The 57,671-nt window shown below is 60.5% G+C and carries 47 protein-coding genes and 2 pseudogenes; 26 read left to right on the plus strand and 23 right to left on the minus strand.

The annotated features are described in order from the left end of the window. Window positions 1-102: 102 nt before the first annotated feature. A complete protein-coding gene (locus J3361_RS22735; protein WP_207966410.1) occupies window positions 103-1,179 on the minus strand; it encodes a DUF748 domain-containing protein in 1,077 nt (358 codons plus the stop codon). A 148-nt stretch (window positions 1,180-1,327) separates the two neighbouring features. Here J3361_RS22735 and cysK point away from each other — a divergent pair, with 148 nt between their 5' ends. The 3 genes from cysK (at window position 1,328) to J3361_RS22750 (ending at window position 4,781) form a co-directional block, all read left to right on the plus strand. Next, on the plus strand, window positions 1,328-2,302 hold the full coding sequence (cysK, locus tag J3361_RS22740) for a cysteine synthase A (protein ID WP_207966411.1): 975 nt from the start codon (window positions 1,328-1,330) through the stop codon (window positions 2,300-2,302). A 337-nt stretch (window positions 2,303-2,639) separates the two neighbouring features. Then, on the plus strand, window positions 2,640-3,578 hold the full coding sequence (locus J3361_RS22745) for an aspartyl/asparaginyl beta-hydroxylase domain-containing protein (RefSeq protein ID WP_207966412.1): 939 nt from the start codon (window positions 2,640-2,642) through the stop codon (window positions 3,576-3,578). A gap of 339 nt (window positions 3,579-3,917) precedes the next feature. Further along, window positions 3,918-4,781, plus strand: a complete 864-nt coding sequence (locus J3361_RS22750; RefSeq protein WP_207966413.1) for a DMT family transporter — start codon at window positions 3,918-3,920, stop codon at window positions 4,779-4,781. Between the two features lie 120 nt (window positions 4,782-4,901). Here the strand turns inward: J3361_RS22750 and J3361_RS22755 are convergent, their stop codons facing one another. Continuing rightward, a complete protein-coding gene (locus tag J3361_RS22755) occupies window positions 4,902-5,810 on the minus strand; it encodes a DMT family transporter (protein ID WP_207966414.1) in 909 nt (302 codons plus the stop codon). 129 nt (window positions 5,811-5,939) lie between these two features. Here J3361_RS22755 and aceK point away from each other — a divergent pair, with 129 nt between their 5' ends. The 8 genes from aceK (at window position 5,940) to J3361_RS22795 (ending at window position 18,397) form a co-directional block, all read left to right on the plus strand. Next, complete coding sequence (aceK, locus tag J3361_RS22760; protein WP_207966415.1) at window positions 5,940-7,649, plus strand: bifunctional isocitrate dehydrogenase kinase/phosphatase; 1,710 nt, start codon at window positions 5,940-5,942, stop codon at window positions 7,647-7,649. Window positions 7,650-7,767: 118 nt separating this feature from the next. After that, window positions 7,768-11,679: an ATP-dependent RNA helicase HrpA gene (hrpA, locus tag J3361_RS22765; RefSeq protein ID WP_207966416.1), complete on the plus strand. Its 3,912-nt coding sequence runs from the start codon at window positions 7,768-7,770 to the stop codon at window positions 11,677-11,679. Window positions 11,680-12,017: 338 nt separating this feature from the next. Then, window positions 12,018-13,139: a beta-ketoacyl-ACP synthase III gene (locus J3361_RS22770; RefSeq protein WP_207966417.1), complete on the plus strand. Its 1,122-nt coding sequence runs from the start codon at window positions 12,018-12,020 to the stop codon at window positions 13,137-13,139. A gap of 192 nt (window positions 13,140-13,331) precedes the next feature. Beyond that, window positions 13,332-13,943, plus strand: a complete 612-nt coding sequence (locus J3361_RS22775; protein ID WP_207966418.1) for an RNA polymerase sigma factor — start codon at window positions 13,332-13,334, stop codon at window positions 13,941-13,943. Next, entirely contained in the window at window positions 13,937-14,173 is a 237-nt protein-coding gene (locus J3361_RS22780; protein WP_207966419.1) for a zf-HC2 domain-containing protein, read from the plus strand. Before J3361_RS22775 ends, J3361_RS22780 begins: the two co-directional genes overlap by 7 nt. Before the next feature lie 295 nt (window positions 14,174-14,468). Further along, window positions 14,469-15,779, plus strand: a complete 1,311-nt coding sequence (locus tag J3361_RS22785; protein ID WP_207966420.1) for a porin — start codon at window positions 14,469-14,471, stop codon at window positions 15,777-15,779. Between the two features lie 299 nt (window positions 15,780-16,078). Next, complete coding sequence (locus J3361_RS22790; protein WP_243458991.1) at window positions 16,079-17,119, plus strand: RHS repeat-associated core domain-containing protein; 1,041 nt, start codon at window positions 16,079-16,081, stop codon at window positions 17,117-17,119. A gap of 153 nt (window positions 17,120-17,272) precedes the next feature. Beyond that, window positions 17,273-18,397: a GNAT family N-acetyltransferase gene (locus tag J3361_RS22795; RefSeq protein ID WP_207966422.1), complete on the plus strand. Its 1,125-nt coding sequence runs from the start codon at window positions 17,273-17,275 to the stop codon at window positions 18,395-18,397. A 16-nt stretch (window positions 18,398-18,413) separates the two neighbouring features. Here the strand turns inward: J3361_RS22795 and aqpZ are convergent, their stop codons facing one another. The 5 genes from aqpZ to J3361_RS22820 form a co-directional block, all read right to left on the minus strand. Further along, window positions 18,414-19,103 (minus strand): aquaporin Z, encoded by a 690-nt coding sequence (gene aqpZ, locus J3361_RS22800; RefSeq protein ID WP_207966423.1) that lies wholly within the window; start codon window positions 19,101-19,103, stop codon window positions 18,414-18,416. Window positions 19,104-19,505: 402 nt separating this feature from the next. Next, window positions 19,506-21,338: an ABC transporter ATP-binding protein gene (locus J3361_RS22805; RefSeq protein WP_207966424.1), complete on the minus strand. Its 1,833-nt coding sequence runs from the start codon at window positions 21,336-21,338 to the stop codon at window positions 19,506-19,508. An 84-nt stretch (window positions 21,339-21,422) separates the two neighbouring features. Beyond that, a complete protein-coding gene (locus J3361_RS22810) occupies window positions 21,423-21,986 on the minus strand; it encodes a peptidylprolyl isomerase (protein ID WP_207966425.1) in 564 nt (187 codons plus the stop codon). A gap of 4 nt (window positions 21,987-21,990) precedes the next feature. Beyond that, on the minus strand, window positions 21,991-22,794 hold the full coding sequence (locus J3361_RS22815) for an alpha/beta hydrolase (protein WP_207966426.1): 804 nt from the start codon (window positions 22,792-22,794) through the stop codon (window positions 21,991-21,993). A 14-nt stretch (window positions 22,795-22,808) separates the two neighbouring features. After that, window positions 22,809-23,732: a LysR family transcriptional regulator gene (locus tag J3361_RS22820; protein ID WP_060738713.1), complete on the minus strand. Its 924-nt coding sequence runs from the start codon at window positions 23,730-23,732 to the stop codon at window positions 22,809-22,811. 50 nt (window positions 23,733-23,782) lie between these two features. On the opposite strand from J3361_RS22820, the gene J3361_RS22825 reads away from it, so the two are divergent. From J3361_RS22825 to J3361_RS22840, 4 genes are all read left to right on the plus strand, one after another. Further along, window positions 23,783-24,097, plus strand: coding sequence for a 3-phosphoglycerate kinase (locus tag J3361_RS22825; RefSeq protein ID WP_207966427.1), 315 nt, complete (start codon window positions 23,783-23,785; stop codon window positions 24,095-24,097). Between the two features lie 150 nt (window positions 24,098-24,247). Continuing rightward, window positions 24,248-24,847 carry an FMN-dependent NADH-azoreductase gene (locus tag J3361_RS22830; RefSeq protein WP_207966428.1) on the plus strand — a complete coding sequence of 200 codons (600 nt, stop codon included), beginning with the start codon at window positions 24,248-24,250 and terminating at the stop codon, window positions 24,845-24,847. A gap of 289 nt (window positions 24,848-25,136) precedes the next feature. Further along, window positions 25,137-27,005 carry an ATP-binding protein gene (locus J3361_RS22835; RefSeq protein WP_207966429.1) on the plus strand — a complete coding sequence of 623 codons (1,869 nt, stop codon included), beginning with the start codon at window positions 25,137-25,139 and terminating at the stop codon, window positions 27,003-27,005. 135 nt (window positions 27,006-27,140) lie between these two features. Beyond that, complete coding sequence (locus J3361_RS22840) at window positions 27,141-28,007, plus strand: carboxylate/amino acid/amine transporter (protein ID WP_207966430.1); 867 nt, start codon at window positions 27,141-27,143, stop codon at window positions 28,005-28,007. Between the two features lie 133 nt (window positions 28,008-28,140). Here J3361_RS22840 and J3361_RS22845 read toward each other — a convergent pair whose 3' ends face one another. Continuing rightward, a complete protein-coding gene (locus J3361_RS22845; protein ID WP_207966431.1) occupies window positions 28,141-29,439 on the minus strand; it encodes a mechanosensitive ion channel family protein in 1,299 nt (432 codons plus the stop codon). 193 nt (window positions 29,440-29,632) lie between these two features. Between J3361_RS22845 and J3361_RS22850 the strand changes: the two genes are divergently transcribed. Continuing rightward, window positions 29,633-30,979, plus strand: coding sequence for a DEAD/DEAH box helicase (locus J3361_RS22850; RefSeq protein ID WP_060738709.1), 1,347 nt, complete (start codon window positions 29,633-29,635; stop codon window positions 30,977-30,979). 245 nt (window positions 30,980-31,224) lie between these two features. Here the strand turns inward: J3361_RS22850 and J3361_RS22855 are convergent, their stop codons facing one another. Beyond that, on the minus strand, window positions 31,225-31,500 hold the full coding sequence (locus J3361_RS22855) for a hypothetical protein (RefSeq protein WP_207966432.1): 276 nt from the start codon (window positions 31,498-31,500) through the stop codon (window positions 31,225-31,227). Between the two features lie 318 nt (window positions 31,501-31,818). On the opposite strand from J3361_RS22855, the gene J3361_RS22860 reads away from it, so the two are divergent. Then, window positions 31,819-34,350: an exo-alpha-sialidase gene (locus J3361_RS22860; RefSeq protein ID WP_207966433.1), complete on the plus strand. Its 2,532-nt coding sequence runs from the start codon at window positions 31,819-31,821 to the stop codon at window positions 34,348-34,350. A 130-nt stretch (window positions 34,351-34,480) separates the two neighbouring features. On the opposite strand, the gene J3361_RS22865 is transcribed toward J3361_RS22860, so the two are convergent. Further along, window positions 34,481-34,660: a hypothetical protein gene (locus J3361_RS22865; protein ID WP_207966456.1), complete on the minus strand. Its 180-nt coding sequence runs from the start codon at window positions 34,658-34,660 to the stop codon at window positions 34,481-34,483. A gap of 212 nt (window positions 34,661-34,872) precedes the next feature. Here J3361_RS22865 and J3361_RS22870 point away from each other — a divergent pair, with 212 nt between their 5' ends. Beyond that, a complete protein-coding gene (locus J3361_RS22870; RefSeq protein WP_207966454.1) occupies window positions 34,873-35,568 on the plus strand; it encodes a hypothetical protein in 696 nt (231 codons plus the stop codon). Continuing rightward, a complete protein-coding gene (locus J3361_RS22875; protein ID WP_207966434.1) occupies window positions 35,565-36,485 on the plus strand; it encodes a hypothetical protein in 921 nt (306 codons plus the stop codon). The genes J3361_RS22870 and J3361_RS22875 overlap by 4 nt, the downstream gene beginning before the upstream one ends. Window positions 36,486-36,671: 186 nt before the next feature. On the opposite strand, the gene J3361_RS22880 is transcribed toward J3361_RS22875, so the two are convergent. Beyond that, window positions 36,672-37,403: a thioredoxin family protein gene (locus tag J3361_RS22880; protein ID WP_207966435.1), complete on the minus strand. Its 732-nt coding sequence runs from the start codon at window positions 37,401-37,403 to the stop codon at window positions 36,672-36,674. Window positions 37,404-37,588: 185 nt separating this feature from the next. Here J3361_RS22880 and J3361_RS22885 point away from each other — a divergent pair, with 185 nt between their 5' ends. Continuing rightward, on the plus strand, window positions 37,589-37,981 hold the full coding sequence (locus tag J3361_RS22885; protein WP_207966436.1) for a transcriptional regulator: 393 nt from the start codon (window positions 37,589-37,591) through the stop codon (window positions 37,979-37,981). A gap of 169 nt (window positions 37,982-38,150) precedes the next feature. Here J3361_RS22885 and J3361_RS22890 read toward each other — a convergent pair whose 3' ends face one another. The 3 genes from J3361_RS22890 to J3361_RS22900 all read right to left on the minus strand — a co-directional run bounded on the left by J3361_RS22890 (window position 38,151) and on the right by J3361_RS22900 (window position 40,187). Beyond that, window positions 38,151-39,017, minus strand: a complete 867-nt coding sequence (locus J3361_RS22890; protein WP_207966437.1) for a DUF6279 family lipoprotein — start codon at window positions 39,015-39,017, stop codon at window positions 38,151-38,153. An 81-nt stretch (window positions 39,018-39,098) separates the two neighbouring features. After that, window positions 39,099-39,809, minus strand: a complete 711-nt coding sequence (locus J3361_RS22895) for a TorF family putative porin (protein WP_207966438.1) — start codon at window positions 39,807-39,809, stop codon at window positions 39,099-39,101. Window positions 39,810-39,998: 189 nt separating this feature from the next. Continuing rightward, the gene (locus J3361_RS22900) at window positions 39,999-40,187 is read right to left on the minus strand and encodes a hypothetical protein (RefSeq protein ID WP_018607615.1); all 189 of its coding nucleotides are present in this window, start codon (window positions 40,185-40,187) and stop codon (window positions 39,999-40,001) included. A 339-nt stretch (window positions 40,188-40,526) separates the two neighbouring features. Here J3361_RS22900 and J3361_RS22905 point away from each other — a divergent pair, with 339 nt between their 5' ends. Together J3361_RS22905 and J3361_RS22910 are read left to right on the plus strand one after the other, a co-directional pair. Further along, entirely contained in the window at window positions 40,527-41,363 is an 837-nt protein-coding gene (locus J3361_RS22905; protein ID WP_207966439.1) for a S1-like domain-containing RNA-binding protein, read from the plus strand. Between the two features lie 456 nt (window positions 41,364-41,819). Beyond that, window positions 41,820-43,274 (plus strand): NCS1 family nucleobase:cation symporter-1, encoded by a 1,455-nt coding sequence (locus tag J3361_RS22910; RefSeq protein ID WP_207966440.1) that lies wholly within the window; start codon window positions 41,820-41,822, stop codon window positions 43,272-43,274. Here J3361_RS22910 and J3361_RS22915 read toward each other — a convergent pair whose 3' ends face one another. Then, window positions 43,275-44,459 carry an MFS transporter gene (locus J3361_RS22915; protein ID WP_207966441.1) on the minus strand — a complete coding sequence of 395 codons (1,185 nt, stop codon included), beginning with the start codon at window positions 44,457-44,459 and terminating at the stop codon, window positions 43,275-43,277. A gap of 104 nt (window positions 44,460-44,563) precedes the next feature. Here J3361_RS22915 and J3361_RS22920 point away from each other — a divergent pair, with 104 nt between their 5' ends. Next, the gene (locus J3361_RS22920) at window positions 44,564-45,457 is read left to right on the plus strand and encodes a LysR family transcriptional regulator (protein WP_207966442.1); all 894 of its coding nucleotides are present in this window, start codon (window positions 44,564-44,566) and stop codon (window positions 45,455-45,457) included. A gap of 139 nt (window positions 45,458-45,596) precedes the next feature. Beyond that, window positions 45,597-45,725 carry a PA1414 family protein gene (locus J3361_RS29735; RefSeq protein ID WP_256222727.1) on the plus strand — a complete coding sequence of 43 codons (129 nt, stop codon included), beginning with the start codon at window positions 45,597-45,599 and terminating at the stop codon, window positions 45,723-45,725. Between the two features lie 192 nt (window positions 45,726-45,917). On the opposite strand, the gene J3361_RS22925 is transcribed toward J3361_RS29735, so the two are convergent. The 5 genes and pseudogenes from J3361_RS22925 to speB all read right to left on the minus strand — a co-directional run bounded on the left by J3361_RS22925 (window position 45,918) and on the right by speB (window position 50,576). Next, a complete protein-coding gene (locus J3361_RS22925) occupies window positions 45,918-47,306 on the minus strand; it encodes a sodium:solute symporter (protein WP_207966443.1) in 1,389 nt (462 codons plus the stop codon). A 190-nt stretch (window positions 47,307-47,496) separates the two neighbouring features. Then, entirely contained in the window at window positions 47,497-49,002 is a 1,506-nt protein-coding gene (locus tag J3361_RS22930) for a cytosine permease (protein WP_207966455.1), read from the minus strand. A gap of 48 nt (window positions 49,003-49,050) precedes the next feature. Then, window positions 49,051-49,341, minus strand: a pseudogene (locus J3361_RS22935) (nuclear transport factor 2 family protein); the annotation flags it as partial. Window positions 49,342-49,496: 155 nt separating this feature from the next. Beyond that, window positions 49,497-49,616 (minus strand): annotated as a pseudogene (locus tag J3361_RS29590) (DUF4440 domain-containing protein); the annotation flags it as partial. 9 nt (window positions 49,617-49,625) lie between these two features. After that, window positions 49,626-50,576 carry an agmatinase gene (gene speB / locus J3361_RS22940; RefSeq protein WP_207966444.1) on the minus strand — a complete coding sequence of 317 codons (951 nt, stop codon included), beginning with the start codon at window positions 50,574-50,576 and terminating at the stop codon, window positions 49,626-49,628. A 313-nt stretch (window positions 50,577-50,889) separates the two neighbouring features. Here speB and J3361_RS22945 point away from each other — a divergent pair, with 313 nt between their 5' ends. Next, complete coding sequence (locus tag J3361_RS22945; RefSeq protein ID WP_186704621.1) at window positions 50,890-51,783, plus strand: LysR family transcriptional regulator; 894 nt, start codon at window positions 50,890-50,892, stop codon at window positions 51,781-51,783. Between the two features lie 2 nt (window positions 51,784-51,785). Beyond that, window positions 51,786-52,382, plus strand: coding sequence for a DTW domain-containing protein (locus J3361_RS22950; RefSeq protein WP_207966445.1), 597 nt, complete (start codon window positions 51,786-51,788; stop codon window positions 52,380-52,382). Between the two features lie 150 nt (window positions 52,383-52,532). On the opposite strand, the gene J3361_RS22955 is transcribed toward J3361_RS22950, so the two are convergent. From J3361_RS22955 to J3361_RS22965, 3 genes are all read right to left on the minus strand, one after another. After that, window positions 52,533-53,897 carry an HlyD family type I secretion periplasmic adaptor subunit gene (locus J3361_RS22955; protein ID WP_207966446.1) on the minus strand — a complete coding sequence of 455 codons (1,365 nt, stop codon included), beginning with the start codon at window positions 53,895-53,897 and terminating at the stop codon, window positions 52,533-52,535. A 223-nt stretch (window positions 53,898-54,120) separates the two neighbouring features. Then, window positions 54,121-56,280: a type I secretion system permease/ATPase gene (locus J3361_RS22960; RefSeq protein WP_207966447.1), complete on the minus strand. Its 2,160-nt coding sequence runs from the start codon at window positions 56,278-56,280 to the stop codon at window positions 54,121-54,123. A gap of 19 nt (window positions 56,281-56,299) precedes the next feature. Next, a complete protein-coding gene (locus tag J3361_RS22965) occupies window positions 56,300-57,658 on the minus strand; it encodes a TolC family outer membrane protein (protein ID WP_207966448.1) in 1,359 nt (452 codons plus the stop codon). Between the last annotated feature and the right edge of the window lie 13 nt (window positions 57,659-57,671).

The raw sequence follows: 57,671 nt of genomic DNA on the forward strand, positions 1-57,671 counted from the left end.
GAGGGAGCTTGCTCCCGCTCGAGTGCGCAGCGCTCGCAGGCTTTTAGGGCCGCTTCGCGGCCCAGCGGGAGCAAGCTCCCTCGCCACTAAAAGCCGCAAATCTCAATCCATCGAGGGCGGCGGCTGCTCGTAGCGGGCATTGAAGGCCTGGACGAAACCGTTGCGCAGGATCTGCAGGAAAGCTTCGAAGGCGCTGATGTCCTGCTGGTGGACATTGCCGCTGAGTTCCACCCGGGTGGCGAACTGGTTCTTGCGTTGGTTCTTGAGGGCCGTTTCGCCTGCGCCGACCAGGGCTTCCCAGACCGAGCGGAAGATGTTCTTGTTCTGGTTTTCAACGTCCTGCTGCCAGTCGAACACGTCGACATCACGCAGCAGTGGCTTGATGTAGCCGCTGAGCTTGGCGTTGTCGGCTTCGGCCTCGATCACCAGGTCGCCGTGGCCGGCATTGAAATCGAACTTGCCATAGGCGGCGGCAAAATCGTTGAGGCGCTTGAGTTCGATGTTCCTGGCCCGCAGGCGGAAATCGAAATCCTCGAAGTCGCTCAAGGGGTCGAAGGTAGCCTGCATTTCCAGGGGCGCATGCTCGGCCACCAGGGCCTTGCCTTCGAAGCGGGCGTCGCGCTTGCCTTCGGTGTCGACCACGTTGGTCAGGTTGTAGAAACTGGCGTTGACGTCGGTGGCCCGCAGGTTGACCGGCGGCTTGGAATTGAAATTGCGAAAGGTGACCTTGCCCTCCCGGATGCGCACTTCGTTGAAGGTGATGGGCAGCAGTTTTTCCAGTTGCTCGCGCCAATTGGTGCCCTGGCCGGTCTGGGAATTCTGCCGGTTGGCGCCGCCGTCGACGAAGTTCACTTCGGGGCGGGTGAACTCAACCTCGGACACCACCGCATGGTCGTACCATAGCGAGTGCCAACTCACGGAGAGATCCACCAGCGGCGCGTTGACGAACGGCACCGGGACCTTGCCGTCGACCTTGACGATTTCCAGGCCGTTGATCCGGTAGGCACCGCGCCACAGGGCCAGGTCCACGTCAGTGATCTGGCCGCGATAATCGCCCATGTCGGCCAGTTTATCGTTCAGGTAGTCGCGCACCAGGTAAGGCAGGGCGAAATGCAGGGCCACCAGCACCGCGACGAGGGTGGCGAAGACCCACAGTGGCCAGCGGTATCGACGCTTCATGTCAGTCAGTCTCCAGCGATTGTTAGGGGAGGCGCCTCCTAATGCCATTGACTGTTGCAACAACGGGATCGTTCGGTGCAACTGGACGCCCATGGGCAACAGGCATACCTTTAAAGGCTTAAATTCACGCCGCATCAAGGACCCAGCCATGAGCCGCATATTTGCTGACAACGCCCATTCCATCGGCAATACGCCACTGGTACAGATCAACCGCATCGCGCCGCGCGGCGTGACCATCCTGGCCAAGATCGAAGGGCGCAACCCGGGGTATTCGGTCAAGTGCCGGATCGGCGCGAACATGATCTGGGACGCGGAAAGCTCGGGCAAACTCAAGGCTGGCATGACCATTGTCGAGCCGACCTCGGGCAACACCGGTATCGGCCTGGCATTCGTCGCCGCCGCCCGTGGCTACAAGCTGATGCTGACCATGCCGGCCTCCATGAGCATCGAGCGGCGCAAGGTGCTCAAGGCCCTGGGTGCGGAGCTGGTGCTCACCGAGCCGGCGAAAGGCATGAAGGGCGCCATCGAGAAAGCCGCCGAGATCCTGGCCAGCGATCCGTCCAAATATTTCATGCCGCAGCAGTTCGATAACCCGGCGAACCCGGCGATCCACGAAAAAACCACCGGCCCGGAAATCTGGAGCGACACCGACGGCGCGGTGGACGTGCTGGTCGCGGGTGTCGGCACCGGCGGAACCATTACCGGGGTTTCGCGGTATATCAAGAACACCTGCGGCAAACCGATCCTGTCGGTGGCGGTCGAGCCCGAGGTGTCGCCGGTGATTACCCAGGCGATGGCGGGCCAGGAGATCAAGCCCAGCCCCCACAAGATCCAGGGGATCGGTGCCGGGTTCGTGCCGAAAAACCTCGATCTGTCGATCGTCGACCAGGTCGAACGGGTCACTGACGACGAGTCCAAAGCCATGGCCCTGCGCTTGATGCAGGAGGAGGGCATCCTCTGCGGGATCTCCTGCGGCGCGGCGATGGCCGTGGCCGTGCGCCTGGCCGAAAAACCGGAAATGCAGGGCAAGACCATCGTGGTGATCCTGCCGGATTCGGGCGAGCGGTACTTGTCGAGCATGTTGTTCAGTGATCTGTTTACCGAGCAGGAGACTCAGCAGTAACGGTGGATTCACTGCGGTAGTGAGGGAGCCCTGCTGTGGGAGCAAAGCTTGCTCGCGATACAGGCGCCTCGGTTTTATGGCAGACCGCATCAATTTCATCGCGGGCAAGCCTTGCTCCCACAGAGGGCCTGCCTGCAAAGGTTCTTATAGCGGTGTTTTAACAGGCGTCAGCCAAGGTTCAGGTGGCGCCTGTTAGAAAGTGTTTATTGCGTTTTACTCAACAGAGAATGTTGCGTCAGACGGTTTTTACCCAGGCCATGGGTGTTTAACATGGCCCCCGGCTACGTCGGGCAGTAGGCGTTGCGTCAGTTGTTTTTGGACAAGGAGTTTAAAAAAAGTGACCGTTTCGTTTGTCGCCAAGGCCTCGCTGTTGCTGCTGTTCCTGGGCAGTACGCTTTATGTGCATTTGCGTGGTAAGGCGCGTTTGCCGGTGTTGCGTCAGTTCGTCAACCACTCGGCGCTGTTCGCCCCCTATAACGCCTTGATGTACCTGTTCTCCGGTGTGCCCTCGAGGCCTTACCTGGATCGCAGCAAGTTCCCCGAACTGGATGTGCTCAAGGACAACTGGCAAGTCATTCGCGACGAGGCCATGCACTTGTTCGACGAGGGCTACATCCGAGCCGCCGAGAAGAACAACGACGCAGGCTTCGGTTCGTTCTTCAAGAAGGGTTGGAAGCGCTTCTACCTCAAGTGGTACGACAAACCGCTGCCGTCGGCCGAGTTGCTGTGCCCGAGGACGGTTGAACTGGTCAGTCGGATCCCCAACGTTCGCGGCGCGATGTTTGCCTTGCTGCCCGGTGGGGGCCATCTGAACCCTCATCGAGACCCCTTCGCCGGTTCGTTGCGTTATCACCTGGGGCTTTCAACTCCCAATTCCGAAGACTGCCGGATTTTCGTCGACGGTCAGATCTACGCCTGGCGCGACGGCGAAGACGTCATGTTCGATGAAACCTATGTGCACTGGGTCAAGAACGAAACCCCGCAGACCCGCGTGATCTTGTTCTGCGATGTCGAGCGGCCCTTGAAAAGCCGGCTGATGACCCGCCTCAACCGCACCATCAGCGCGTTCCTCGGTCGTGCGACCGCGCCACAGAACCTGGACGATGAACACGTTGGTGGCATCAACCGGGCCTATGCCTGGAGCAAGTCGTTCAGCGACGGCATCAGCGGCCGGGTCAAGCAGTTCAAACGCAAGCATCCCCAGGCCTACCGGGTGATGCGACCAGTGTTGGCGGTGGCGGTGCTGACCGCACTTGGCTATTGGTTGTTCGTTTAAAACATTGCGTAGTCCATCGGGCGCTGGTTATAGTCAGCGCTCTTCGGGTTTTCGAACCCACCCTCCAAGAGATCGGCTCATGCCTGCATCCCCTGTCATCGCGGTCGTGGTTCCAGCGTTCAACGCTGGCGTCGTGCCGTGTGGGATTCAGCAGCCTGCGCAGATCGGTCAATACCCCCCACCTGTCCGTAGCTCATCGGTGTACGCCGTCGTATCACCGCCGGGCGTTGGCATTCAGGGCTGATCGGCAACGGTTGCCATCCCCTGTGCCCGCCTGAAAAAACTACTGGACTTCAGCTTCGGCTGAGTTGGCTTTTTGCCTGACTACAGGTGGTATCCATGTTTTCCCTTTCCAAAAACGCCTTATTGGCGGCGGTTTCCACGAGCCTGTTCGTTTTGCTGTGGAGCAGCGGGGCGATCTTTTCCAAGCTGGGCCTGGCCCACGCTTCACCTTTCGCTTTTCTGCTGATCCGATTTGCCATCGCGCTGTTCGCGCTGGTGCTGTTGATTCCGTTGCTCAAGTTCAAGTTGCCCAAGACCGGCAAGCCGATGCTGTACGCGGTGACCACCGGGCTGGTGCTGCTGGGCGCCTATCAGATTTTTTATCTGCTGGCGCTGCAAATGAATGTCACGCCCGGCGTCATGGCGACCCTGATGGGGGTGCAACCGATCCTGACTGTAGTGCTTATGGAACGCCGGCGTTCCGGGGCGCGGATGTTCGGTCTGGTGTTGGGTTTGGTCGGGTTGGTCATGGTGGTGTACCAGGGCATCGGCCTGGCCGGCATGTCCCTGGCGGGGATGCTGTGCGGGTTGCTGGCACTGGTCAGCATGACGGCCGGCTCCATCATGCAGAAGCGCATCACCGACAACCCACTGGGCACGCTACCGGTGCAGTACCTGGCCGGGCTGGTGCTGTGCACAGTGTTCGTGCCGTTCCAGCCGTTTCATTTCGAATACAGCGCGGGGTTCTTCGTGCCGGTGTTGTGGATGGGGCTGGTGGTGTCGGTATTGGCGACGTTGCTGCTGTACCGATTGATTGCCCGCGGCAACCTGGTGAATGTCACCAGCCTGTTCTACCTGGTGCCGGCGGTGACGGCGATCATGGACTACCTGGTGTTCGGCAACCGCCTGGCGTTGTTGAGCTTGCTGGGGATGGTGCTGATCATCGTGGGGTTGGTGTTTGTGTTTCGTAAGAGCCGCTGAGCTTTGGCTACTCGCTGACTGAACTACCGCTATCGCGAGCAGGCTCACTCCCACAGGGTTAGCGCAATTCCCTGTGGGAGCGAGCCTGCTCGCGATAGCATTTTCAGCGGCACCGATGGGTTATCGGGCAGACACCTCAGCCGGTTTCGCGACGGAAGGCATTAGCACCAACCACAACGCCGCCGCAATCAACACCCCGCCATACAAATGCGCCATCCCCAACGGCTCATCCAGCAGCAACGCCCCCCACAACACGCCGAACGGCGGAATCAGGAACGTCACGGTCATGGACTTGACTGGCCCGATGGAACTGAGCAGACGGAAATAAAGGATGTACGCCAGCGCGGTGCACACCAGACCCAGGCCCAGCAGTGACAACCAGACACTCCAGCCGCCCCAACTGGCCGGCGGCTGGCTGATGACGCTGTAGCCAAACAGCGGCAGCAAGAACACCGTGGCGCCGAACATGCTGCCCAGGGCCGAGAGACGGCTGTCCAGGCCGCCTTGGTGATCGAGCCAGCGACGGGTGAGGAAACCGGCGAAGCCGTAGCAGGTGGTGGCCAGCAGGCAGGCGAGGGCGCCCATCAACAATTGCAGGTCGAACGCCACCGGGCCGGCGCGGGTCAGGATGCCGACGCCAAGCAGCCCAAGGAAGACACCGCTGACCTTGGCCAGAGTAAGTTTCTCGCTGAAGAACAAGCCGCCGATCAACACCCCCATCAGCGGCGTGGTGGCATTGAAGATCGCCGAGTAACCGGCCGGCAGTACCTGGGCCGCCAGTGAATAGAACGTGGCCGGAATCCCCGAGTTGATCAGGCCCAGCCCCATCACGACTTTGAGCTTGCCACGAAAATTCCAGTCGACGCGCATCAGGGCCAGGATCACCAGCAGCCCGACGAAGGCAATGGACACACGGAAGAACGCAGTGGGAATCGTGCCGATAACGGGGGCGATGATGCGCATGAACAGGAAACTGGCGCCCCAGATGGCAGCCAATGACAGTAAACGCAGGATATCGACGAGGTTCACGAGCCACTCCTTCCTTGATGGGGTGGCAAGTGTCGCCGCCCTGAATAGCGATGGCAATGGTTGCGTTGCCGCGTGCTTGGCCTCTAAGCTCAGTCGCCAATAACAAGCATGACCCGCCGAGGTTTACCTATGCCGCAGCCATGGCCCGCCACCGAAATCGCTCGTTCGATCCTCGACGGCTTCGACGATTATCGTGAGCATTTCCGGCAGATCACCGACGGCGCTCGCGCCCGGTTCGAGCAGGCGCTGTGGCTGGAGGCGCAAACGGCTTCGGCGGCGCGCATTAACTTGTATGAAGAAAAAGTCTTCGAAACCGTCGCCAAGCTGCACAAGGCCTTCGATGACGAAACCCTGATGGACGTGAGCTGCTGGCCGTTGGTCAAGAGCGCCTACATCAGCCTGATCGACCTGCGCTTCGACGATGAGCTGTCGGAAACCTGGTACAACTCGATTTTCTGCGGGCTGTTCAGCCACGACCTGATCAGCGACGGCACCATGTTCATCCACACCACCCGGCCCAGCCTGCGCCGGGCCCGCGCCGCCCAGACCCGCACCTACAAGCCCCAAGGGCAACTGGACCGGATGCTGGCGAGCGTCTTCGCCGATTACCGTTTCAGCGAGGACTACGCCGATTTGCCAGGGGACCTGCAGCGCCTCGAAGCGCAGTTGCGCGAGAACCTGCCGGACTGGGTCTGCAAGGACCCGGAACTGACGGTGGAGTTGTTTTCCTCGGTGCTCTATCGCAATAAGGGCGCCTACCTGGTGGGCCGGATCTACACCCGCGACGACCAGTGGCCGTTGGTGATTCCGCTGTTGCACCGCGAGGGCCGGGGTATCCAGATCGATGCGCTGATCACCGACGAGGCGCAGGTGTCGATCATCTTCTCGTTCACCCGCTCGTACTTCATGGTGGACGTGCCGGTGCCGGCGGAATTCATCGGCTTTCTCAAGCGCATCCTGCCGGGCAAGCACATCGCCGAGCTGTATACCTCCATCGGCTTCTACAAACACGGCAAGTCCGAGTTCTACCGGGCCTTGATCAATCACCTGGCGAACACCGACGACCAGTTCATCATGGCCCCCGGCGTGCGCGGCATGGTCATGAGCGTGTTCACCCTGCCGGGCTTCAACACCGTGTTCAAGATCATCAAGGACCGCTTCTCACCGTCGAAAAACGTCGACCGGGCCACGGTGATCGAGAAGTACCGGCTGGTGAAAAGCGTCGACCGGGTCGGGCGCATGGCCGATACCCAGGAGTTTGCCGATTTCCGCTTTCCCCTGAGCAAATTCGAGCCGGCCTGCCTGGAGGAACTGTTGGAGGTGGCTCCGTCCACGGTGTCGGTGGAAGGCGAGACGGTGCTGATTCGTCACTGCTGGACCGAACGCCGGATGACGCCGCTGAACCTCTATCTGGAAAACGCCAACCCGGACCAGGTGCGCGAGGCGCTGGAAGACTATGGCCTGGCGATCAAGCAACTGGCGGCGGCCAATATCTTCCCCGGCGACATGCTGCTCAAGAACTTCGGCGTGACCCGCCACGGCCGCGTGGTGTTCTACGACTACGATGAAATCTGCTTCCTCACCGAAGCCAACTTTCGCCACATCCCCGAGCCCCGCACACCGGAAGACGAAATGGCCTCCGAGCCCTGGTATTCCATCGGCCCGCTGGACGTCTTCCCCGAAGAGTTCCCGCCGTTCCTGTTCGCCGACGCCGGGCAACGCAAGCTGTTCGACCAGTTGCACGGCGAGCTGTACAACGCCGACTACTGGAAAAGCCTGCAAGAGGCGATCCGGGCAGGGAAGGTGATCGACGTGTTCCCGTATCGGCGTAAGGGGTAGAAGCAGCTTCAAGCTTCAAGCTTCAAGCGGCAAGTTTTGAGTTTCAGGCCAGTGCCGCTTGCAACTTGCCGCTTGCAGCTTGAAACTTGCCGCTGCTCCTATTCCCCTTGCGTACCTGATGACTGACCAAGCCCCCGCTATCGACAAACTGCTGAAAAACCTCGACCACGCCATGCTCGCCGACCGTCACCGGTTGCGGCGGCAGTTGCTCGAGCTGCGCAAGAAGCCCGACGAGGCCAAGCTGGCCCAGTGGGTGACCCGCATGCAGGCGTCGTGCGATCAGGTCCTGGCGCGCAAGGCGAGCCTGCCGGTGATCCGCTATGACGACAATTTGCCGATCGCCGCCAAGCGCGACGAAATCAAGCAAGCGCTGCTCAAGCACCAGGTGCTGATCATCGCGGGCGAGACCGGCTCGGGCAAAACCACGCAATTGCCGAAGATCTGCCTGGAAATCGGTCGTGGCCAGCATGGCTTGATCGGCCACACCCAGCCGCGCCGCATCGCCGCCCGCAGTGTCGCGAGCCGCGTGGCCGAGGAGCTGGCCACGCCGTTGGGGGCGCTGGTGGGTTATCAGGTCCGCTTCGAGGACCAGAGCGACGCCAACACCCTGATCAAGCTGATGACCGACGGCATCCTGCTGGCCGAAACCCAGAATGATCGCTACCTCGAACGCTACGACACAATCATCGTCGACGAAGCTCACGAACGCAGCCTGAACATCGACTTCCTGCTCGGCTACCTCAAGACCCTGCTGCCGCGCCGTCCGGACCTGAAAGTCATCATCACCTCGGCGACCATCGACCTGGAGCGCTTTTCCAAGCATTTCGATGACGCGCCGATCGTCGAAGTCTCGGGCCGTACCTTCCCGGTGGAAACCTGGTATCGCCCGCTGACCCTGGAGCAGGACGAGGAGGGCAACCGGGTCGAGGATGACTTGACCGTCGACCAGGCGATCCTCGCCACCCTCGACGAAATTGCCGCCTACGAGCGCAGCGAGCGCCGTAGCCCCGGGGATGTGTTGGTGTTCCTGCCGGGCGAGCGGGAGATTCGCGACGCCGCGGAAATGCTGCGCAAGGCCCAGCTCAAGCACACCGAGATCTTGCCGTTGTATGCGCGATTGTCGCCGGCCGAACAGCAGCGCATCTTCCAGTCCCATCCGGGCCGGCGTGTGGTGCTGGCGACCAACGTCGCCGAAACCTCGCTCACCGTGCCGGGTATCCGCTACGTGATCGACAGCGGTACCGCGCGCATCAGCCGCTACAGCTACCGGGCCAAGGTCCAGCGCTTGCCCATCGAGGCCATTTCCCAGGCCAGCGCCAACCAGCGCAAGGGCCGCTGCGGGCGGGTCGAGCCGGGGATTTGCGTGCGCCTGTACAGCGAAGAAGATTTTCTTGGACGGCCGGAGTTCACCGACCCGGAAATCCTGCGCACCAACCTGGCGGCGGTAATCCTGCAGATGCTGCACCTGCGCCTCGGCGAGATCACCGATTTCCCGTTCATCGAGCCGCCGGATGGCAAGGCCATCAGCGACGGCTTCAATCTGCTGCAAGAACTCTCGGCAGTGGACCGCAACAGTCAACTGACCCCGCTGGGTCGGCAGTTGGCGCGCCTGCCGGTGGACCCGCGCATGGGCCGCATGCTGCTGGAAGCGGCGAAACTGGGCAGCCTCCAGGAAGTACTGATCGTCGCCAGCGCGATGTCGATCCAGGACCCGCGCGAGCGTCCGCCGGAACGGCAACAAGCGGCCGATCAGGCCCACGCCCAGTGGAAGGATGCCGACTCGGACTTCGCCGGGCTGGTCAACCTGTGGCGCGGTTTCGAAGAGCAGCGCCAGGCCCTGACCGCCAGCCCGCTGCGCAACTGGTGTCGCAAGAACTTCCTCAACTATTTGCGTTTGCGTGAATGGCGTGATTCCCATCGCCAGTTGAGCCTGATCTGCCGCGACATGCAGTTGAGCCTCAACAAAGACCCGGCCGACTACCCGAAACTGCACAAGGCAGTGCTGTCGGGCCTGTTGAGCCAGATCGGCCAGAAAACCGAAGACGGTGATTACCTCGGCGCTCGCCAGCGGCGGTTCTGGGTCCACCCCTCGTCGGGCCTGGGCAAGAAGCGCCCGCAGTGGCTGATGACCGCCGAGTTGGTGGAAACCACCAAGTTGTACGCGCGAATGGTGGCCAAGATCGAGCCGGACTGGATCGAGCCGCTGGCCGGGCACCTGATCAAGAAAAACCACTTCGAACCCCACTGGGAGAAGAAGCGCGGGCAAGTGGTGGCTTATGAGCAGATCACCCTGTTCGGGCTCATTGTCGTCGGTCGCCGGCCGGTGCATTACGGGCCGGTGGACCCGGTGGTGTCCCGTGAACTGTTCATCCGCGAAGCGCTGGTGCGCGGCGAGATCCAGTCCAAGGCCAAGTGCCTGGGGGCCAATACCCGCTTGCTGGAGCAGCTCGACGAACTGGAAGCCAAGGCCCGTCGCCGCGACATTCTGGCCGACGAAGAAACCTTGTTCGCGTTCTACGACGCGCGCCTGCCGGCCGAGATCCACCAGACCGCGACGTTCGACAGCTGGTACCGGATCAACAGCCAGAAAGACCCGCAATTGCTGATCATGCGCGAGGAAGACGTGCTGGCCCGCGAAGCCAGCGAAGTCACCGCCACGCAATACCCCGACACCTTGCGCGTCGGTGACCTGACCTTGCCGCTGAGCTATCACTTCGAGCCCAACCACCCGCGCGACGGCGTGACGCTGCGGGTACCGGCGCCGCTGCTGCCGATGCTGCCGCCGGAGCGCTTGGAATGGCTGGTGCCGGGGATGATCGAGGCCAAGTGCATCGCCCTGGTGCGCAACCTGCCCAAGGCCTTGCGCAAGAACTTCGTGCCGGTGCCGGATTTCGTCAAGGCGGCGCTGCAGCGCATCACCTTCGCCGAGGGTTCGTTGCCGCAGGCCTTGGGCCGTGAGCTGCTGCGCATGACCGGGGCGCGGGTCAGCGACGAAGCCTGGGCCGAAGCGGCCCAGCAGGTCGAAAGCCACCTGCGCATGAACCTGGAAATCGTCGACGGCCAGGGCAAGTTCCTCGGCGAGGGCCGCGACCTGGCCGAGCTGACGGCACGCTTTGCCGAAGCCAGCCAGGCGGCCTTGGCCGTGCCGCAAACGGCGAAAAGCCAGGCGCCGGTGGAGGCGAAGGTCTTCGCGCCGGTGGCGGAGAAAACCCAGCAGAAGATCGCCGGGCTGTCGATGACGGTCTACCCGGCGCTGGTGGAAGAGGGCGGCGTGGTCAAGGAAGGACGTTTCCCGACGCCGGCCGAAGCCGAATTCCAGCATCGCCGCGCCTTGCAGCGCTTGCTCATGCAGCAACTGGCCGAATCGGCCAAGTTCCTGCGTAGCAAGTTGCCGGGCCTGACGGAGCTGGGTTTGCTGTACCGCGACTTGGGCCGCATCGATGGCTTGGTGGAAGACATCCTGCTCGCCAGCCTCGACAGCTGCGTGCTCGAAGGTGAAGCGAGCCTGCCCCGTGACGGCGCCGCCCTGGCTGGCCTGGCCGAGCGCAAGCGCGGCGGCTGGACCGAGCACGCCGAACGCCTGGCGAAGCTGACCCTGGACATCCTCAAGCTCTGGCACGGCCTGCAAAAGCGCTTCAAGGGCAAGATCGACCTGGCCCAGGCCGTGGCGCTGAACGACATCAAACAGCAGCTCAGCCATCTGGTATACCCAGGCTTCGTGCGGGAAACCCCGCATCAGTGGCTCAAGGAACTGCCGCGCTACCTCAAGGCCATCGAACAACGCTTCGAGAAACTCGGCAGCCAAGTGCAGAAGGACCGGGTCTGGAGCGGCGAACTGTCGAACCTCTGGGCCCAATACCAGGCCCGCGCCAGCAAACACGCCCAGGAAGGCAAGCGCGACCCGCAGCTGGAACTGTACCGCTGGTGGCTGGAGGAATACCGGGTGTCGCTGTTTGCCCAGCAATTGGGCACCAAGGTGCCGATTTCCGATAAGCGCCTGGGCAAGCAGTGGGGGTTGGTGGAGGGGTGATCAGATAAATTGGACAGCACCACATTTCCCCTGTGGGAGCGAGCCTGCTCGCGATAGCGATGTGTCAGCCAACATCAATGCAGCTGAACCACCGCTATCGCGAGCAGGCTCGCTCCCACAGGGTTTTGTGTGGTCAGTAAGGGAGAATGGGCCAAACCCCAGCGTTTATGGCAAACTTCGCGCCTATAAATGCCGGTCCCGTGGTTTTGAGCTTCAATGCCACGGGCGGATCGGAATAAAGCGATGCCAGGGCTGCTTCCCCGGATGGGAAAAGTCCCTTTGCGTGTTGGTACGTCGGTGCCAATACTTTCTGCCTGAACAGATCAGAGACACGACCCATGCATAATGTCGTCATCAGCGGCACCGGCCTGTATACCCCGGCCAACAGCATCTCCAACGAAGAGCTGGTGCAATCTTTCAATACCTATGTCGCGCAATTCAACGCCGATAACGCCGACGCCATCGAGCGTGGGGAAGTCGAGGCCTTGACCGAATCCAACGCCGCGTTCATTGAAAAGGCTTCTGGCATCAAGAGCCGCTTTGTCATGGACAAGGACGGCATTCTCGATCCACAACGCATGACGCCACGCTTGCCCGAGCGCTCCAACGACGAGTGGTCGGTGCTCTGCGAAATGGCCGTCGGCGCCGCCAAACAAGCGTTGGAGCGCGCCGGGCGTTCGGTCGCCGACATCGACGGGGTGATCGTCGCTTGTTCGAACCTGCAGCGTGCCTACCCGGCCATCGCCATCGAAGTCCAGGAAGCCCTGGGCATCGAAGGGTTCGGTTTCGACATGAACGTGGCCTGCTCCTCGGCGACCTTCGGTATCCAGGCCGCGGCCAACAGTGTGCAACTGGGCCAGGCCCGCGCGATCCTGATGGTCAACCCGGAAGTGTGCACCGGCCACCTGAACTTCCGCGACCGCGACAGCCACTTCATCTTCGGCGACGCGGCCACCGCCGTGATCATCGAACGCGCCGACCTGGCGACTTCGCCGTACCAGTTCGACGTGGTCAGCACCAAGCTGCTGACCAAGTTCTCCAACAACATCCGCAACAACTTCGGCTTCCTCAACCGCACCGCGGAAGAGGGCATTGGTAGCCGCGACAAGCTGTTCGTCCAGGAAGGCCGCAAGGTGTTCCGCGATGTCTGCCCGATGGTGGCCGAACTGATCGGTGCCCACCTGGAAGAGAACCAGTTGAGCGTTGGCGACGTGAAGCGCTTCTGGCTGCACCAGGCCAACCTGAGCATGAACCACCTGATCGTGCGCAAACTGCTGGGGCGCGAAGCCACCGAAGCAGAAGCCCCGGTGATTCTCGACCGCTACGCCAACACCAGCTCGGCCGGTTCGGTGATTGCATTCCACACCTACCAGGACGACCTGCCCAGCGGCTCGGTCGCCGTCCTCAGCTCGTTCGGCGCCGGTTACTCGATTGGCAGCGTGATTTTGCGTAAGCATTGATCACTGTTGCAGCGAGCAGATTTGTGGCGAGGGGATTTATCCCCGCTGGGCTGCGCAGCAGCCCCAAAACAGGCGATGCACCACTCATCCTGAGATACCGCGATGGTAGAGTTTAGGGTCGCTTCGCAACCCAGCGGGGATAAATCCCCTCGCCACAAAAGCATCGCAGTCTTGCAGATATTGGGATGTTGAATGACGATCACCGACGACACCCTCCTGCTCCAACGCCTCCTGGCCGGTGAGCAGCAAGCCTACAAGGAACTGGTCAGCGCCTACCAGAGCCCGATGCGCGCGGTGGCCTATGCCATCGTCGGCAGCCGCCATGCCGACGAAGTGGTACAGGACGCCTGGCTGTCGGTGGTGCGCAATCTCAACGGATTCCAGGGCCGTTCCAGCCTCAAGACCTGGCTGTTGACCATTACCGCCAACGCCGCCAAGGGACGCTACAAGCAGAACCGGCGGGAAGTGCTGCTCGATGACCTTCCGTCACCCCACGGCACCCTCGGCGATGATCGTTTCGCCGCTGACGGCCATTGGCTGCTGGCGCCGTTCGCCTGGCACCAGGACACGCCCGAAGCGCTGCTGACGATGGACGAATTGCGCGATTGCCTGGAGCACACCTTGCTCAGCCTGTCGGAACTGCAAGGCAGCGTGCTGAGCCTGCGGGAACAACAGGGCCTGGAGTTGGACGAAATCTGTAATCTCTTGGGCATTTCGCTCTCCAATGTACGCGTGCTGTTGCATCGCGCCCGATTGAAGGTCTTCGCGACTGTTGAACATTTCGAGGAAACCGGCGAATGCTGACCTGCAAGGAACAAGTAGCCCGCTCCAGCGACTACCTCGACGGACAACTGAGCTTTCGTGAACGCCTGCTGGTGCGCCATCACCTGATGTTCTGCGCCAATTGCCGACGGTTCATCCGCCAGATGCGGCTGATGCAGGCGACCCTCAAGAAACTGCCGAAACCGCCGATTCCCGACCTGGATCAGTTGGCCGAGAAACTCGCCGCCGAGCGGCGTAAAGACAGCCGCTGAACCCCTCGATACACCCACCGACCCTTTGTGGGAGCGAGCCTGCTCGCGATAGCGGCGGATCAGCCAGCATTGATGTTAATTGACCCACCGCTATCGCGAGCAGGCTCGCTCCCACAGGGGTCTCCATAGCGGTACTGGTTATTCCCTTTCGAAGTAAAAAGTTCCGCTGTCATAAAATCTTTATGTGATAGCAACTCGCCTGACACAACCGGCCGCCAAGATCCCCTCCCAACACCAGCGGGCCCAGTTCCGCGTGTTTTCTAACGGCACAGACTACCAATAGGGGAATTCTTCGATGATCCGTAAGCACTTCGCAGGTGTTGCCGCCAGCGCATTGGCAATGGCAGTAACCGCCCAGGCTTTCGCCGGCACCGTCACCACCGACGGCGCCGATATCGTTGTCAAAACCAAGGGCGGCCTTGAGGTCGCTACCACTGACAAAGAGTTCAGCTTCAAGCTCGGTGGTCGTTTGCAGGCTGACTACAGCCAGTTCGACGGTATCTACACCGACAATGGCAATTCGGCCGATGCTGCCTATTTCCGTCGCGCCTTCCTGGAACTGTCCGGCGTGCTGTACACGGATTGGGCATACACCATCAACTACGATCTGTCCCATAACACCGGTAATTCGGATGACGGCTACTTCGACGAAGCGTCCTTGGCCTATAACGGTTTCAAACCGGTATCCATCAAGGTTGGTCGTTTTGACCCGGACTTCGGTCTTGAAAAAGCGACTAGCTCTAAATGGGTAACCGCGCCTGAGCGAAACGCCGCATACGATCTGGTCGACTGGGCCATGGATAAGCAGAACGGTATGGGCATCCAGGCCTCTAGCACCTTCGCTGATTCCTTCTATGCCTCGGCCGGTGTGTTCAGCAAAGACAATGATGATGCTGACGGCGAAAGCGTCAAGCAAGTCAACGGTCGTTTCGTGTTCGCTCCGATGCACGAAGCCGGCAACGTGCTGCACTTCGGTTTGAACGTGGCCTCCCGCGACGTTTCCGACACCGCGTTTGACGCGCGTTACCGCTCTCGTCTGGGCATGCGTGGCGTCGATACCCAGGGCGGCAACAATGCTGGCGACAACGGCAATCGTCCGGTCCTGGGCGGCACCAACGTCTCGCCAGCCGGTTCCTACGACACCGACACCGCCTTCGGCCTGGAAGCCGCTTTCGCCATGGGCCCGGCGTCGATCCAGGGTGAATACGTCTCCCGCAAGACCAAGGCTGACAGCGATGCCTTCGAAGACCTCAAAGGCCACGGCTTCTACGTCCAGGGTGCCTACACCCTCACCGGTGAGTCCCGTGGTTACAAGGTCGGCAAGTTCGACGCGATCAAGCCTCAGAACAAATCCATCGGCGCCTGGGAAGTGTTCTACCGCTTCGACAGCATGACCGTCGAAGACGACAACATCACCACCGCCTCGGCAACCCGTGAAGTCGGCGATGCCGAAGCCAAGGTGCACAACCTGGGCGTGAACTGGTACGCCAACGAAGCGGTGAAAATCACCGGTGCCTACGTCAAGGCCAAGACCGACAAAGTCACCAACGCCAATGGCGATGACGATGGCGACGGTTTTGTTGTCCGTGCCCAGTACGTGTTCTAAATCGTTTGATTTGATACACCGCTGCACTTTCATCCGTTAATGCTCCTTTCGACCCCGCCCCAGGCGGGGTTTTTTTTGAGCTTTATTCGCACCTTTGCGTTTTCTTGTCCCGACTACTGTATGGACCCCCACCTGTTAACCCTGACAGTTTCGCGGTTTTCGAAGAGGGTGCTTACTTTCTACAGCCGCAGAGCGGCGGTGGCAGGCGTCTGGAAATCCCCGGCACTGCCCGCTCTGCTTTTCGCAACTAAGCGTCCATGACGAACGGTGGCCGCTAATGGTGAATGTGGAGAACAGCAATGGCGGGTTCAGATGAAACGGAACAGTTGCCGGCTGGCGAAACGTTGATCAGCTTTCACTACGACGCGCTGGACACCTTGATCGGGCGCAGTGCGTCGGGCGGCAGGGAGCAACGGTTCTACCGAAACGATGAATTGGCAAACGAGATCCAAGGGGGCGCCAGCCGTACCTTTGTGCGGGCAGAGGGCATCGTGCTCGCCCAACAGCAAGCCGGCGGTGGGGCAGCGCCCTTATTGCTGGCGGGGGATGGCAAGAACAGCGTGTTGGTTGAGGTCAGTCAGGGCGCCGTCAAGGCGACCGCGTACTCGGCATACGGTCATCGCAGGGATGATGACGCGTCGGTTAGCAGCCATTTGGGTTACAACGGCGAGCGGCGCGAAACGCAAACCGGTTGGTACTTGCTGGGCAAGGGCTATCGCGTTTTTAATCCGGTGTTGATGAGATTTCATAGTCCAGACAATCTGAGCCCGTTTGGGAGGGGAGGGTTGAATGCTTATATGTATTGTGTGGGGGATCCGATTAATAACGTGGATCCCACCGGGCATGTTTTAAGGCGTTTCTTTCAAAGGTTTAGATCAACTACTGGCTCTCCTGTTACAGATCGTACCCCTCTACTTGATGTTGCCGATAAAAAAAATGAAACTCCTTCACTAAAGCTTGTGCGGGATAAAGATATCCAAAATATCCAAATAGTGAGGGATTATTATAAGGACAAAGCGCTTAAGGCCGAAATGCGCCGTAATGACATCGATTCTATGGAGCGTCCTGACCTTCTGGAAGTGGTTGAAGCACATGAACAAGCAAGTGAACTCATTACAGTAGCGAACAGGCACGAGAATAATTTGCAGAAAGCCTACAAACAAAAGGGAAAAAACGGTATTACTTCTGAGGCTAGGCGTAAATACAAAACGGACGCGTTTAATGTTTTAGTGAATCAAGCAACTGCTGCTAATTTGGCTGTGGATAAACAGCACGTTGCTCTGCTGCGGACTCAGGATGAAATTCGCAGGTATGGAACTGCCGAATATATTTATATCTGAGTTTTATTATCGGCGTGAATGGCAACGAAACTAAGCGCTGCTGTTCTAGATGAGCATTAAATCGACAAAACCGTAAAAAATCACCTTGCTGCTCGTACCATCCGACCCAGATCGGCGATACTCCCTATCGCCGCCTGGGCTTCGGAGAACCGCATGCCGCTTCACGTCTTGGACAGCCTGTCCGCCATCGCGCCTCTGGAGTGGGATGCGTTGGTGCCCGTCAACCAGCCCTTCTTGCGCCACGCCTTCCTGAGCACATTGGAAGACAGCGCCAGCCTGGGACCGCAATCCGGTTGGCAAGCCGAGCATTTGCTGCACATGGAAGACGGTCGTCTGCTGGCGGCCTTGCCCAGTTACCGCAAGTGGCATTCCTACGGTGAATACGTGTTCGACCATGGCTGGGCCGACGCTTGCGCCCGCGCCGGCATCGACTATTACCCCAAGCTGCTGACGGCGGTGCCGTTCAGCCCGGTCAGTGGCCCACGGCTGTTGGCAGCGCGGGTGGAGGACGGCCTGGAGTTGCTGGGCAGCGTGCCCGGCTACTTGGAAATCGAAGGGCTTTCCAGCGCCCACATCAACTTCACCGATGCCTTCACCGACGCGGCGCTCGCCGGGCAAGAAGGCTGGCTGCAGCGGATTGGCTGCCAGTACCACTGGCAAAATCGCGGTTATCGCGACTTCCAGGATTTTCTCGATGCCCTCAGTTCCCGTAAGCGCAAGCAGATGCGCAAGGAGCGCGAGCAGGTGACGGGGCAGGGGATCGACTTCGAATGGCTGGAAGGGCATCAGTTGGACGAGGCGCAGTGGGATTTTGTCTACGCCTGTTACGCCAACACCTACGCGATACGACGGCAGGCGCCGTACCTGACCCGAGCGTTCTTCAGCCTGCTGGCCGAGCGCATGCCCGAGGCCATTCGCGTGGTGCTGGCCAAGCAAGGTTCACGGCCGGTGGCGATGGCGTTCAGCCTGGTAGGCGGTGACAGTTTCTACGGGCGGTACTGGGGCTGCCTGACGGAATTTGACCGTCTGCACTTCGAGACCTGCTTCTATCAAGGCATGGACTACGCGATTGCCAACGGCTTGCAGCGCTTCGACGCCGGTGCCCAGGGTGAGCACAAATTGATTCGCGGGTTCGAGCCGGTGATTACCCGCTCATGGCACTACCTGCGTCACCCGGGCCTGAAGGCGGCAGTGGCGGATTTCCTCATGAGGGAACAGGAGGGCGTGCTGGCGTATGCCGAAGAAGCGAAAACAGCACTGCCTTATCGGCAGTGCTGATTTTTGCGGGAATGACTCAGCGGTTTTCCTGACCCAGCCAGCGGTACAAGACACCACCAATAATGGCGCCCAGCAGCGGTGCCACCCAGAACAGCCACAGTTGCTCGATGGCCCAGCCGCCGACAAGCAGCGCCGGGCCGGTGCTGCGGGCCGGGTTGACGGAGGTGTTGGTGACCGGGATCGAGATCAGGTGAATAAGCGTCAGGGCCAGGCCGATGGCAATCGGTGCCAGCCCGGCCGGTGCGCGTTTATCGGTGGCGCCGAGGATGATCAGGATGAACATCGCCGTCATCACCAGTTCGGTGACGAAACCGGTCGCCATCGAATACCCACCGGGCGAATGCTCGCCGTAACCGTTCGCGGCCAGGCCGGACGCAGTCAGGTCAAAGCCTTCCTTGCCGCTGGCGATGAAGTAGATCAACGCGGCGGCCAGCACCCCGCCGATAACTTGGGCGATGACGTAGGCAGGCAGCTCCTTGGCTGGAAACCGACCACCCACGTACAAGCCCAACGAAACGGCCGGGTTCAAATGGCAACCCGAGATATGACCGATGGCGAACGCCATGGTCAACACCGTCAAGCCGAAGGCTAGGGCCACCCCCAAAACGCCAATACCGGAGGCGGCCAATACCGCGCTGCCGCAGCCGCCCAGCACCAGCCAGAACGTACCCAACAACTCAGTCGTTGAACGTTTGAGTAAAGACATAAGCATCCTTGAAAAAACAGTCGTGATATTCGGTTATGCATCCCAGCAGCATTACGACAGGTTCATCTCCAGAACCTGGGCTGAGTACAGCAGGGTTTATCGACAAATCCAGCGGCATGAAAAAACCGCCAGCGTCATGGGACGGTGGCGGTTTTGGCCGTGGTCGGCGGGGAGTATGGGGTGGCTGCGTGGGCTAAATGGATCCTGGACAGATTTTTTCAGTATTGCTGATTCAAACCGGACCCTGTGGCGAGGGAGCTTGCTCCCGCTGGGCTGCGTAGCAGCCCCAATAAGGCTGGGTGTCCAACGTATTTATTGTGTTGGAACTCAGATTTTGGGGGCGCTTCGCGCCCCAGCGGGAGCAAGCTCCCTCGCCACGGGGTCAGTGGTGTCTGGTAGAGATCAGTCGATCCCCACGAACCCACCCGTCTGATGCTGCCACAGCCGCGCATACAACCCGCCATGGGCCAGCAACTCGGCATGGCTGCCGGTCTCGGCAATGCGGCCATTTTCCAGTACCACCAAGCGGTCCATCCGGGCGATGGTGGAGAGGCGGTGGGCGATGGCGATCACGGTCTTGCCTTGCATCAGCGTCTCGAGGCTTTCCTGGATCGCCGCCTCGACTTCCGAGTCCAGCGCGGACGTCGCTTCGTCCATGATCAGGATCGGCGCGTCCTTGAGCAGCACCCGTGCGATAGCGATGCGCTGGCGCTGGCCACCGGACAGTTTCACGCCGCGCTCACCCACATGGGCATCGAAGCCGGTGCGGCCTTCGGCGTCCGATAGCAACGGAATGAACTCATCGGCCCGGGCCTTGTGCACGGCTTCCCAGAGTTGCGCATCGGTGGCGTCGGGCTTGCCGTAGAGCAGGTTGTCGCGAATCGAGCGATGCAGCAGCGAGGTGTCCTGGGTGATCATGCCGATGCGCTCGCGCAGGCTTTCCTGGCCGACTTCGGCAATGTCCTGGCCATCGATGAGGATGCGCCCGCCTTGCACGTCGTAGAGGCGCAGCAGCAGGTTGACCAAGGTGGATTTACCCGCGCCGGACGGGCCGATCAGGCCGATTTTCTCGCCGGGCTTGATCACCAGGTTCAGGTCGCCGATGACCCCGCTTTTCTTGCCATAGTGGAAATCCACATGCTCGAAACGCACCTCGCCCTGGGCCACCGCCAGCGGCTTGGCCTCGTCGCGGTCGGTGACGCTGACGGGCTGGGAAATGGTCTGCAAGCCGTCCTGGACCATGCCGATATTTTCGAAGATGCCGGTGACCACCCACATGATCCAGCCGGACATGTTGACGATGCGAATCACCAGGCCCGTGGCCAGGGCGATGGCGCCGACGCTGATCAGCGACTGGGTCCACAGCCACAGCGCCAGGGCCGTGGTACCGACGATCAACAACCCGTTCATGGTGGTGATGACCACGTCCATGCTGGTCACTACGCGGCCGGCCAGTTGGGCTTTTTCGGTCTGTTCCTCGATGGCTTCGCGAGCGTATTGCTGTTCGAAGTTGGTGTGGGCAAATAGCTTCAGGGTGGTGATGTTGGTGTAACCGTCGACAATCCGCCCCATGAGCTTGGAGCGGGCATCGGAGGAGACCACGGAGCGTTCCTTGACCCGTGGCACGAAGTAATAAAGTGCGCCGATGTACGAGGCGATCCACATCAGCAGCGGAATCATCAGGCGCCAGTCGGCTTCGGCGAACAGCACCAGGGAGCTGATGGCGTAGATCAGCACGTGCCACAGCGCGTCCACGGCCTGCACCGCCGAGTCGCGCAGGGAATTGCCAGTCTGCATGATGCGCTGGGCGATGCGCCCGGCGAAGTCATTCTGGAAGAAATTCAGGCTCTGCTTGAGCACGTAGCTGTGGTTCTGCCAGCGGATCAGGCTGGTCATGCTGGGGCTCAGGGTTTGGTGCACCAGCAAATCATGCAGGGCCACGAAGATGGGCCGAAAAACCAGGGCCACAACAGCCATCCAGGCCAGTTCGAGGCCGTGGAGCTTGAAGAAATCCGCGCTGGGCGTTGCCTGGGTCAGGTCGATGATGCGGCTCAGGTAGCTGAACAGCGCCACCTCGATCAGCGCACCGATCAGGCCCACCACCAGCAACGCGGCGAAGCTTGGCCAGACCTGCTTCAGATAATAAGTGTAGAAGGGCAGGACGCGGTCCGGCGGGGCCGAGGTCGGGGCGTCGCGGAAGATGTCGATCAGTTTTTCGAAACGGCGATAAACCATGGGTACCTAGCCCGGGCAGGGCTCTCCTTTTTTGCTGTGAGCGGCGCGGGGTCGCCGGCGCCGCTCAGGCTTGCCCTGTGGGTTTTAGTCGAGGCGCTTGGCCGACTTGATGATCACAGGGTCGACCGGCACGTTTTGCATGCCTTGCTTGGTGGTGGTCTGGGAGTTGACGATGATGTCCACCACGTCCATGCCCTTGACCACCTTGGCGAACACCGCGTAGCCGGCGTCACGACCCGGGTCGAGGAAGGCGTTGTCGGCCACGTTGATGAAGAACTGGCTGGTGGCCGAATCCGGGTTGGACGTGCGGGCCATCGACAAGGTGCCGCGAACGTTGTGCAGGCCGTTGCTGGCTTCGTTCTTGATCGGTGCCTTGGTTTCTTTCTGCTGCATCTGCTGGGTGAAGCCGCCGCCCTGGGCCATGAAGCCCGGGATCACGCGGTGGAAAATCGTGTTGGTGTAGAAGCCGCTGTCCACGTACTCAAGGAAGTTCTTGGTACTGATGGGGGCCTTGACCGGGTCCAGTTCGATTTCGATCTGGCCGTTGGTGGTGTCCAGCAATACATGCGGTGCCTTGGCAGGTGTCGCGGCCATCAGGTTGGCGGCGAACAGTACGGTGCCGGCGGCGAGGACGATTTTTTTCAGCATGGGGTCAGTGATCCTGAGTGGTGGAATCGGTTGCGGTCAAAAAGTCGAGCAGGGTTTGGTTGAAGCGTTCGGGTTGATCCAGCGGGGTAGCGTGCCGTGAATCGGCGATGACCACCAGCCGTGCGTTGGGCAGATGCTTTACATAGGCCTCTTTCAGCGCCACCGGGGTGTAGTCATGGTCGGCGCAGATGACGAGGGTTGGACAGGCGACCTGTGAAAGTCGTTCCTGAACGCCCCAGCCTACGATCGCATCGAAGCTGGCGAGATAAGCACGTTTGTCGTTCTTTGCCCAGCGCCGGGCCATTTCCAGGCGTAACTCGGTTTGTTCAGGTTTGGGAAACAGTTTGGCGCCCAGGGCCTTGCCGATGGTCTCCAGGCTGAGCAGGCGCATCAGGCTCCAGCGCTTGAACCATTGCCAGCAATCGTCGGGCGTGCGGACCTTGACCTGCGGCGCGCTGTTGACGATGCACAGGCTCTTGACCCGTTCGGGTTCATCCACCGCCAATTGGAAACAGATCATGCCGCCCATGGACCAGCCCACCAGGTGCACCGGGCCAAGGTCGAGGTGTTCGATCAGCGCGCTCAGGTCGGCGCTGAAACCAGCGATGCTGTAGCGCTCGCGGGGCTTATCGGAACGGCCATGGCCGCGCACATCCATCACGATCAGGCGGTAGCGGGCGGACAGCGCCGGAATCTGCTTTTCCCAGTCGCGGGTACTGGAGCCGAGCCCGTGGACCAGTACCAAGGGCGCGCCGTGGCCGTACTCCTCGTAGTGCAGGTTGCAACCTTCGTGCTCGAAATAGGCCATCGGCGAAGTCCTTGTCAGGCTTGTTCAGGGGCGGCGAACGGCGCATCCAGCGGCGCGGTGTCGAAGGTGCGCAGCAGTTCGATCAGGATTTGCGTGGCCGGGCCCAGGGGTTTTTCCTTGTTTGAAAAAAGATAGAAGGTCGAGTTGCGGCTGCCTCCCTGTTCCAAGGGTAGACGCTTGAGCACGCCTTCCTTGAGTTCCCGCTCGATCATGTGCCGAGGCAGCCAGGCGAATCCCAGGCCGCTGCCGACAAAACTCGCGGCAGTGGCCAGGCTGCCGACGGTCCAGCGCTGTTCGGCGCCGAGCCAGCCAACGTCCCGGGGCTGCTGGCGGCCGGAGTCGCGGATGACCACTTGCAACTGGCTTTCCAGGTCCTGGAAGTTCAGCTCGCGATTGAGGCGGTGCAGGGCATGCTCGGGGTGGGCCACCGCGATGAATTCCACATCGCTCAATTCCGCCCCCAGGTAACCGGGAATGCTGAAACCGCTGATGGCCAGGTCGGCCACGCCTTCGAGCAGCACTTCTTCGACACCCGACAGCACTTCTTCACGCAGCCGCACCCGGCAACCGCGGCTTTGCGGCATGAACGCGGTCAAGGCGCGAACGAGGCGGGCGTTGGGATAGGCCGCGTCGACCACCAGGCGCACTTCCGCCTCCCAGCCTTGCTCCATGTGGTGGGCCAGGTCTTCCAGTTGGCTGGCCTGTTTCACCAACTGCCGGGAGCGGCGCAGCAGCACACCACCGGCTTCGGTCAACACGGCCTTGCGCCCATCGATACGCAGCAGCGGCACGCCGAGCTGGTCCTGCATGCGGGCGACGGTGTAGCTCACGGATGACTGGGAGCGATGCAGCACTTCGGCGGCCTGGGCGAAACCGCCGTGGTCGACCACCGCCTGCAGGGTGCGCCATTGATCCAGGGTCACGCGGGGCGCTTTCATATCGAGCTCCTCTTGTCCTAAGCTGGCGGTCCCTTGGTGGAGACTGCCGAATGAAGAAAATCTGTTGTGTGGTGCTGGCCTTGCTGCCACTGACTGCGTTTGCCTACCCGATCGATGTGGAAAAACACCTCAACGGCCTGAGCATCGATTACAACGCCTATGACACCGATGCCGACATCGGTTCCATCCAGGTCAATAACTACGGCAGTACCGACGCGGCCTGCACCGTCGTGTTCCGCAACGGTCCCGAGGCACCGCGCACCCGCAAGATCGAAGTCGCCGCCGGCAAGTTCAAGAACGCCACGGCCAAGTTCAACCGCAACATCATCAAGCTGCGCATCAAGCTGACCTGTCAGCCGAAATAGGCCGCCGGCGGGGCATTTGATATTGCGTGCTCCGCTTATAAACGAAAATATCGATGCATTGCAGCAGTTATTTGCGCTTTTTCATCGATATGCTCACGTTTAACCTTCATTCCATCGACTGACAACATTCTCAGATGGAGCCTACAAGCCATGTCCCGCGTTCTGATCATCGAAAGCAGTGCCCGCCAGCAAGACTCGGTGTCCCGTCAACTGACCCAGACCTTCATCAGCCAGTGGAAAGCAGCGCACCCGGCCGATGACATCAGCGTTCGTGACTTGGCCATCAACCCGGTGCCCCACCTGGATGCCAATCTGCTGGGCGGCTGGATGAAGCCTGCCGAGCAGCGCAACGACATTGAGAACGCCTCGCTGGAGCGCTCTAATCAACTGACCGATGAGCTGCTGACCGCCGACGTGCTGGTCATGGCGGCGCCGATGTACAACTTCGCCATTCCCAGCACCTTGAAAGCCTGGCTCGACCACGTGCTGCGTGCCGGCGTGACCTTTAAATACACCCCTACAGGCCCCCAAGGCCTGCTGACCGACAAGCGCGCCTTCGTGCTCACCGCCCGTGGCGGCATTCACGCCGGTGGCAGCACCGACCATCAGGAACCCTACCTGCGCCAAGTCATGGGTTTCATCGGGATTCACGACGTGACCTTCATCCATGCCGAGGGCATGAACCTGGGCGGCGACTTCCAGGAGAAAGGGTTGAATCAGGCCAACGCCAAACTGTCCCAGGTCGCTTGATCTGTTAATCCTCAGGTAATCGCCGGGTGGTCTATTGACTTGGCGCTTCCCTTCAAACCGTTTTGCGCATCGAACCTCCCTTTGCACTTATTGCTCCTGAGTGCATCAGCCCGATTGAACGCTTTAGCGAGATCGGGCTTTTTTTTTGGGGAGATGGAAACAAAGAACCCTTAAGATGCACAGCCTTTCAATCTTGAAGGGCGGAACCGAAGCGTCACCCGGATTGGGCAAATCTCTCGATGCCTGCTGTGGTAATTTATGCGCGCAATTGCAGTAGGGAGACTGTGATATGTTCAACCTCAAACGGAAAACATGGGCTTTATTCCTGGCCTATCTCTTAGGGGCGAGTGGCTACATCTACTACCTCTATGTCGAGACGCAAAGCGTCCTTACTGACAATATCAACAATAAATTGCTGCATGCCGCGCTGGGCGCTTCGGCCATCCTCGGCGACCGTTACCATGACAACCTGGTCGATAAACATTCCAAAACCCAGGCGCAAGACTGGGACACCATCGAGCGGCTCTCCAGCTTCAACGAGTCCATGGGCACTGCTTTTGTCTATAGCGTGATCCAGCGAGGTGGAGAGGCTTATCTGGTCAGCTCCAGCGCATCGAAGGAAGAAATTCAAGCGGGGAATTTCGTGCGCTTTTTCGATCCGTATCCCGATGCCAGCCAAGCCTTACTCGACAGTTTCAAACGCACCGAGCCAACCTGGATCGATTATTCGGATCATTGGGGGGATTTTCGCGCGGTCTTTGTGCCACTGAAATCACAAGACGGTACGGTGTACGTTGTCGGGGCGGAAATTACCTTGGCGGAGTACTACCGACAACTTAATCATGACTCCCTCTACCATATCATCCTGGCCATTCTGGTATTTCTCGCTTTGATCCTTTTGCGCATGCGTGCGCATGTCCAGCAACTGCGAGTCAACGAACAGGTATTGAATCAGGCAAAAAATGCCGCCGAAGAGGCGGATCGTTCAAAAACCCGGTTTCTGGCCACCATGAGCCATGAAATTCGCACCCCTATGTACGGCGTCATCGGCGCGACCGAGCTGCTGGCGAAGTCGGAACTGAATCCTGAGCAGCGCCGCCTGTTAAAAACCATTCATGGCAGTGGACGAACACTGTTGTCGCTTATTGATAACATTCTCGATCTGGCAAAAATCGAAGCGGGCAAACTTGAGTTGAAGCCTTGTGTGTTCGATGTGAGAACACTGGTTTCATCCAGTCTTGAAATGATCCGACAAAATATCCAGGGTAAACCAATCGTCCTTGAGGCCAAGGTCTCGGCGGACGTACCGCCCTTGGTCAAAACCGATATCGAGTGTCTTCGCCAAATATTGATCAACTTGCTGGGCAACGCCGTCAAGTTTACCGAAAGCGGCGAGGTCTCGCTCACGGTCTCCACCATCGGTCACGGCCCTCAAGCCCGGCTCGACTTTTCCATCCGCGATACCGGCATTGGCATTCCCCTGGAGCGGCAGAACAGCCTGTTCAAGCCCTTTGCCCAGTTTAAAGAGCCGGTCAGCCAAGGTTTTACCGGAAGTGGGCTGGGGCTTTCCATCTGCAAGACACTGGTTGAGGCGCAGCAGGGAACCTTGTCCTTTACCAGCCAGCCAGGAGCCGGATCGACGTTTTGCTTCTCGCTTCCCCTAACGCTTTTTTCAGTCTCGGAAATACCCCACGGAAACGATCGCGCCGCGGTGAGTTTCGACGCCTCTTTTGCCGAGGATTACCCGCTGGATATCCTGCTGGTGGAAAATCATCCCGTGAGCCAGAAAGTTGCCATGGCGATGCTACAAGAGCTGGGCTATGTACCTGACTTGGCATCCAACGGGCGGGAGGCGGTCGATCAGTGCAGGGTTTCGACGCCGGAGATCATTTTCATGGACATCAACATGCCCATCATGGACGGACTGGAGGCTATCCATGGCATCCGTGAACTCCCGGGGGGCGATACCTGCTACATCGTGGCTTTCACCGCGAGCGCCTTTTCCAGCGAGATAGAACGTTTCAGGGCCGCGGGTGCCGACGACATCCTGACCAAGCCGGCGAACTTTCAGGCGTTGACCCGTGTGCTTCAGCGTGCCGCCAACCACCGGCGCCAGCGTCAGGCCAATCCTTGGGTCGTGGATGAAACGCCAAGTTAGTGGAGGACCTGTGGGAGCGAGCTTGCTCGCGATGGCGATGGGTCAGAATATTGACTGACACTCCGCAATCGCAAGCACGCTCGCTCCCACCGTTCAAAACCGCTATCTTCGCCGCCATTCGAAACGAGGGGCGGTATGGGCTATCTACTGTTTGTGACCTTGATCCAGGCGTTTTCCTTCAGCCTGATCGGTGAATACCTGGCCGGGCATGTGGACAGTTATTTCGCGGTGCTGGTGCGCGTGGTACTGGCGGGACTGGTGTTCATTCCCTTGACGCGCTGGCGCCAGGTGGAACCGTCGTTCATGCGCGGCATGCTGTTGATCGGCGCCTTGCAGTTCGGCGTGACCTACGTGTGCTTGTACCTGAGCTTCCGGGTGTTGACCGTGCCGGAAGTACTGCTTTTCACCATTCTCACCCCCCTGCACGTGACCTTGATCGAAGACGCGCTGAACCGCCGCTTCAATCCCTGGGCGCTGATCGCGGCGCTGGTGGCCGTGGCCGGCGCGGCGGTGATTCGCTACGACCGGATCAACCCGGATTTCTTCATGGGCTTCTTGCTGTTGCAACTGGCCAACTTCACCTACGCGGCCGGGCAGGTGCTGTACAAACACCTGGTGGCCCGCCATCCGAGCGACCTGCCGCATTACCGGCGCTTCGGTTATTTCTATCTCGGTGCGCTGATGGTGGCGTTGCCGGCTTTCCTGTTGTTCGGCAAGGCCAACTTCTGGCCTGAAGCACCGCTGCAATGGGGCGTGTTGATGTTCCTCGGCCTGGTCTCCACCGCCCTGGGGCTGTACTGGTGGAACAAAGGTGCATGCCTGGTCAACGGCGGGACGCTGGCGGTGATGAACAACCTGCATGTGCCGGTGGGGCTGCTGGTGAACCTGCTGATCTGGAACCAGCATGAGGCGTTGGGGCGGTTGCTGTTGGGTGGGTCGGTGATATTGGCGGCGGTGTGGATCAGTCGGTTGGGGGTCCGCCAACCTCAGCCTGCGTACTGACCCCCTTGTGGGAGCGAGCCTGCTCGCGAACGCGTCGTGTCAGTCGGTATATCAGTCGTCTGGCACTCCGCTTTCGCGAGCAGGCTCGCTCCCACAAGGGATCTCCAGTGTTTGAGGGGCATGCCGTTTGAGGTCAGACCACCTGCTTCTGCGGCTCCGGCAGGTGGCTTGCCCCCAGCACCGCCGGTAACAACCCCGAGCGCAGGTCCGTGCCGCTTGGCTGCTGGTACAGGTTCAACCCGAACTCCGGCATCACCGCCAGCAAGTAATCGAAAATATCCCCCTGGATGCGTTCGTAGTCCGCCCACGCGGTGGTGCGGGTGAAGCAGTAGATTTCCAGCGGGATGCCCTGGGCGGTGGTCTGCATCTGCCGGACCATGCAGGTCATGTTCGGCTGGATCTCCGGGTGGCTCTTCAAATAGGCCAGGGCATAGGCGCGGAAGGTGCCCAGGTTGGTCATCCGCCGACGGTTGGCCGACATCGCCGCGACGTTGCCCTGAGCCTCGTTCCAGGCCTTGAGTTCAGCCTGCTTGCGGCTGATGTAGTCGGTCAGCAGGCGGACCTGGGTCATGCGCTGTTCTTCCTCGTCATGCAGGAAGCGCACGCCGCTGGCGTCGATGAACAGGCTGCGCTTGATCCGTCGCCCACCGGACTGCTGCATGCCGCGCCAGTTCTTGAACGACTCGGACATCAGGCGCCAGGTGGGGATCGAAACGATGGTCTTGTCGAAGTTCTGCACCTTGACCGTGTGCAACGTGATGTCCACCACATCACCGTCGGCGCCAACCTGGGGCATCTCGATCCAGTCGCCGACCCGCAGCATGTCGTTGCTGGTCAACTGCACGCTGGCGACGAACGACAGCAGGGTGTCCTTGTAGACCAACAGGATCACCGCCGACATTGCACCCAGGCCTGACAGCAGCAACAGTGGCGAACGGTCGATCAGCGTGGCGACGATGATGATCGCGCCAAACACATACAGCACCATCTTCGTCAGTTGCACGTAGCCTTTGATCGAGCGAGTCCGCGCGTGTTCGGTGCGTGCGTAGACGTCCAGCAGGGCGCTGAGCAGGGCACTGAGGCTCAGCACCATGAACAGGATGGTGAACGCCAGGGCGACATTGCCCAGGAAAATCATGCTGGTCTTGCTCAGTTCCGGCACCAGGTGCAGGCCGAATTGAATGATCAGTGACGGCGTCATCTGTGCCAGGCGATGAAAGACCTTGTTCTGGCGCAGGTCGTTGACCCAATGCAAGGCTGGCTGGCGCCCAAGCAATTTGGCGGCGTGCAGGATCAGGTAGCGCGCCACGCGTCCGAGCACCAGGGCGATGACCAGCAGCAACATCAGGGCGAGGCTGGAATGCAGGATCGGGTGCTGGTCAAGGGCACCCCAGAGGTCTTGAATATTGATCCAGAGTTGTTTGATGTCCATGGACGAAACGATTCTTCTATAAAGACGCGACGGTGCGATTAGAGCATTTAAGCCCGGTCAAGTGACCGTTGATGCAATAACAGCTGATAAAAATGCACTGATTTACCGCCGTTTGTATAAAGAAACTCGGCCTTCGCGTTCGAAACCGTTACCCTATGCAGCTGTTTTTTTGCATTTCTTCGAGGTAGCACCCGTGTTTTCCCAATTCGCCCTGCACGAACGCCTGCTCAAAGCCGTGGCCGAGCTTAAATTTGTCGAGCCAACGCCGGTGCAGGCAGCGGCTATCCCGCTCGCGCTCCAAGGGCGTGACCTGCGGGTAACGGCGCAAACCGGCAGCGGCAAGACCGCCGCGTTCGTGCTGCCGATCCTCAACCGCCTGATCGGCCCGGCCAAGGTTCGCGTCAGCATCAAGACCCTGATCCTGCTGCCGACCCGTGAACTGGCCCAGCAGACCTTGAAGGAAGTGGAGCGCTTCTCGCAATTCACCTTCATCAAGTCCGGCCTGATCACCGGCGGCGAAGATTTCAAGGTCCAGGCCGCCATGCTGCGCAAGGTGCCGGACATCCTGATCGGCACGCCGGGGCGGATGATCGAGCAGTTGAACGCCGGCAATCTCGACCTCAAGGAAGTCGAAGTGCTGGTGCTGGACGAAGCCGACCGCATGCTCGACATGGGCTTTGCCGAAGACGTGCAGCGCCTGGTGGACGAATGCGTCAACCGCCAGCAGACCATGCTGTTCTCCGCCACCACTGGTGGTTCGGGCCTGCGCGAGATGATCGCCAAGGTGCTGAACAACCCTGAGCACCTGCAGCTCAACGCGGTCAGCCAACTGAACTCCACCACCCGTCAGCAGATCATCACTGCCGACCACAACCAGCACAAAGAGCAGATCGTCAACTGGTTGCTGGCCAACGAAACCTACGAAAAAGCCATCGTCTTCACCAACACCCGGGCCATGGCCGACCGCATCTACGGCCGCCTGGTGGCCCAGGAATACAAGGCGTTCGTGCTGCACGGCGAGAAAGACCAGAAGGACCGCAAGCTGGCCATCGACCGCCTCAAGCAGGGCGGCGTGAAGATCCTCGTCGCGACCGACGTCGCTGCCCGCGGCCTGGACGTGGATGGCCTGGACATGGTCATCAACTTCGACATGCCCCGCAGCGGTGACGAATACGTGCACCGCATCGGTCGGACCGGCCGCGCCGGCAACGACGGCCTGGCGATCTCGCTGATCTGCCACGGCGACTGGAACCTGATGTCGAGCATCGAGCGCTACCTCAAGCAGAGCTTCGAGCGCCGCACCATCAAGGAAGTCAAAGGCACCTACGGCGGACCGAAAAAGGTCAAGGCGTCGGGCAAGGCCGTTGGTGTGAAGAAGAAAAAGGTCGACGCCAAGGGCGACAAGAAGAAGACCGGTGCCAAGGCCCCGACCAAGCGCAAGACCGCCAACCGCCCGAAGACCGACGCCCCGTCGCTGGTCAGCAAGGACGGCATGGCCCCGCTCAAGCGCCGCAAGCCAGAGGCGCCGGCGGCTGAGTGAGTCGGCGTTAGCGCTTGATAAAAAAACCGGACCTTGGGTCCGGTTTTTTTTATGGGCGGTTACTCAGCCTTACGTCCAGCACAGGCTCTTGTGGCGAGGGAGCTTGCTCCCGCTGGGCTGCGCAGCAGCCCCGAGAGGGTCACTGGTTTATCAGCCCTCATGTTGACGCTCAGGTTTGGGGGCGCTTCGCACCCCAGCGGGAGCAAGCTCCCTCGCCACAAAAGCTGGCCATGCTCGCTCGGCGATCACTCCGCTTTCCTCTGCGCCTCTTCCAGCTCCTGCAGGCGCTCATCGATCAACTGGCACTTATCCGGCACATCCTTGCTGGATGTTTCCAGATCCATAGCCTTCAACTCGTCATTCATCTCCTTGGCCTTGGACGGATCCTGTTCGGTGAGCTTGGCGATTTTATCCGCCAGTTGTTCACGCTTGATGGTCGCCTCCTCAGGTGTGCAAGCGGCCCAGGCGGGCAGGGCACAACTGAGGGTGGCGGCGAGGGTGAGCGTCAGGAGGGTTTTCATGGCAGGGCCTCATATTCCTTGTTGGGCAGGTAATGGGTTGAGGCCCGGGTCGGGTGGAAAGTTCACCCTAAGCCGACGTCGCTTGAGATCTTTTTTGAGGTTCCCCTCGCTGATATTAAACCGTCGACTACCATGGAAGATGCGCCCGCTGCACATCTGCTTCCCACTCCATGCGTAGCCATGAATAAAACGGAGGTGACTACAAAAACGGTTGAGCCTGGACACTTCGCTGTCGGTACGGATCATGTTTAGCAAATGGAATAACTATCCAGGCATATGTATGACCTGAGGTAGTCAATCACTCAAGGAATGAAACCTATGAGCCTTAGAACGATACTCGGTCGGATGATGTTGTGTCTGTGTGGTTTATCTGTGCTCTCATCGGCTTATGCGGAGAGACTGATTACCGCCACGCCGCTCTTACAAGGTGGCGGAATTATCGTCGATGTCTTTGATGATCCAGCTGCCTCAAGCGACAAGCCTTCTTCGACGACCACTGTGCCATTCAAAACCACATACACTGTTCCGGTGGTGCAGTCGTTCAAGGGCCAGGTCTATATGTTCTGGACCAGTAAAGATGATCAGAAAAAAATCTTTTATTCCACTTCAGTAGAGGGGAAAAACTGGTCCGCTCCAAAATTCATCCCGGTCGGCAGCATCTTGACCGATGTCTCGGCAACCGTATTCAAGCAAAAACTGGTACTGACCTTTGCTGATGCGCAAGGTCGCTTAAATACTATCAGCTCCTTGGATGGCACCGGCTGGCCGCCTGCTGTCAGCCTTGTTCCGACCGTCCATAGGGCCGCGAACAACAAGCCTGTCGTCTATAACGGTCAGTTGTTCGTCTTGTATAACGAAAACAGTGGTAAGGCTGCTTATTACGTGACCTATGATGGCCTTAAATGGAGCTCGGAAAAAACCGCTTTCCAAGAAAGTCCTGACACGATCGTGAATCTGGTACCTGTCGTCTACAACGGTGCTTTGAGGGTTTATTACACTTTTTTTAACGGCGGCCTGTTCGAGCGTACTTATGACCGGGGTGGTAGCTGGGGCGAGAAGCAGAGACTGAGGGGTATACCTGGCAGTTCCCTGAACAGTGCAGTGATGGTCAATGAGCGCTTGTTCATCAGCAGTGGCCCCAATATTTTTTATACCACCGGTTCAACCGGCCCAACCGGTTCAATCAATGGACTTGAATGGGCGCCCTATTTCGCTTATTCCGGACGTTCCGCCTTTCCCTCGGGATTGGGCGTTTCCTATGCCATTACCACAAGCGATCTCACTGGGGACAACCCGCAACTGCCTGCTGACCTGGCGACGGGCCTTAGCCATACTGACTATGCAACCTTCGCCTGGCGGAGCTTTTTTGCTTTGAACAACACCGCCATGACGCCGTTACCGGCTAAGCGGGGTGTCGGCAATCCCGGCAGCAGCTTTGCCGATTCGGGCAAGGCCTCACAGTCTCCAACCCCTTTGTTGTGGCAAACCTTCGCCCACCGCAGCGAGTTGTTTCCGGCGGTAGGGTTCAATCCCGTTGGCGGTCCTACGCGTTCTTATGGTTCTGAGCCGCAATACACCTACACCCAGTTCCTCCAGAAGAAGATCCGGATGGCGCCAAGTACGGACTTCACCCTTTACAACAATCTGGATGAGGCGACCCAAATAGGACAAAACGCTATTTTCTTCCCGGTTAAGCCTCCCGATGCGGCGAAGACAACCGATGCACGCGGCGTCTACGCGCCTTCAAACGACAGCCAGATCCTGTTCGAGGCCAAGGCCAACCCCGTTGTTTACAACTATGCGAAAGGCCTGACCCGTTATCCCGATCATATTGTGCTGCCCGACGGCGCGGTGGAGGTCAAGGCGGCATGGCGCAAGCTGGCCGACATCCCGGTAGCGGATCGCGGGCGTTACCATACGGCGACAGTGGTGACCTATAAGGGCCTCGACAGTGACCCGGAGGCGCAGAACGAAGACTACGCACTGGTCGCTTTGCATATCATCCATAAGACGGCCAACTACCCAACCTTCATCTTCGCTACGTTCGAGCACGAAGATGCCCTGACATTACCCGACGGTAAATCGCCGACCGGGCTCTACTACATCGCCAACTACAACAAGATTGCCTACCCCGGTTTTATCCCTTCCCCGACTGCCCCGTCCCCGTCCGCCACTTTCTCCGACGGTGGGAGCGAACCCCATAAGGTTTTCCTGCCGGAGGAGGGCCCAGTCGCAAACGCGAAACTTGATCCGCCGGTCTACTCCGGCAGCAACGGGATCCCCGAAGGGCAAGCCGGCCCGATCAAGGTCGTGCAACCGCTCACCATCCATTCAGAAGTCAAGGCGGTGAACGACCAGGTCAAGCAGCTCATGGACGGCAGCAGCGAATTCAACAATTCGGTCTGGAAGCACTATCGGCTCAAAGGCGTGCAGGCCATCCCGTCGAGCACCTCAACCGACCCGGATTACTACCTGGCCAATATCATGGTCGAAAGCAGCCAGCCGGGAATCCAGCTGTTTCAAGGTAGCAACGTCTTTCCGATTGGGGATAACAACACCCTGATCAATGCCCGCAACCAGCCGAACATCAAGGTGCCGGATTACGACCACAGCACTCAAAGCCTGACCATGGGCGGCTGCATGGGATGTCACGGCATCGCCCAGAGTTCGCTGAAACAAGGTTTCAGCTTTCTGTTCGATGCGATCAACCCCACGTTCGCCAAAGGCGTCACCGGCTTCGCGGGTCCAGAAACCGTAGGCTTGCCTGATCCGCGAACCTCGAAGGCACGGGCGCTGAAATACTCTTTCGGTCCTCAGAATACTGCTGCCGTTGAGGAGGCGAGCAAGTAGTCGTCGAATCCTTGCTTTCTGAGGTAGATGCCTAGCTCTTCCATAAAGAACCGGACCTTGAGTCCGGTTTTTTGATCATTTTGCTCTCCGCGCATATGAAAACGGGCGACCCAATGATCGCCCGTTTTCGTTACCCAGCAGCCTGCACCCGCAGCCGCCTCCCTATTACGTCCATCACATCACACCCATCGCGCAACGCTATGGTCAACATCTTGCAAAAGTCCGAAAGCACTACCGTATCGGAGCTGATATCCGAGCGGAAGGCGATGTTTTCCAGCAGTTGGGTCACGGTGCGGATGCGGTAGTCCATTTGTCGGCTTAAAGCGGGCGACTGCTGCGCAGTCGAGCGGGAGCAAGCTCCCTCGCCACGGGGTGGTTCGATCTCAGATGGAACGCCGCTTTGCACACCGTTTTACCGAACGTGCTGAACCACGGTTGAAAAAATATCAATGTGCCACTAATCATTTGCCCACCACTGCCGACATAAGCAACATCATTTTTAATCATAAGGACTTGGATTACATGCCTTTTCATACGCTTCGCACCCTGGCGGCACTGACATTGCTTGCCTGCTTGACGCTCACCGGATGCGCCCACGTTCAGCCCCCGGTACCGCTGGACCATCAATTCTGGGATGCCAAGGAGCCAACGATCGGGGTGGCGATTTCCGTGGTGCCGGAACCTGTGCTGGCCTTGACCGGCAACCAGGGCATTCTGGATCTCGCCATCAACACGGGCGTCAACAGCAAGCTCAGCGACAATGTCGAAAAATGGCAAGTGCGCGACCTCAACACGCTACCCGATGTCATTGTTGCCAAGTTGCAGGCCAAGGGTTACAAGGCCAAAAGAATCAACGAGCCCGTTGACCTGAAGACCTATAAGGAGGTCAGTTTCCGCGAAGGCTACACGGTCCGCGACCTGACACCGATCAAGGCGACTTACGGTGTTGATCGTCTGCTCTTGATCAACATCCTGGGCACCGGGGCCACTCGCAGTTATTACAGCATTGTACCTACCAGCGTTCCGATGGCGCAGGTGGGCGGGCAGGGCATGGTCGTCGATCTGGCCGATAACAAACTGCTGTGGTTCAAACCTTTTTCGGTGGTGCAGGCGGCTCAAGGCGAGTGGGACGAGCCGACCTACACTAATCTGACCAACGCCTTCTACCAGGCGATGGACACGAGCCGGCAGCAAATGATCACCCCGTTCGAACAATGAAGTGCTCGCTAATATCGGTTGGTGCGCTGCTTCTGCTGATGCTGGTTGGCTGTGCGCAGAAGCCGGCGCCGCAGACCGGTTTCAAGTCGCAAGAGGCGGTGTCCTACATCCAGGCCCATGGGGTCAAAGTGGATATGCAGTTGCCTCAGGCATTCGTCGGTGCCAGCACGGTGATCGACGCTGAGAGCGCACAGAAAGCCGCGTCGTCGAGTCATAATCTGATCGCGAGTTCCGGCAACAGCGCCGGACTCGCCGGTTTGCTGGTTGCCAGCCTGATCAACACCCAGATGGGCAGCGGCAGTTTGCAGCGGGATGCGGAAAACGCTGCAGCCAAGGAGTCGCGCCCGATGGCTGACTTGCTTGCCGGTGTGCCGTTGCAGGAGCGTCTGCAACAGCGTTTCCAGCAGGCTTCGCTAACCGCGGGCCTCAAGCAGGGGAGCGGGGACGTCAGCGCGCGACTGGTGATAGAACCAAAAATGATGCTTACACCCGATCGCGGCAGTTTCGTGCTGATCAATCAGGTGCAGGTCCAGGACATTGCCGGCTCCGCGCTGTATCGCATGCGCATCGAAGTCACCAGCCAGCCGATTCGACGCTGCGGCAAACGTTGCATCGATGACGGCGGTCTGGACCTGGCGCAAGTCACGGCGGTACTCGACGAGTGCATCGACGAGTCGATGCGAGTACTGGCCACGGACCTGATGTTAGCGCCGCCGCCGGAAGCCGCTCAGGAAACCTTGCGCTATGTGCTCGACGGCCAACGTGTGGTCGAGCGTGGTTATCAACTGCCCAACAACGGCAATTACTGGCGCTACCGTAACCTTTACGGCGCGGTGAAATCAGTGCCGGTGCCGTTCGAGGACGCCTTGACGGGGGAACAGTTGGAGAGGGTCTATGGCGCGCCCCATCTCCGTTAAAAACACCTGTCGCGCGTCATTCAAGCTGTTTCGCTCGTGCAGATAACCAACGACGGCTACCACTCTGGCGAGGATGGCAGTGGTAGTTGTCGGCTTTGGCTCAGGCAAAGCAAGCGACTGCTACGCAGTCGAGCGGGAGCAAGCCCCTAGCCCCAGGGATCGCGCTCGACTGGGCGGGTTGGCGCATCAGCTGTGGCAGCAGCCATGGGGCTTGGCCTCTTCGTATTTATCGTGGTGCCGCACCCAATCCATGATCTCGTCTTCATTACGGCCCTTGGGCGTCAGGTCAAGGTAGTTGTAGGTGCCGACCAGGATGTCGAGGCCGCGGGCGTAGGTGGAGTAGGTGTGGAAGATGTCGCCGGCTTCGTCGCGATAGAAGACGCTCAGGCCGGGGAGTTCGCCTTCGGTGGTATCGGTTGTTTCGTAGTTGTAGGTGGCTTTTCCGGTGGCGGTGTCTTCGGCTTTGAAGCTGACGCCGAAGTCGTAGTTGAAGTCGCAGCCTTCGGACGAGACCCAATCGAAGGCCCAGCCCATGCGGCGTTTGAAGGGTTGGAATTCGGCGAAGGGGGCGCGGGAGACGGCGACCACGGCCACGTCGTGGTGGGCCAGGTGTTGGTTGGCGCCGTCGATGTGGTCGGAGAGGAAAGAGCAGCCCTGGCAGCCTTCTGTCCAACCAGGGCCGAACATGAAGTGGTAGATGATCAGTTGGCTGCGGCCGCCGAACAGGTCGGCCAGGCTCAGTTCGCTGTGGGGGCCTTGGAAGCGGTAGGGTTTGTCGATTTTGACCCAGGGCAGGGCGCGGCGTTCGGCGCTGAGTTTGTCTCGTTCGCGGGTGAAGGCTTTTTCGTGGGCCAGGTGTTGGCGGCGGGCGGCGAGCCATTCTTCCCGCGAGACGATTGGATGATTCTCTACGTTCATGGTGATTTCTCCTGTAGGCAGTTGCTCAAGTCGGCGCTTCATTCATTGGTCGTTTGGCCTGGGGTGAATTCGACACGCCGTTGGTCGGCTGGCGGGATGGCCTGTCCGCCAACCCGGCTGAACGGTGGCGTGGCGCCTCGGTCACAACCTAGGTAGGCATCTCACTCTTTAGAGGATGGACCAGGATGACGACTTATAACTGGGACTTGATCGAACGGTTGTTGCACGAAGTGCAGAACGGCGCTGGCCACAGTTTTACCCCTCGGCCCTATGCGGAGCAGTACGCGGCGGCAAAAGCGGCTGGCGGCGAGGAAATCGAGAACCTCGATCATCTGAAAGCAGTCGCTGGGGAGTATGAAAAGTTACTGCTGGAGCGTGGCTATATCGAGCCGCGGCCGGAGGAAGAGGGCGGCAACGGCGAGAATTTTGTGCTGACGCCGCGTGGCTCGCGGTTGTTGAGCCTGATCGACAGCAGCATTCCAGGCAATGATCATCCACGCGAGGTGTTGGATGAGCAGGAAGACGCGCTGGATGAGCTTACCTTTGATGATTTGGCTTCGAAGGCGCAGATTGCCTGACAGGCTGGCACTGAACACTGTGGGAGCAGGGCTTGTGTGGGAGCAAGGCTTGCCCGCGATAGCATCACCTCGGTTCACCTGATAGACCGAGTTGCCTGCATCGCGGGCAAGCCTTGCTCCCACACAAACTCGCTCCCACATTGGATCATCCACAGGATCTCAAGTGATTTTAAGAGCGTGCTGCCTTCAGGCACTTCAAGTCAGTGAAATCTTTCTTCACCCCGTCGATTTTCTTCAGCAGCCGTTCGCGCTGGGGCGGGGGGCTTTCGGCCATGAGGTCCACCAGCAGGCTGCGGGCTTGGGCTTCGGTTTTGCTGAAGGCCTCGCGGTAGGCGGGGGTCCAGAGGCTTTCGCGGTCGACCAGCAACTGTTCGATGCGTTTGGGGAAGTCGGGGTTGTGGCGTTGGGCCACGGCTTCGCTGAACTGGTTTTGCCAGTGGGCGCGGTTGGCGATCCATTGCTGGTTCTGGTCGCCGAGGGCGGTGGACCAGGCCATCACCCGTTGGCGCTGGGCGTCGTTGAGCGGGCCGAGCCAGTCGTCCAGGCGTTTGATCATGCGTTCGCTGCGTTGCTGGATCTGCTCCTGCAACGTCGGCTTGAGGTATTGCTGCTGGCGTTTGCGCTGATCCTTGACGAAAGCGGCGTCCATGTCATCGACTTGGTCGTCGCTCAGGCCTTGCAGCAGCTCGATGGCCGAGGGGGTGATTTCCCGGGCGGTTTCGGCGATGGCGGCCTTGGCCTCCCGGGTGCGCTGTTGTAGCGCCTCGTCAGTTACCTGGTTGGTCTGCACCATGGTCTTGAGGCGGTCCAGCCAGTCGAGGTAGCCGGGTAATTGGGTGGTGCAATGCCAGCTCAGGTGTTCCTTGAGGCGTTCGTTGAACCAGTCCTTTTTCTCGCCGTTGATCTCCAGGTAATCGTTGAGGGTCCAGGGGATGATCAGGTCGAGGTTGCGATAGGCCAGGCCGATGCGACTGCAGGCGGTGACGGCCAGCAACAGGGCGATGAACATGGCGGTGCGTGTCAACCAGCGCGACATGAGCGAGTCCTTGCGAAGGCGTAGATGCTTTGTTTGAGCATGGCAGGCGCGTGGCAGTTCAGCCGATCGAATAAGTAACGCTTAGTAAAAAGGATGGGCCATCTTGAGGGTCAGCAGGCTGTCGCATTCGCTGTTGTGGCCGGAGTACGCCGAGCAGCTGCTGCCGCTGAGGCTTGAGTCGCTGTAGATCAGGTCCAGGTCGATGCCCATCCAGGGGCGGGAAATTTTCAGTGACCAGTCGCTGAAACTGCCTACAGAACCGTTCTCGACCGAGACCGGTGTATTGAGTTGGTGGGTGGTGTATTTGGCGCTGATGCCAATGCCAAACGGCACGTTGCCGCCAAGATCGGCAAACAGTGTGCTGTTCTGTTTGTCCGGATCGTTGCTCAGGGCCGCGCCGAAACGGCTGCCGAGCACGGTCAGGCCGCCGTAGAACGCCTGGCTGTCGAGGGTATCGACGGTGGGGTAGCTGTAGTGGATCAGGCCGACTTCGTAACCGAGGGTCTGGTCGAAGGGTTGTTTAAAGCCCATGTAGGAATCGACTTCAAGATCGGCGGATAGGCCGGCGCTGGGTGACCACTGGCCGACGTACCAGCCGCTGTCGTGGCTCAGGTCAAGGCCGCCATGGAACGAACCGGTGCTCGACGGCGTGACCAGCCCCTGGGCCATGCTGCGGCTGGGGGTGGTGCCGAGCTTGAGGTCGAAGTCGCCGAGTTCGCGCTGGAATACCTGCCCGTGAGCGAGAGAACACGGCAGTAGGCTGGTCATCAGCAGGACAACAGGAATGCGCATGCTTCACTCCATGAAATAGCGAGGAGCAGGAACTAAGCTGAAAGGCTTGAGCTAGAGAGGTGCAAGCATACCGGCGAATGCTCGGCAGCGAAGGCCGTTCGTCGATTTTTGGGAAAAGGGTGGGGCGGGAAGGGTTCCAGTCCAAGCGCTTCGAAGCTCAAAGCGCTTTGGGACCAGGTGACGCGCGGGTTACTTCTTGCCCAGGCTGATCTGCTTGGACGGGCCGAAAGTCTGGCCGCTGACGCCTTTGGCAATTTGCTGGATCTCGCCGCCGGACTTGAGGAACGCAGCGATCTGGTCGTTGATCGACTCGCTGGTTTCAACGGCTGGAGCTGGCTTTGCTTTGCTGTTGGATGCTTTTACGCGCATGACGGCCATTAACCTGTAGATAATTAATTGGGCCAGGCATCGTACAGGAAATACTTGACAATTGCTTGGCAAATATCCTTCTGAATTATCGTTGTCGCGATGGAAATATTCAGCCGTTATCCGATAAATATTGCCCTAAGCCACTGTTTTAACTAACAACCGTGTGAAAAATATCGTGCCGATGGTGAGCGGTACGCACCGCCGCTCGCCTGACGAATGGCCGTGATCGTGGCGAAAACCCCGGAAAATCAAGGGTTGTGCCGGGCCTTGTCGGCAAACCGTGCCGGCGGCCACGAATCGCGCCGCAAAACCGGGTAGAATGCCGCCCACGCAATGAGGGTATTGGAAATGGCTTTAGTCGGGCGCTACAACAGTTTGCAAGTGGTTAAACACACTAACTTCGGTTTATATCTGGACGGCGGTGCGGACGGCGAAATCCTGCTACCCAACCGATATATTCCCAAGGATATTCCCAGCGAAGATGAAGATTGGCTCAATGTTTTCATTTATCTGGACAGCGACGACAAACTGATCGCCACCACGGAAAAACCCAAGGTTCAGGTGGGTGAATTTGCCAGCCTGAAAGTGGTTGAGGTCAATAGCATCGGCGTGTTCCTGGACTGGGGCCTGCCCAAGGACCTGTTGCTGCCGTATTCCGAAGAAAAGCGCCAGATGACCGCTGGCGAATATTGCGTGGTGCACGTCTACCTCGACAAGCACACCCGCCGCATCACCGCCACGGCGCGCCTGGATCGTTATCTGGACAAGACCCCGGCCAATTACGCGCCGGGCCAGGAAGTGGATTTGCTGGTCGCCGAAGCCACCGACATGGGGTTCAAGGCGATCATCAATAACAAGCACTGGGGCCTGATCCACAAGAATGAAATCTTCAAGTTCATGCGCGCCGGCAAACAGGAAAAGGGCTTCATCAAGGAAATCCGTCCGGACGGCAAGATCAGCCTGAGCCTGCAGCCCGTTGGCCAGGAGGCCGCCACCAGCCTCAACGCCAAGATCCTCGCCAAGTTGCGTGAGAACAACGGCACCCTGGCGGTCAGCGACAAGAGCGACCCGGTGCTGATCAGCAGCCTGTTCGGCGTGAGCAAGGGCAACTTCAAGAAGGCCATTGGTGCGCTGTACAAGAATGGTCAGATTGTCATTCATGCGGATCGCATTGAATTGAGCTGATCGGACGCAGAATCCTGGGCTTGTGAATCTTTTGGATCAGTGGTCAGTGGTCAATGATCCAGTGGCTTGTGACCTTGTGACCTTGTGACCTTGTGGCGAGGGAGCTTGCTCCCGCTGGCCTGCGCAGCGGGCCCCGGCGTTCTCCCTGACATACTGTGGTGAAAAAACACTGTGGGGGCTGCTCCGCAGCCCAGCGGGAGCAAGCTCCCTCGCCACGGGTGCTCATCTCTGTATACAAATCCCTGCACCTTTAGCATGCATTCACGCCCTGTTCGTGGGCGCATGCCTGCTCCTGCTCGATCTTAATCCCCGCTACACACCCCGGTTTGTCTCACATTCCACGCCTATGGCACGCATTCTGCGTAGCAACGCGTATACAAACCATGCCGGCTCCCGTGCGCAGGATGGTGAGCAGGTCGATACGGGGGCACGGTGGTACTCAAAAGGAGCCCCGCAATGTCCGAGCAATTGCCCAACGGCTACAGCCCCCGCCTCTATAACCAGGACCTGGGCCCGCTGCCGCAGAAATGGAATTGGTACAACATCTTCGCGTTCTGGATGAGTGATGTGCACAGTGTGGGCGGCTATGTGTTCGCCGCCAGCCTGTTCGCCTTGGGCCTGGCGAGTTGGCAGGTGTTGATCGCGTTGCTCGGCGGGATCTGCATTGTGCAGTTGATCGCCAACCTCGTCGCCAAGCCGAGCCAACAGGCGGCAGTGCCTTATCCCGTCATTTGCAGGCTGGCGTTCGGCGTGTTCGGGGCGAATATTCCTGCGGTCATTCGCGGCTTGATCGCGGTGGCTTGGTACGGCATTCAGACATACCTGGCGTCCAGTGCGCTGATCATCGTGGTGCTGCGGTTTTTTCCTTCGATGGAAGTCTACGCGACGCCGCATTTTGCCGGTTTGTCCTACCTGGGCTGGTTCGGTTTCCTCAGCTTGTGGTTCGTCCAGGCGCTGGTGTTCTGGACCGGCATGGAGTCGATCCGTCGTTTCATCGACTGGGCCGGACCGGTGGTGTACGCGGTGATGTTCCTGTTGGCCGGCTGGATCGTGTGGAAGGCCGGTTGGAGCAATATCAGTTTCACCCTGGCGGAAAAGTCCTTGTCCGGCTGGCAGGCGTTCGGCCAGGTGATCGTGGCCACGGCCCTGGTGGTGTCGTACTTTTCCGGCCCGACCTTGAATTTCGGTGATTTCAGCCGTTACTGCCGGAGTATGTCTGACGTGCGCAGGGGCAATTTCTGGGGGCTGCCGGTGAATTTCCTGGCGTTCTCCCTGGTCACCGTGGTGATTGTTTCCGGAACCTTGCCGGTGTTCGGTGAAATGCTCCACGATCCGATCGCCACCGTGGCGCGCATCGACAACGACGTGGCCGTCCTGCTGGGTGCCTTTGCCTTCGTGACCGCCACCGTCGGCATCAACATTGTCGCCAACTTCGTCTCTCCGGCGTTCGACTTCGCCAACGTCGCCCCCAGCAAGATCAGTTGGCGCGCCGGCGGCATGATCGCGGCGGTGGCATCGATTTTCATCACGCCGTGGAACCTGTTCAACAACCCCGAAGTGATCCACTACACCCTGGACGTGCTGGCAGCGTTCATCGGCCCGCTGTTCGGGATTCTGCTGGTGGATTACTACCTGATCAAAAAACAGCAGATCGACGTCGATGCGCTGTTCAATGACGGGCCGAGCGGGCGTTATTACTACAGCGGCGGCATCAACTGGACCGCAGTCAAGGCGTTGATCCCGGCGACGCTGATGGGTGTGGCGATCACCTTCACGCCGCTGCTGCAACCGATGGCCAACTTCGCCTGGTTCACCGGTTGCTTCCTCGGCGGGGTGTTGTATTTCGTCTTGGCCCTGCGAGAGCCTACCGTGCAGTCGAGCAAAGCGTTCAGTCCGGCCGGCCAGGCCTGATCAACGCAGAGCGGTCTGGGCGCAAGGGCCCACCGCGTCCCGGCTGGCGGGCCGCAGCAACAGGCCGCCAGCCAACAGCAGGCCGCTGCCGGCAATGATCAGCGCCGGTTGCAGGCCGCCACTGAAATGGCTGCTCAGCGCCGCCAGCAGTGGCCCGCTGAGTTGGCCCACGGCAAAGCAGGCGGTCAGCAGGCCGGCGTTGCGCTGGGTGGCGTGGGGCGCCAGTTCCCGGGAGCGCAGCATCACCAGTTGCATGCAGGCCAGGAACGGCGCACCACACAGGATCACCCCCAACGCCAGTCCCGGCCCACTGCCCAGCAGGCAGGCAAATACCCCAGCGGCTTGCAGCCAGAGCGTACCAATCAACCAGCGACCGGTGCTGTTCGGGTTCGGCCGCCGCAGGCTGACCAGCAACACGCCAGTGGCGGCGGCCAGGCCGAAGCAGGGCCAGAACAGGTCCGCCAGCCATTGTCCGTGGAACTGCGCCGAGGCCATTTGTGACAGGAACGTGGCCGGAATGATGTAGCCCACGCCGTACAGGGCGTACACCACGCCCAGTCGAGCGATGCCACGATTCGGCGAGGAGGTGACCGGCGCGGCAACGGTTGCGGTTGCGGTTGCGGTTGCGGCGGGTTGCGGCAGGATCGGCAACATCACCAACAACATCGCCAGCGCCACGCCGGCGTACACCAGCCACAGGGTCGCAGAGGTGTGGCCCAGCAGGTTCGAGCCCAACGCTAATAAACCTGTCAGAAAAATTCCCAACCCAGGGCCGGCAAACACCAGGGCACCGAGCCGTGGCCGTTCCGCCGCCGCAGCCAAGGGTTGGCTCAAGGCGGTGATCATCACCATCACCCAGGCGCTCGCCACGCCGGTGCCGAAGCGCAGCGCCAGGTGCGGCCAGAAGCCCCAGGCCCAGAACGACGCGAGGGTCAGCAGCACGCACAGCCACAGGCCGCCGAGCAACCGCCGCCGTACCTGTTCCGCACGCCGGGCGAACATCGCGTCCAGCGCGCCGAGGAAATAGCCCAGGTAGTTGGCGGCGGCAATCAGACCGGCGGCGGTCAAGTCGACCTGACCTTCGCCGATCAAATGAGGTAACTGCGGTGTGAGGGCGAAGCGGCCGATGCCCATGGCCATCATCAACGCGATGAAACTGCCGAGCAGGCGAATTAGAGGTGACATGGTCGTTCTCCGGGTGTCGGGGCGAATGACCGTCAGGCTAGGATCGATTGACTTTCATTAAAAATGAATAATAGTGAGCAACTTGTTCTTTTTTGGAGAAGGTCTTGGAGTTCAGTCAATTAAGAATTTTCCAGGCCGTGGCCGAGGAAGGTTCGATCACCCGGGCGGCCGAGCGTTTGCACCGGGTGCCCTCGAACCTGTCGACCCGGCTTAAGCAACTCGAAGAGCAGTTGGGCGTGGACCTTTTCCTAAGAGAGCGTCAGCGCTTGCAGTTGTCGCCTGCGGGAAAAGTCCTGCTGGACTATGCAACCAAGCTCTTCGCCCTGCATGACGAAGCCCACGCAGCGGTGCAGGGCGGGCAGCCGGCCGGGGATTTCCTGTTGGGCACGATGTACAGCACGGCGGCGACGCATTTGCCGGACTTGCTGGCGGCGTATCACCGGACGTATCCGGCGGTGAACCTGCAAGTGCAGTCGGGGCCCAGTGGTGAACTGCTTGAAGGCCTGCTCACCAATCGGCTCGATGCGGCGTTGGTGGACGGACCGTTGGAGTTGGCGGGGCTGGATGGCGTGCCCTTATGCGACGAGCGGTTGGTGCTGATCACCGAGGCCGATCACCCGCCGGTGCGCAGTGCACTGGATGTGCAAGGCCGAGCGGTGTTCACGTTCCGCCGTGGTTGCTCATACCGGATGCGCTTGGAAGCCTGGTTTGCCCATGATCACGCGACCATGGGCCGGGCGATGGAAATCGAGTCTTACCAGGGGATGCTGGCGTGTGTGATCGCCGGGTCCGGGGTGGCGTTGATGTCCGAGTCAATGCTGGCCAGCCTGCCGGGCCGCGAGCGGGTGACGGTGCATCCGCTGGCCGAGCCGTTCGCCAGCGCCACCACCTGGCTGATGTGGCGCAAAGGCATGGTCGGGGCCAACCTGAATGCCTGGATCGAATTGCAACAACAGGCGTGGCCGCGAGCGCCAATGATCACGGCGCAATCGGCTTGAACTCCGGGAGGTGGATTTGGATCAATTCAGTAACAGATCATTGCAAACTGAGACGAGCATTGCGTAGAACATCGGACTATTATCAGTGCGAAGGGGCCACAGAAATCTGCCGCTCGCACCACCCTGAGGGGGCACCACGATGAAAGAGAAAATTCAGAACTGGCTTCACGACTTGGGTGTCGCGCTTGGCCTGATCGAGCCGCCGATGCAACCGATACCGATCCGCACCGATGACGAGCAACGCCGCCGCCAACCGCGCCGCCGGTAAATACACCAGGAACTTGGAGAGATCGCAGTTCCGGACCATTTCAATTGAGATGGCCCGGAACTGCGATCTTTTTATTGGTGGCGTAAACCCCTGTGGCGAGGGAGCAAGCTCCCTCGCCACAGGGGATGTGTTGCAAAAAGGGGCATGGCCACCGACGCCATGCCTCTTGAAGAAATCTGTCTCCGTGCTCGATCAAACCGCCTTGGCCACCACGTTCGACCTGGGCGACAGCAAGCTCACCAGCACAAAACTCACCAGCGCCACGCTCAGGCTGTAGTAGATCGGCGTGTTCGCATCCAGTCCGTCCTTGAACATGAAGAACAGCGCGGTCACGAAGCCCAGCGACATGCTGGTGATCGCGCCGGCGGTGGTGGCACGCTTCCAGTAGATGGCGCCGATCAGCGGGATCAGCATGCCGCCCACCAACAGGTTATAGGCCAAGGTCAGGGCGCTGATGACGTCGCTGACCAGCAGGGCGATCACCAGGACCACCGCACCCATCAGCAGGGTGGCGATGCGGTTCTCGTGGACGTCGCCACTGCCGCTTTCACGGCCCTGACGCAGGCGGGGCAACAAATCCTGGACCACCGTGGTGGACGCGGCGAGCAGGCCCGCCGCGGCGGTGGACATCAAGGCCGCCAGGGCCGCAGCGATCACCAATCCACGAATGCCATTGGGCAGGCTGGTCTGCACCACGCTGGCGAAAGCGTTGTTGACGTTCTCCAGATCCGGCAGCAACACCTTGGCCGCCATGCCGATCAACGCTCCAGCCAGGCCGTACAGCACGCAGTACAGGCCGGCGGCGGTGCCGGCGACTCTGGCCACGCCTTCGCTGCGGGCGGTGAACACCCGCTGCCAGATGTCCTGGCCGATGAAGATGCCGAAAAAGTAGATCAGGAAGTAGGTGAGGATGGTGTCCCAGCCAATCGCGGTGAAGTCGAAGTAGCTGGCCGGCAAGGCTGCCACCATCGCGTCCCAGCCGCCGGCATCGCCGATGGACATCGGCATCAGCAGGAACACCAGGCCAATGGTCATGATCAGGAATTGCACGATGTCGGTGAGGGTCAGCGACCACATGCCGCCAATGGTGGAATACAGCACCACCACGCCACCGCCCACCAGGATCGACACCCAGAACGGCAGGCCGAACAGCACCTGCATCACGGTGCCGATGGCGATGGTCGAGGTGGCGCCGATCATCAGTGCATAAACCAGCATGATCAGCGCACTGGCCTGGCGCGCGGCCGGGTTGTAGCGGCGCTCCAACACTTGGGTCACGGTGTAGATCTTCAGTTTGAGCAACGGCTTGGCGAGGAACAGGCTCAGGCCGACGATGCCCAGGCCGATGGCGCCGCACAGCCAGAATCCGGAAATGCCATGGACGTAGCCCAGGCGCACGGTGCCGATGGTCGATGCGCCGCCCAGCACGGTGGCGGCCATGGTGCCCAGGTAGAAGCCCGGGCCGAGGTTGCGCCCGGCGACCAGGTAGTCGTCACGGGTTTTGGCGCGGCGCATACCGTACCAGCCAAGGGCGATCATGCCGGTGGCGTAGATGAGAACGACGATTAAGTCCAAAGCCATGGTGGCGTGTCTCCGATTGTCTTTTTTATGTACGGGACGAAGTGCTGCTGTCCCTGGCGAACGAGTCTTTGTGGCGAGGGAGCTTGCTCCCGCTCGACTGCGCAGCAGTCGTCGCTTATCGGTTCAGAAACTTGGGGGGCTGCTGCGCAGCCCAGCGGGAGCAAGCTCCCTCGCCACGGGTATTTTTCAGTCAGGCGGTCTGCCGGAGCTCTGATTTAGCAAGCGGCGCTGTGCTCCGCGGATCCTGCGGCCCATACACCGCCGCCGGCTCTGGAAACAGCCCCAACAACGCCAGGTACACCACCGAGGCCAGGCCCAGGGTCACCGGCAGGCTGATGTCGATCCCGCCGGCCAGTTCCCCCAGCGGCCCGACGAACTGCCCTGGCAGGTTGACGAAGCACAACCCCACCAGCGCGCTGGGGATCCACGCCCCCAGGCCACGCCAGTTCCAGCCGTGGCTGAACCAGTAGCGCCCGCCGGTTTCGCCGCGGGTGAACACTTGCAGGTCGTCCGGGCAGTAGAAGCCGCGGCGCACCAGCAGGCCGATGATCATGATCACCATCCAGGGTGTGGTGCAGGTGATGATCAGCACGGCGAAGGTCGACACGCTCTGCACCAGGTTCGCCGCGAAGCGCCCGATGAAGATGAAGGCAATCGACAGCACGCCGATCAGCAGCGTCGCCTTGACCCGCGACAGCAGCCGTGGGAACACGCTGGACATGTCCAGCCCGGTGCCATACAGCGACGTGGTGCCGGTGGACATGCCGCCGATCACCGCGATCAGGCACACCGGCAGGAAGAACCACCCCGGCGACACCGCCAGCAGCCCGCCCACGTAGTTATTGGCCGCGATGTAGTCCGGCGCCTTGATCGCCACGATGGTGGCGGTGGCGAGGCCGAACAGGAACGGGATCAAGGTCGCCAACTGCGCCGCGATCACCGCCAGCATGATGCGGCGCTTGGGCGTGTTGCGGGGGATGTAGCGCGACCAGTCACCGAGGAACGCACCGAAGGAAATCGGGTTACTCATGGCCACCAGCGCCGCGCCGATAAACGCGGCCCAGAAGCCCGGCTGGCCGAGGCTGACCGTGCCGGCGAACTGGCTGTCAAAGGTCGGTGCGAAGGCGAAAATCCCCAGCAGGAACAGCAGGCTGGCAGCCCACACGGCGATGCGGTTGACCCACAGCATGAAGCGGAAGCCGTAGATACACACCGTCAGCACCAGAAGGGCGAACAGGCCGTAGGCCAGGCCCAGGCTCAAGTCGGTTTCCGGCACGCCGATCAGCCGTTTGGCGCCGCCGATCAATGCATCGCCCGAACTCCACACCGACAGTGAGAAAAACGCGATGGCGGTCAGCAACGAGAGGAACGAGCCGACGATTCGCCCGTGCACGCCGAAATGCGCACCGGAAGATACCGCGTTGTTGGTGCCGTTGAGCGGGCCGAACAGGCCCATCGGCGCGAGAATGATCGAACCCACCAACACGCCCAGCACAATCGCCCAGACCCCGGCCTGGAAGGACAGGCCGAACAGCACCGGAAAACTGCCGAGCACGGCGGTGGCAAAGGTATTGGCACCGCCGAAGATCAGGCGAAACAGGTCGCCCGGGCCGGCGCTGCGTTCGTGGTCCGGGATCTGTTCGACCCCGTTGGTTTCAATCTGCGTAAGGCTTTTATCGTTATTGTTATGCATGATCTGCTCCGATCATCGAGGCGCATTCATCGTTGTGAATGTCGCCTGTGGCTAAGGGGGTGGCAGCCCTTCCGGCATTGCGGACAAATGTTCATGACAGGCCAGCCATAGGCCTTGTTGTTCTTGGCGAAACACAATGGTTTCGCGCTCCTGGCTAATGTGAAGCTCCCCTTGCATGCGCAGCTCGGTGGCCACGTCATGGATGAAAATCGCCACGTCCCCTTGCAGGCTGACGAAGGCGTTGCTCGAGGTGCAGCTCAGCACCTCGAAGCCATCCTCGGACCGCCAGCGATCCCACAACGCCTGATAGGCATCGCGCGACAGCAGGGGTTGTTCTAGTGTCCGGTCTCACAAATACTGTTCCTTTTTGACGGCGTCTGTTGTCGCCATGCTGCGTTGCCGCTCCTCGCCATAGCGGGCTATGACTCGTCGCGGCGCCTTGCCTGACGACAACAGCCACTCGTCAAAAAGGAACGTATTTGTGAGACCGGACACTGGGTGTGGAACACAAAACTCGCATCGGCCGTAAACGCGCCGAAGTAGGCGTCGCGGTCATTGCGGGCGAAGGCCGTCACCAGTTTTGCGGCGGCCTCGAGTACCTGATCTCGATGGCTCATGGCGGCGCCTCAGCGATGAACCACGCCAGGGAGTACGCAGAGCATCTCGTACAGCAGGTTGGCGCCCAGCAGCGAGGTGTTGCCGGTGGTGTCGTACGGCGGCGAGACTTCTACCAGATCGCAACCGACCAGGTCGAGGCCCTGGCAGCCACGGACGATTTCGATCGCCTGGATGGTGGTCAGGCCACCGATTTCCGGGGTGCCGGTGCCGGGCGCCCAGGCCGGGTCGATGCCGTCGATGTCGAAACTCAGGTACACCGGGCCGCCGCCGACTTTCTCGCGCACTTCGGCCATCAACGGCGCCAGGGATTTGTGCCAGCACTCTTCGGCCTGGACTACGCGAAAGCCCTGGTTGCGGCTCCAGTTGAAATCATCGGCGGTGTAGCCCTGGGCCCGCAGGCCGATCTGCACCACGCGGTCGCAATCGAGCAGGCCTTCTTCCACGGCGCGGCGGAAAGTGGTGCCGTGGGCGATTTTCTCGCCGAACATGTGGTCGTTCACATCGGCATGGGCGTCGATGTGCACCAGGCCGACCTTGCCGTGTTTCTTGTGGATGGCTCGCAGTATCGGCAGGGTGATGGTGTGGTCGCCGCCCAGGGTCAGGGGGATGACATTGTGTTCGAGGATCTTGTGGTACGACTCTTCGATGATCCGCACCGCGTCCAGCAGGTTGAAGGTGTTGATCGCCACGTCACCGATGTCCGCCACTGACAGCGAGTCGAACGGTGCGGCGCCGGTGGCCATGTTGTAGGGGCGGATCATCACGGATTCGGCACGGATTTCCCGCGGCCCGAAACGGGTCCCGGCGCGCAGGGAGGTGCCGATGTCCAGCGGCACGCCGACGAAAGCAGCGTCCAGGCCGGCAGCGGTTTGCACATGGGGGAGTCGCATCATGGTGGCGATACCGCCGAAGCGCGGCATTTCGTTGCCGCCCAGTGGTTGGTGAAGAATCTTGTCCACGGGTAGGGCCTCATCGTTTGTTTTATTTATCAGGGGCCGATTCTGCGAAAAGCCTTGGCGGTGAAGAATCGCTGGCGGCAAATACTTAGTTCAGATTTTTCTAAACTAATGGCGGGTGGGGCGATAAACTCGCGATTGATATGTTGAGGTTAAATGGTGGGTGCAAGCCTGTGGGAGCAAGGCTTGCCCGCGATGAGGTTCATGCGGTTTCCTCTGGAACCGAGGCGCCTGTATCGCGAGCAAGCTTTGCTCCCACAGATAAATTCCCTCGCCACAAAGTTTGCAGTGTCCTGTTTGTAATTCGGAGACCCCCATGGCCAACGCTCTACCCGACCTGAAACTGCTGCGCATTTTCGTCAGCGTGGTCCGGCACCAGGGGTTCGCCAATGCCCAGCACGAGCTCAACCTCTCCACCTCGGCCATCAGCACTTATATGAGCCAACTGGAATCGGCCCTGGGCCTGGTCCTCTGTCATCGCGGCCGGGGTGGGTTCAGCCTGACCAGCAAGGGTGAGTTGTTCCATCAGGAAACCTTGCGCCTGTTGGGTGAGCTCGAAGGGTTCGAGCAATACGCGGCTGCGCTCAAGGGCGAACTGCGCGGCACGCTGAACCTGGGCGTGATCGACTCGACAGTGAGCGACACGGCCTTGCCGTTCGCCGAAGCCATCGGTGCCTACAGCCAGGAACATCCGGCGGTGCATTTGCATCTGTCGGTCCTGAGCCCTTACGAGCTGCAACTCGGTGTGCAGGACAATCGTCTGGACTTGGCCATCGGTGCGTTTTCCACGCGCATGAGCGGGTTGGTCTACATGCCGCTGTACCGTGAGCAGCACTGGTTGTATTGCAGCAATCGCCACCCGCTGTTCAACGAGCGGCGCATCCCCGAACAGGTCATCACCCAGCAGCGCATGGTCGGACGCGGTTACTGGAGCCAGGCCGAGCTGGCTCGTCATGGCTTCAAGCACAGTGCGGCGACGGTCGAGAGCATGGAAGCGCAGTTGATCCTGGTGTTGTCCGGTGCCTACGTCGGTTATTTGCCTGAGCACTATGCCCAGGCTTGGGTCGACAAGGGCGACTTGCGCGTGCTGTTGCCGGCGACCTTCGGTTATCAGGCGCCGTTTTCGATGATCGTGCGCCGTGGCCGCAGCCGCGAGCCATTGATCCAGACTTTCCGTGATTTGCTCAAAGCTCAACTGAACCAGGCCTGACCATGTCCAGAATCCAATGCCCGCGCTGCCAACGACCGCAAAGCCATTGCTTGTGCCCGTTGATCCCCAGCCTCGACAGCCGCACCCGGGTCTTGCTGTTGCAACATCCCAGTGAAGTGAACCACGCCTTGAACACCGCCCGCTTGGCGGCGTTGGGGCTGCGCAATGCCGAGCTGATGGTGGGCGAGGTGTTCGAGGATCTGCCGCGGTTGCTCAATCAACCGGGTTATCAGGCGCGGTTGTTGTTTCCCGCTGACGATGCGCAGCCGCTGCATACCTACGGGCCGTCCGATGAGCCGCTGCTGTTGGTGGTGCCCGATGGCACCTGGCGCAAGGCGAGAAAACTGCTGCACCTCAATCCGCTGCTGGCGGCGCTGCCGAGGGTGACGTTGGCTAACGGTGGCGTGTCCCGTTATCGCTTGCGCAAGGCGCCGGGGCCGGGGGCATTGTCGACGGTGGAGGCGATAGTCCAGGCGTTGCAGGTGCTTGAGGCGCCGACGAGTTTCGAGCCGCTGCTGAAACCGTTCGAAGCGTTGATCGAGGGGCAGATCGCGGCGATGGGGGAGGAGACGTTTCGGCGTAATCATGCTGAAAAATAAGTCGTGACTGTGCTGGCCTCATCGCGAGCAGGCTCGCTCCCACAGTTGATCTCCAGTGCATGCAAAATCTGCTAACACCACAGAACCAATGTGGGAGCGAGCCTGCTCGCGATAGCGGGAGAGCAATCAAAGAAAGTCTCAGCTCAAGGCCTATCGCTCGCGCATCGCCTCGGTCCGCGCCTTCAACACCGGCTTGAGCAAGTAATCCAACACACTTTTCTCCCCGGTGATGATGTCCACCGTCGCCACCATCCCCGGAATGATCAGCAGCGGTTTTGCATCCCCACCCAAGTGGTTTTTATCGGTCCGCACCTGGATCAGGTAAAAACTGTTGCCCTTGTCATCGGTGATGGTGTCGGCGCCAATCAGTTCGAGCTTGGCGCTCAGCCCGCCATAGATCGTGTAGTCGTAGGCGCTGAACTTGACCATGGCTTTCTGGCCAGGGTGCAGGAACGCCACGTCCTGGGGGCGGACCTTGGCTTCGATCAGCAGGTTGTCTTCCAGAGGCACGATTTCCACCATGTCGTTGCCCGGCTGCACCACGCCGCCGATGGTATTGACCTTCAATTGCTTGATCACCCCATGCACCGGCGAGACCACGGTGGTGCGGGTCACGCGGTCGTCGATGGCGATGCTCGAGGCGGTGATTTTCGACAGTTCGGTGCGTTTCTCGTTGAGGTCCTTGGCCGCCTCGGAACGGAAGGTCTGTTCCGATTCGTCGATCTTGCTCTTGATCTCGTTGATCGCCGATTCGGCCCGGGGAATCGCCAGGGTGGTGGCGTTGAGCGAACCGCGGATTTCCACCGCGCTGCGCTTGAGCCGCAGGATCTCCACTGGCGATACCGCCCCGGTGCGCACCAGCGGCGCGGACATGTTCATTTCTTCTTGCAGCAAGGCCAGGGCGGAACTGAACTGGCCTTGCTTGGAGCGAAACTCCGCCAGTTCCTGGGTCTTCTGCCGCAGTTGTTCGGTCAGGGTCCGTTGCTCGCTGGCCAGGCGTCGCTGGCGTTGTTCGTACAGCGAGCGCTCGTCCTCGGCCACTTGCGGGGCCTTGGCGGTGACCTCTGCCGAGAGCGCGAACGGCCGCCCTTCAGCCTCGGCCGACAGGCGCTCGACCTGGGCGGTCAGGGCATAGCGGTCAGCCTCGCTCTCGCCCTTGTTCGACAGGAATCGCGTGTCATCGAGGCGCAGCAGGGTGTCGCCCTTGTTCACCATCTGGCCTTCGCGCACGAAAATCTCGGTGACGATGCCGCCCTCCAGGTTCTGGATCACCTGGATCTTGCTCGACGGAATCGCCTTGCCTTCGCCGGTGGTGACTTCCTGCAAGACCGCAAACTTCGCCCAGACCAACCCGGTGACGATCAACCCGGCGGCCAGCCACACGGTCACCCGCGAGCGCCGGGGCGAATCCTGCAGCGTGGCGCCGACGGTTTCCGGCATGAACTCGCTTTCGGCGCTTTTGCTGAAACTGCCGAAGTAGCTTCGGGCGGCTGAATCCGGTGTTTGAGCAGACATGGGGCGGTACCCGTTGGTTAAGTGAAAAGAGCTGGGTGCTGCTTTTAAGTAAAAGAGCTGGGTGCTGCTTTTTGTGGCGAGGGAGCTTGCTCCCGCTCGGCGGCGAAGCCGTCGCAAAACCTGCCGGCGCGGTCCGCCTGATACAACCGGGGGAATGGCCCTTGGGGCTGCTTCGCAGCCCAGCGGGAGCAAGCTCCCTCGCCACAGGGGTATGTGTCGGCCTCTAAACCGCCGCGGAGCCCACCCGTCCCTTGCGCAGTGCATCGATCACCGCGTCCTTCGGCCCGTCCGCCACGATCCGGCCGTTATCCAGCACCACCAAGCGGTCCACCAGGCTCAGCATCGAGGTGCGGTGGGTGACCAGCAGCACGGTCTTGCCTTGTACGTGGGTGTGAAGCTTCTGGCGCAAGACGTCTTCGCTGCTGTTGTCCATGGCGCTGGTGGGTTCGTCCAGCAGCAGGATCGGCGGGTCGAGCAACAGGGCCCGGGCCAGCAGCACGGCTTGGCGCTGACCGCCGGACAGCAGTTGCCCGCGCTCGCCCACCGGGCGGTCGAACCCCTGGGGGTGCTGGCGCGCCAGTTCGGTGACGCCGGTCAGCTCCGCCACTTCGAGCATGCGCGCGTCGCTGATGTAGCGCGCACCGAGGGTGAGGTTGTCCCGCAGGCTGCCGGCCAGCAGCGGCAGGTCATGGGCGACATAGCCGATCTGTTGGCGCAGGTCGGCGACGTCCAGTTGCCGCAAGTCCAGGCCGTCGAGCAGCAACTGGCCTTCCTCCGGTGCGTAGAAGCCCATCACCAGGCGCGCCAGGGTGCTCTTGCCCGAGCCACTGCGGCCAATGATCCCGACCCGTTCGCCGGGCTTGAGGCTGAAACTGATATTGGCCAGTGCCGGGGCGCTCTGGCCGTTGTAGTGGAACGTCACGCCGCTGACGTCCAGCGCGCCCTGCAATTGGGTGCGCTCAAGGGGCCGCTGCTTGGCGTCACGCTCCTGGGGCAGGGCCATCAGGGCATCGGTGCTGCGCATGGTGAGCTGGGCTTGCTGGTAGCGGGTGATCAGCCCGGCGATTTGCCCGAGCGGTGCCAATACCCGGCTGCCGAGCATGTAGGTCGCCACCAGCGCGCCGACGCTGAGATTGCCGGCAATGATGCTGTAGACCCCGGCGACGATGGTCGCCATGCCCGCCAGTTGTTGCAGGAACAAGGTGCCGTTGGTCGCCAGCGCCGAAAGGTTGCGCGCATGGCTGTCCAGGCGGGTGAGGGCGCCGTGGGTGCTTTCCCATTGGTGCTGGCGCTCGCTTTCGGCGCTGCAAGCCTTGAGGGTTTCCAGGCCGCCGAGGGTTTCGATCAGCAGGGCCTGACGCTGGGCGCCCAGGGCCAGGCTTTTTTCCACGGTGTCGCGCAGGCGTGCCTGGATGATCATGGCGAAGACAATGGTGATCGGAAATGCGATCACGGGAATCACCACCAGCCAGCCGCCCAACAGGCCGATCACCACCAGCATCAGCAGGGCGAAGGGCAGGTCGATGAGGCTGGTGAGCGTCACCGCCGTGAGGAATTCGCGCAGGCCCTGGAAGTCGTGGATGCTCTGGGCGAAGCCGCCGATGGTCACCGGTTTGGCCTTCATCGCCATGCCAGTGATGCGTTCGAACAAAGTCGCGGAGAGAATCACGTCGGTTTTCTTGCCGGCGGTGTCCAGCAGATGGGCGCGCACCACCCGCAGCACCAGTTCGAAACCGGTGCCGATCAGCAGCCCCACGGCCAGCACCCATAAGGTCGACGTGGCCTGGTTCGGCACCACGCGGTCGTAGGTCTGCATCACGAACAGCGGCACCATCAGGCCCAGCAGGTTGATCAGGAAACTCGCCAGGATCGCGTCGCTGTACAGCCAGCGCGACAGTTTCAAGGTGTCGCGAAACCACGCCTCGACCCTGGGCACCAGCGGGGCGCGCAGGTCTTCGAGTTCATGGCGCGGCCGGGCGAATAGCGCCTGGCCGCTGTAATCGGTGGTCAGTTCCTCGCGGCTGACCCATTGTTCGCCGCCATCGGCCTCGCTGGGGAGGATCAGCGCCTTGCCGTCCTCGCCCCAGCGCCGCAGTACCGCGCAGCGGCCCCCCGCCAGGATCAGCATCACCGGCAAATTCAGTGCTGAGATGTCCGCCAGCTCACGCCGCAATAGTCGCGCCTGCAAGCTCGCCCGGGCCGCTGCGCGGGGCAGCAGGTCCAGGCTCAAGCGTTGGTGCGCCATAGGAAGCCCGGCGCTGAGGCTGGCGCGACTGACCGTCGCGCCATGGAGTTTGCAGAGGATCAACAGGCCGTCCAGCAACGGATCATCGAAGTTCAGGCGCGGATCGGCGCCGGGGATTACCGGTTCCATGCGGGTCATGCTGATCACTCCCACTGGATTACTTCAGTTCCGGCAGCCGTGCCTGGTTCTTGACCTCGGTCTGCGCGACCGCATCGGCCGGCAGCACGATCCGCTGTTTGTGCAGCAGCAGGCCCATGTTTGCCAGCACCCGGTACATCGAGTACTCCTCGGTGTAACGCACTTCGGTGTAGCGACGGTTGGCGTTGTACAGCTCGTTTTCGCTGTCGAGCAGGTCGAGCAGCGTGCGCTGGCCGAGGCCGAACTGATCCTGATAGGCGGCGCGTACACGGGCAGTGGTGTCGGCGTATTCGCGGGCGGTCGGGGTCTGTTTGCGGGCGTTGAGCATCGCGTTCCAGGCCAGGCGCGTGTCTTCGTTGAGCTGGCGCAGGGCATTGTTGCGGATGTCCATGGCCTGGTTGATCTGGTGGGCGTTGGAGGCCAGTCGCGCCTTGTCGCTGCCACCGCGGAACAGGTTGTAGTTCATCACGACGCCGACCCGCCAGTTGTTGTCGTGGCCTTCTTCGCCGCCGAGGTTGTTATTGGCGCCCACCGCCGCTTCGGCATCGAAGCGCGGGTAGAACGGCGACTTTGCCACTTCGTATTGGCTTTCGGCGGACTGTATGTCGGCCTGGGCCGATTTCAGATACGGGTTGTTGTCCACCATGCTTTGCTGGGCTTCGCGCAGGTCGGCGGGGATTTCGCCTTTGGTGGACGCTGGGGTCTCCAACTCATCGGGCATGCGCCCGACCACGCTGTAGAAGTTCGCTTCGGCGTCGGCCAGGTCAACCTGGGCGGTGTCGTAGTTGTTTTCCGCCAGGGCCCGACGAGCATTGGACTGGTCGGAGTCGGCTGTGCTGCCCACCCCTCGCTCGGTGCGCAGGCCGATCTGGTCGTTGACCCGCAGGTGCGCCTGCAGGTTGTTCTTGGCCAGGGTCACCAGTTCGCGACGCTTGAGCACTTCCAGGTAGACCTCGATGGTGCGCAGCGCCAGATCCTGGGCGGTGCCCTGGGCGTAATAAGCCCGGGAATTGACCACGCCCTGGGTGCGCTGCACTTCATTGGCGGTGTTGAACCCGTCGAAGATCATCTGCCGCAGGCGCAGCTCCGATTGGGTGTAGGTCAGGATATTGGTGTGATGGTTGCCCAGCGCCCGGGTGTTGGTGTTGTCGCTGTAGCCACGGCCATAACCGGCATTGAGATCCACCGACGGGAAAAAGCCCCCCCGGGCGACTTTGACGTCTTCATTGGCCGACAGGCGGCTGTCCACCCGTTGTGCCAATTCCGGGTGCGTCGCGATGGTGCTCTGGATCGCTTCGGTCAAGGACATGGCCTGCGCCTGAGAAGAGCAGGCCATGGCCAGCAAAACCGCGCTGCAGAGGGGGGTTAGAACGCGCATGGGGTGCATCTCC

Origin of the sequence: Pseudomonas sp. OA65 (genome assembly GCF_017498305.1) — a bacterium.
Lineage (GTDB): Bacteria > Pseudomonadota > Gammaproteobacteria > Pseudomonadales > Pseudomonadaceae > Aquipseudomonas > Aquipseudomonas zanjanensis.

Coding starts and splice junctions, on each gene's coding strand:
- J3361_RS22950 (WP_207966445.1), top strand. CDS start 51,786: ATGTCCAGAATCCAATGCCCGCGCTGCCAACGACCGCAAAGCCATTGC.
- J3361_RS22945 (WP_186704621.1), top strand. CDS start 50,890: ATGGCCAACGCTCTACCCGACCTGAAACTGCTGCGCATTTTCGTCAGC.
- J3361_RS22890 (WP_207966437.1), bottom strand. CDS start 39,017: ATGTCGCGCTGGTTGACACGCACCGCCATGTTCATCGCCCTGTTGCTG.
- J3361_RS22825 (WP_207966427.1), top strand. CDS start 23,783: ATGAAGAAAATCTGTTGTGTGGTGCTGGCCTTGCTGCCACTGACTGCG.
- J3361_RS22865 (WP_207966456.1), bottom strand. CDS start 34,660: ATGGACTACCGCATCCGCACCGTGACCCAACTGCTGGAAAACATCGCC.
- J3361_RS22860 (WP_207966433.1), top strand. CDS start 31,819: ATGAGCCTTAGAACGATACTCGGTCGGATGATGTTGTGTCTGTGTGGT.
- J3361_RS22885 (WP_207966436.1), top strand. CDS start 37,589: ATGACGACTTATAACTGGGACTTGATCGAACGGTTGTTGCACGAAGTG.
- J3361_RS22780 (WP_207966419.1), top strand. CDS start 13,937: ATGCTGACCTGCAAGGAACAAGTAGCCCGCTCCAGCGACTACCTCGAC.
- J3361_RS22880 (WP_207966435.1), bottom strand. CDS start 37,403: ATGAACGTAGAGAATCATCCAATCGTCTCGCGGGAAGAATGGCTCGCC.
- J3361_RS22870 (WP_207966454.1), top strand. CDS start 34,873: ATGCCTTTTCATACGCTTCGCACCCTGGCGGCACTGACATTGCTTGCC.
- J3361_RS22770 (WP_207966417.1), top strand. CDS start 12,018: ATGCATAATGTCGTCATCAGCGGCACCGGCCTGTATACCCCGGCCAAC.
- J3361_RS22835 (WP_207966429.1), top strand. CDS start 25,137: ATGTTCAACCTCAAACGGAAAACATGGGCTTTATTCCTGGCCTATCTC.
- J3361_RS22900 (WP_018607615.1), bottom strand. CDS start 40,187: ATGGCCGTCATGCGCGTAAAAGCATCCAACAGCAAAGCAAAGCCAGCT.
- J3361_RS22775 (WP_207966418.1), top strand. CDS start 13,332: ATGACGATCACCGACGACACCCTCCTGCTCCAACGCCTCCTGGCCGGT.
- J3361_RS29735 (WP_256222727.1), top strand. CDS start 45,597: ATGAAAGAGAAAATTCAGAACTGGCTTCACGACTTGGGTGTCGCGCTT.
- aceK (WP_207966415.1), top strand. CDS start 5,940: ATGCCGCAGCCATGGCCCGCCACCGAAATCGCTCGTTCGATCCTCGAC.
- J3361_RS22750 (WP_207966413.1), top strand. CDS start 3,918: ATGTTTTCCCTTTCCAAAAACGCCTTATTGGCGGCGGTTTCCACGAGC.
- J3361_RS22955 (WP_207966446.1), bottom strand. CDS start 53,897: ATGTCTGCTCAAACACCGGATTCAGCCGCCCGAAGCTACTTCGGCAGT.
- J3361_RS22735 (WP_207966410.1), bottom strand. CDS start 1,179: ATGAAGCGTCGATACCGCTGGCCACTGTGGGTCTTCGCCACCCTCGTC.
- J3361_RS22790 (WP_243458991.1), top strand. CDS start 16,079: ATGGCGGGTTCAGATGAAACGGAACAGTTGCCGGCTGGCGAAACGTTG.
- J3361_RS22905 (WP_207966439.1), top strand. CDS start 40,527: ATGGCTTTAGTCGGGCGCTACAACAGTTTGCAAGTGGTTAAACACACT.
- J3361_RS22805 (WP_207966424.1), bottom strand. CDS start 21,338: ATGGTTTATCGCCGTTTCGAAAAACTGATCGACATCTTCCGCGACGCC.
- cysK (WP_207966411.1), top strand. CDS start 1,328: ATGAGCCGCATATTTGCTGACAACGCCCATTCCATCGGCAATACGCCA.
- J3361_RS22965 (WP_207966448.1), bottom strand. CDS start 57,658: ATGCGCGTTCTAACCCCCCTCTGCAGCGCGGTTTTGCTGGCCATGGCC.
- J3361_RS22840 (WP_207966430.1), top strand. CDS start 27,141: ATGGGCTATCTACTGTTTGTGACCTTGATCCAGGCGTTTTCCTTCAGC.
- J3361_RS22925 (WP_207966443.1), bottom strand. CDS start 47,306: ATGGCTTTGGACTTAATCGTCGTTCTCATCTACGCCACCGGCATGATC.
- aqpZ (WP_207966423.1), bottom strand. CDS start 19,103: ATGTCTTTACTCAAACGTTCAACGACTGAGTTGTTGGGTACGTTCTGG.
- J3361_RS22810 (WP_207966425.1), bottom strand. CDS start 21,986: ATGCTGAAAAAAATCGTCCTCGCCGCCGGCACCGTACTGTTCGCCGCC.
- J3361_RS22960 (WP_207966447.1), bottom strand. CDS start 56,280: ATGACCCGCATGGAACCGGTAATCCCCGGCGCCGATCCGCGCCTGAAC.
- J3361_RS22820 (WP_060738713.1), bottom strand. CDS start 23,732: ATGAAAGCGCCCCGCGTGACCCTGGATCAATGGCGCACCCTGCAGGCG.
- J3361_RS22875 (WP_207966434.1), top strand. CDS start 35,565: ATGAAGTGCTCGCTAATATCGGTTGGTGCGCTGCTTCTGCTGATGCTG.
- J3361_RS22910 (WP_207966440.1), top strand. CDS start 41,820: ATGTCCGAGCAATTGCCCAACGGCTACAGCCCCCGCCTCTATAACCAG.
- J3361_RS22815 (WP_207966426.1), bottom strand. CDS start 22,794: ATGGCCTATTTCGAGCACGAAGGTTGCAACCTGCACTACGAGGAGTAC.
- J3361_RS22855 (WP_207966432.1), bottom strand. CDS start 31,500: ATGAAAACCCTCCTGACGCTCACCCTCGCCGCCACCCTCAGTTGTGCC.
- J3361_RS22845 (WP_207966431.1), bottom strand. CDS start 29,439: ATGGACATCAAACAACTCTGGATCAATATTCAAGACCTCTGGGGTGCC.
- hrpA (WP_207966416.1), top strand. CDS start 7,768: ATGACTGACCAAGCCCCCGCTATCGACAAACTGCTGAAAAACCTCGAC.
- J3361_RS22830 (WP_207966428.1), top strand. CDS start 24,248: ATGTCCCGCGTTCTGATCATCGAAAGCAGTGCCCGCCAGCAAGACTCG.
- J3361_RS22895 (WP_207966438.1), bottom strand. CDS start 39,809: ATGCGCATTCCTGTTGTCCTGCTGATGACCAGCCTACTGCCGTGTTCT.
- J3361_RS22795 (WP_207966422.1), top strand. CDS start 17,273: ATGCCGCTTCACGTCTTGGACAGCCTGTCCGCCATCGCGCCTCTGGAG.
- J3361_RS22915 (WP_207966441.1), bottom strand. CDS start 44,459: ATGTCACCTCTAATTCGCCTGCTCGGCAGTTTCATCGCGTTGATGATG.
- J3361_RS22785 (WP_207966420.1), top strand. CDS start 14,469: ATGATCCGTAAGCACTTCGCAGGTGTTGCCGCCAGCGCATTGGCAATG.